Consider the following 57671-nt stretch of genomic DNA (forward strand, 5'->3'; position numbering starts at 1 on the left):
GCTGCTACGCAGCAACGGCTACTTCGTAGCCTGCGCCTTCGCTATGCTCGGTCGGCTGCTGTCGCAGCTACGCGGGACTGCGTCCCGATCTCGCCCAAGTGGGCCCACCACTTGGGCTCGTCGACGCAAAGTCCTCGGTGATCATCCGCGCCCCCTCATGCAATATCCGGGCTAGAATCGATCACGACAGGTGTTTGATTCTCGGCAATCTGTTGGACGCACCCTTTGAACTGGTTTTATCGATGGCCCTGCTGATCAACGACCTCTGCATCAACTGCGACGTGTGTGCGCCGGCTTGCCCGAACACCGCGATCAGTCAGGGTGAGGTCATCTACGAAATCGATCCGGCGCGCTGTACCGAGTGTGTCGGGCACTTCGATGAGCCGCAATGTCAGGTGGTGTGTCCGGTCGAATGCATCGAGTTGGATCCGGCGCACAATGAGACCCAGCAGCAACTCGAAGAAAAACTGCGCGGGCTGTTGAACGAATCGCTCGGATAGGCGCGACAAGCGAACGCGCAAGGATGAGGGCTTCTCAATGACCCGCCAGATTGCAGGAGGTTTGATGCTCGCCTCAGTGTTGAGATGGATTAGTGTGTTATGGCTGGTTAGCTCGTCGGCCTGGGCCGAGGGTGATGCCGGTTTGCGTGATGGCCGCGACGTGCTGCCGAAGCAGGTCGCGGTGGCCACGGCCAACGCTCAGGCCACCGATGCCGGCCTGGAGATTCTGGCCCAGGGTGGTAATGCCTTTGACGCCGCGGTGGCGATCAGCGCCACCCTTGGTCTGGTCGAACCGGAAAGCTCCGGTCTGGGCGGCGGCGGCTTCATGCTGCTGCATGTCGCCGCCGATGGTCGCAACGTGTTCATAGATGCGCGCGAGCGCGCGCCGCTGGCGGCCAGCCGCGACATGTATCTCAACGCCAGCGGCGCCGCCGACCGCGACAAGGCCGTCAACGGTGCCTTGGCTGCGGCGATTCCCGGCTTGCCCGCAGGCCTGGTGCAATTGTCGCGCTATGGTCGGCTGCCGCTATCGAAGTCGCTGGCGCCGGCGATTCGTCTGGCTCGCCAGGGCTGGCGCTTTTCGGCCAAGAACGCCTCGATGATGGGCTGGCGCAAGGAACTGCTGGCCCAGGATCCCGGTGCTCGCGAAATGTTCGTCCGCAAGGGCCAGTTGCCCGAGGTCGGGCAGGTCCTGAAGAATCCGGACTATGCAGCGGTATTGGTGAAGCTGGCCGAGCAGGGTCACGATGGCTACTACCGTGGTGAACTGGCCCAGCGTCTGGTCGATGGTGTGCGCAATCTGGGGGGCATCTGGAGTCTGGAGGATCTGGCCCGCTACCACGTAGTGGAACGCGATGTTCTGAGCTTCCGCTACCGTGGCTTCCAGATCATCACCGCGCCGCCGCCTTCCTCGGGCGGTGTGGCCCTGGCGCAAAGCCTGCAGATTCTGGCGGGATTCGATCTGCCCTCACTTGCAACGGTTGATCGAGTACACCTACTGACCGAATCGATGCGGCGTGCCTATCGGGATCGGGCGGTGTACCTCGGCGATCCTGATTTTGTGCAGGTGCCAACCGCCCTGCTGGCCTCGCCGGAGTACGCCGCCGGTCTGCGTGCGGCCATTCATCCGGAAAAGGCTACGCCGAGTGCCTGGCTGCCCGGTGTGACGCCACTCGGTGAGCGCGAGGAAACCACCCACTTCTCGGTCATCGACCGCGAAGGCAACCTGGTGGCGGTGACCCAGACGGTCAATCTGCCTTACGGCAATGCGGTATCCGTGCCCGGCACGGGCTTCCTGTTGAACAATGAAATGGACGATTTCTCGGTCAAGCCGGGCGTGCCGAATGCGTTCGGTCTGGTCGGCGACGACGCCAATGCGATCGCCCCCGGCAAGCGGCCGCTGTCGTCGATGACGCCGACCTTCCTGATCGGTCGCGATCGGGTCGCCGTACTCGGAACCCCGGGCGGCAGCCGTATCATCAGCATGGTGCTGCAAGGTGTGCTCAGTCTGGTCGAAGGCCAGTCGCCCGAACAGGCGGTCAGCCGCCCGCGCGTGCACCACCAGTACTTGCCTGATGAGCTGTACTTCGAGCCCAATGCGTTGGAACCGTCTGTACAGGAGGCATTGCAGGCGCGTGGCCACCTGTTGAAGCAACTCGACAGCAGCTGGGGCAATATGCAGGCAGTCAGCTGGGATCGCCGCACCGGCGAAGTACAGGCAGGCAGTGACCCGCGCTGGAAGAGCGTCGGGAAAGGTGGTGTCGGCGAGGGCCGGCAGGGCGATCAGGCGGTATTTCGCTAGCCGCTCGATCAAACGCTGTAAGGAGGCGATATGAAACTCTGGTCGATCATCGGCAATTCGCAGCGTCTTGATGGTGGCGCCATGTTCGGCAATGTGCCCAAGGCGATGTGGTCGAAGTGGCTGCAGCCGGACGAACAGAACCGCATTCCCTTGGCCTGCCGCGCCTTGCTGGCAGAGCCGATCAATGGCAAGACGGTACTGTTCGAAACCGGCATTGGTGCGTTCTTCGACCCCAAGTTGCGCGAGCGATTTGGCGTGGTGGAAGATCGCCACGTCTTGCTGGAAAACCTGGCGGCGGCAGGTTTTCAGCCGGATGACATCGACGTCGTGGTGCTCAGTCATCTGCATTTCGATCATGCCGGCGGCCTGCTGCAGGCCTGGCAACCCGATGCCGAACCCGAATTGGTGTTCAACAAGGCCAGATTCGTGATCAGCCGCGCGGCCTGGGAACGCGCCTGTGACCCACACCCACGCGATCGCGCCAGTTTCATTCCGGCGCTGATCGATTTGTTAAGGAGCAGTGGGCGGCTGGAACTGGTGGACGGCGAGCATTGCGACAGCCTCGGCGATGCGGTCCGCTTTCACTACAGCGAGGGCCACACGCCGGGCTTGTTGCTGTCTGAGATTGTCGGGCCGGGTAATCATGGCGGGCTGCTGTTCTGCGCTGACCTGATCCCGGGAAGGGCCTGGGTGCATTTGCCGGTCACCATGGGCTACGACCGCTATCCGGAAAAGCTCATCGATGAGAAGCGCGCCCTGCTGATCGACCTGATGCAGCGCGAGGTGCGGCTGTTCTTCACCCACGACGCCGAGTGCGCCTTGGCGCGGGTGGTGAGCGCCGACGGCAGCCGCTTCAGCACTGACCACGAAGTCACCGAGTTGCACGCCCGTGCCTTGGGTGAGCATTGAATGTCGATGAACATTGGAATTGGGGGAACATGATGATAAGCAGAGCAAAGATCGGTTGGGCCACGTTGGGATTGCTGTTTGCCGTGACAGCGCAGGCTGCGGTGTACGGTGAAGCCTTGCCCGCGGGCGAGGCGCGCGAGCTGAGCGCTGCCCTGGCCGAGGCCAAGTTCGATCAGCCGCAGTTATTGAGCGGGCGCATCACCGAGGTCTGTCAGAAACAGGGCTGCTGGGCAGTGCTGGAGCATGAGGGAGCAAGCGCGCGCCTGATGATGCACGAGCACAGTTTCTTTCTGCCCAAGGATTATCGCGGCAAGGCGCGGGTCTACGGCACGCTGCGCCGCATCGATCTGTCGAAAGCAGAAGCCAAGCACATGGCCGAAGAGAGCAGCAAGCCGACTGCGCTGGCCGATGCCGAGTATCGCGTCGACGCCCTCGGTGTTGAGCTGCTGGAGGCAAGCGCCAGTCATGGCGATTGAAACAATCAGCCGCCAGGGCTGGTTCAGTCGTCTCAAGGGTGCCTTCTTCGGCATCCTGTTTGGCTTGATCTTCGTCGCCGGTGCAGCCGCGCTGCAGTTCTGGAACGAGGGTCGCACGCTGCGCCAGGCCCGTCTGCTCGAAGCCGGTCGCCAGGATGTGGTGGAACTATCGGCTATGGGTGCGGAGAGTCGGCGTGCCGGTGGCTTGGCCTATGTGCACGGTGAGCTGCGCGCCGACGGTCAGCGTCTTGATCCAGAGTTCAATCAGGTGGCTGAAGGGCTTGGATTGCGCCGACGGGTCGAGATGTTTCAGTGGAAAGAGCGCAAGGAGACCAAGGAAGAGACCTCGGTCGGTGGCTCCAAGACCACTCGAACGCGTTATTACTATGAGCAGGTCTGGGATGATGAGCTGATCGACAGCGATCGGTTCCAGGAGGCGGCCGGCCATCAGAACCCCGAACGGATGCCGTTTGAGAGCCAGACCTGGAAGGTCGAGAAGGCCAGCCTGGCCGACCTGCAGGTGGAACCTGAAGTGTTGTCCGAAGTCGGCGGCTGGAGGCCGATGGCACCGCAGGCCGATCGCTTGCCCGGCAATCTGGCCGCCAGTCTTGGCGTGGAAGCTGATCGGCTCACCACCGTCAACGGCGAACCGCAGATCGGTGACGTCCGAATCCACTTCGAGCGACTGCCGGACGGACCGGTCAGCGTGGTCGGGCGCGTACAGGGCGATCGACTTGGTGTGGAGCGTCGAGAGCTGGGCGAGTTGCTGCTGCTGGAGCGCGGTGAGCACAGCGCCGAGCAGCTGTTCAGTGCCGCCGAGAGCCGCAACTCCGGGCTTGGCTGGGCCATTCGCGTCGGTGGTTTTGTATTGATGTGGATCGGCTTTGGCATGGTATTCGGGCCATTGGCCGTGTTCGCCGATATCCTGCCCTTCCTTGGGCGATTGACGCGAATGGTCACCGGGCTGATCTCCGGCGTGCTGGCCGGCTTGATCAGTTTTGTGGCGATCGCCTCGGGCTGGCTGTATCACCGGCCGTGGCTGCTCGGACTGATCGTCATCGCAATTGCCGGCCTGATTGCCTGGATTGGCCTGAGAGCGCGCAAGCCAACTCCGCTGGCGCCGCCGTCATCGATGCCGCCGCCACCGCCTTTGTCCTGAGGATTCTTCGTGAGCCCAATTGATTCGTTGTCGAGTCCGGCGCGCCGTCGACTATTGCTCGGCGCAGGCGCGCTCGGCGCTGCCGGTTTGATGCCCTTGGGCAGCATGTTGGCGCAGGCCGGCGAAAGTCGTTCGCAGTCACTTGGCAAAGGCTTTGGTGCACTCCGGCCGGTGCGTGATCTGAACACCGGGTTGCCCTTGCTGGAGTTGCCCGAAGGCTTCAGTTACACCAGCTTTGGTTGGGCGGGCGAATCGCTGGAAGGCGGCATCGCTTGTCCCAACAGCCACGACGGTATGGGTGTCGTCGCTGCCGATGGTGACCTGATCACCCTGGTGCGCAACCATGAGGTGGTGAAGGCGGCCGGTGCCTACGGGCCGAGCGAGAGCTGGTATGACCCGGTCTGCCAGGGCGGCACCGTTAACCTGCAGTTTGATCTGGCCACGCAGGAATTGCGTCGCACATGGCCAAGTCTGTCGGGCACCATGCAGAACTGCGCCGGCGGCGTCACGCCCTGGGGCAGCTGGCTGAGCTGCGAGGAATACGTGGCCGATGCCGGCATGTTGGATTCACGCGGAGGCCCGCCGCTGCAGAAGGATCATGGTTTCGTCTTCGAGGTGCCGGCCAGTGGTGTGTCGAACGCCATCGCGCTGCGCGCGATGGGGCAGTTTCGCCATGAGGCCGCCGTTGTGCATACGGCGACCGGCGATGTCTATCTCACCGAAGACGGTGAGCCATCGTCGGGCTTCTACCGCTTTGTTCCGACGCAGCCCGGCAAGCTGGCCGCTGGCGGCCAGTTGTTCATGCTGAAGGCCAAGGGGCGTGTTGAGTTGCGCTCGGGTTTGAAGGTAGGGCAGAAGTTCGCCGTCGAGTGGGTGCCGATCGATAACCCCGATCGCGGCTACGACCACCAACGGCGCAATATCTTTGGCGTGCAGCGACAGGGCTTTGCGCAAGGCGCTTCGCGCTTTACCCGACTGGAAGGCTGCTTTGTCGACGACGACGCCATCTACTTCACTGCCACCAATGGCGGTGATGCAGCCTGCGGCCAGGTGTTTGTCTACCGTGCCAATAGTGCCGAGCTGGAACTGCTGTACGAGTCACCTGATGCCGCGGTGCTCGATTATCCCGACAACATCTGCATCAGCCCGCGCGGTGGCATGGTGATCTGCCAGGATTCCAAGCAGGATCGACAGCATCTGTACGGATTGAGCAGTAACGGCCGGCTGTTCGCGTTCGCCAGGCAGAATGTCCTGCTCGACGGCGCCAAGGGCTTTCGCGGCGATTATCGCGGAGCCGAGTGGGCTGGCTCCTGTTTTTCACCCGACGGCCGCTACCTGTTTGCCAATATCTATAGCCCGGGGTTCACGGTCGCCATCACCGGCCCGTGGAAGAAAGGATTGATCTGATGCACACGCCCCCCATTTCCGCCTTGTACATCGCCTTGGGGGCCTTGCTGCTGCTCGGCTTGACCTTCCGTGTGATCGCTGCGCGACGTGCCAGCAAGATCGGGCTGGGTGACGGTGGCGACAAGCGATTGCTAGGCGCCATGCGAGTGCATGGCAATGCCGTCGAGACCTTGCCGATACAGCTGCTGCTGCTGGTGATGCTGGAATGGAGTGGTGTTGCGCCGATCTGGATCCACCTGTTGGGCACCGCCGTGCTGCTGAGTCGCGGGTTGCATGCCTGGGGCCTGAGCCGCCATCCAGGCGTTTCGTTCGGGCGCTTCTGGGGTACCTTGATCAGTCTCGGTCTGATGCTGGTGATGCCCTGCTGGTTGATCTATCTGCTGCTTATCGGCTGAATTTCACGTCTGATCAATAGGCTAAGAAGACCCGGCGCGGCTGCCATCCGGATTGAACTCGACGAAGTACAGGCCGGCGTACAGTTTGGGGTCGATGGAGTATCCCTCTGCCATCTTCTGGCTCAGCCACAGCGCGGCTTGGGTGCGCGGGATCTCGTGGACGATGATTGCTTCGGTTTCATCGCCGCCGCCGGCGCTGACCTTGCGCAGTCCGTGAGCGCGGACAAAGGCGATCATCTCGTTGCTCATGCCGGAGGATGAGGGGCCGGCCATCAAGTACTCGACACGCTCAGCGGTCCAGCCGGTTTCTTCTTCCAGCTCACGCAAGGCGGCCTCATCCAGGCTTTCACCTGGCGACAGATCACCGACCAGCCCGGCGGGCATTTCAATCGACTTGGCTCGCACCGGAAAACGGTATTGCTCGACGAACAGGATGCGATCTTCGGGCGTCACCGCCACGATGATCACCGCCGAGTCGGCATTGGTGCGTTCGGCGTACTCCCAACGACCTACCGCCTTCAGGCGCAGGTACTGGGCTTCATGCAGGGTCACTTCATCCATGTGATGCCTTCCGGCTTGAGCAGGGGGTCATCCTATCCTGTCCGTAGTATCCATCGGGTGGGCAACGGTCGCCTTGGATCGAACCGGGAACCTTTTGCATCGGCCTGGGTCGGAGACGGCCGATCCTCGATTTTCGCCGAGCTTCCATGAGATTACTGATTCTGATTGCTGCTTTCCTTGTTGCGCCGGCCTTGACCCAGGCGCAAACCACGGTGCTCGGCGCTGACGCCAGTAGCGTCGAGGGCCCGGCGGTCAAGCCGATTGATCAAGAGCTGGCCAAGATCAATGAGCCCGAACCACTGTTGGCTGAAGTGGCGCGAGCGCATGCCGCGGGCGACATCGACACGCTCGGGCGCGTCTATCGCCGACTAAGCCAATTGCGCCCGCACATCGGGCAATACAAGTACGAAATGGCCGCCGCCTTTGCTGCCCAGGATTTCAAGACGTTGACCTACAACGCGCTGCTCGAGCTGCAGGCACAGGGCTACGGCTTTGATCTGGCCAAGGATCCGCGCTTCCAGCCGGTGACTACCACTGAAGTCTGGGAATACATCGTGCAGGCCTTCGAAGCCAACCGGAAGCCGTTCGGTGAGGCCAAGCTGATGGCGACCCTGCCGAAGGATGACTTGCTGATCGAGAGCGTGGCCTGGGATCCGACCCGCAAGGCAGCTCTGGTCGGCAGCGCACGTGAGGGCACGGTTTACGTCGTTGGCGCCGAGGGGGAACTCACTCCGCTGGTGAAAGCCGATGACAAGAACGGCATGTGGGCGGTGTTCGATCTGGCGGTCGACGCCAAACGTGGTGTGTTGTGGGTAGCCTCGACGGCGGTGCCACACTACAAGCGCTACAACGCCGAAAAGGACCTCGGCCGCGCGGGCGTGTTCAAGTTCGATCTGAAGACCGGCAAGTTTCTGAAGAGCTACCTGTCGCCGGTGGTGATCGGTCAGAGCTTCGTCATCTCTACCCTGGGGCTGGCGCCGGATGGCACGGTGTTCGCTGCCGATGGCGTCAACGACGCGGTGTATCAGGTGCGCGACGACCGTTTCCAGCGGCTGTTCCATGTGCCGGTGCTGGGCAGTATTCGTGGCCTGGCGGTGAGTGGCGACGGCAAGATCCTGTATTTCGCCGATCATGAGCGCGGCCTGTTTGGCTACGATCTTGCAACGGGCAAGCCGTTTGAAGTGATCGGCTCGTCGAAGCTGGCCCTCGGCGGCATCGAAGGGCTGCAATGGTGGCGCAATCAGTTGGTCATCGTGCAAAGCGCCATGAAGCCGGCACGCGTGATGCGCCTCAAGCTCACCCCGGATGGCAAGGCAGTGGCCGGCGTGCAGCCGCTGAGTGCCAATCAGCCGGAAGTCAGCTTGCCGACCTTGGCGACCCTGGATGGCGACCGTCTGCTCTTCGTGGGCAATTCGCAGAAGCTCAGCTACGACCGTTTTGGCCTGCCGAGGAACAAGGATCGGCTCGAAGGCACGCGCCTGATCGAACTCGATCTGAATTTCGGCGCGACGCCGGACGCGATGCCCGAGTAAGCACGGCCCGAGTAAGCAAGGCCGCTCGCGGCGGCGTCAGCCGCCGCTGGGCGATCAGGGCAGTTCGGCAATCCGTCGTCGGGTCATCGGGCCGATGCGCAATTGCTCGAGCAAGGGTTGCAGCGACACTTGGTCCGGTGCCTGCCGGCGGTAGGCATCGGCCTCGCTGGCGACCGGCGCGTCCAAGGCGATGGTCGCCACGCGCTTGAACAGGCGGGCCATGTCGGCCTGTTCACGCAGCCGAGCGGCGTGCGCCTTGGCGCCGCGTAAACGCAGAAACGGGATTTCTTCAACGCGCTGCAGCAGTGATTCCAGGCTGTCAAAGTGATCGAGCAGGGCACTGGCGGTCTTGGCGCCGATGCCCTGCACGCCAGGAATATTGTCGACGGCGTCGCCGGCCAGGGCCAGGAAGTCGGCGATGCGTTCGGCACGCGCGCCGTAGCGGCCATGGACATCGGCGTGACCCCAGCGCTGATTGCGGGCGAAATCCCATTGCTCGTCACCTGGACAGAGCAGTTGCGACAGATCCTTGTCGGCCGACACGATCAGTCCGCGAAACCCCTGGCCACGCAGCTGGCCGAGCACACTGCCGATCAGGTCGTCGGCTTCATAGTGGTCGCTGGACAAGGTGTGCAGGCCGAGTGCGCGACTGAATGCCTGGCAATAGCGGAACTGGCGCTTCAGTGATTCCGGTGCCGGATCGCGGTTGGCCTTGTAGGGTGGGTACCACTGGTTGCGAAACGAGCTCTCCAGTGCCTCGTCGAAGGCCACGGCCACATGGCTGGCACGATGGCGTTCCAGCAACTCGAGCAGGAAGCGGGCGAAGCCATGCACCGCATTGACCGGCCAATCTTCGTGATCCACCCACTCATCCGGCATCGAGTGCCAGGCGCGAAATACGTAGACGCTGGCGTCGACCAGCACGATTTCCTGTTGCATTCAGAATTCCGCGTCTCAGCTGTGACGATAGAAGGAAAGCTTGTCCGCCAGGGCAGGGCGCACGCGCTCCGGCGGCACCTCGTCGGCACGGCCGAGATGGATGAAGCCCAGAATACGCTCGCCATCTGACAAGCCCAACTGCTTTGCCACCGGTGTGTCGTATGCCGCCCATCCGGTCAACCACTGCGCTGAGTAGCCCAGGGCCGCCGCGGCCTGCAAGACTGTGTAGCATACACAGCCCCCAGATAGCAGTTGCTCCTGCTCGGGGATTCGTTCGGTTGAGAGAATCGTGCTGACGATCACGAGCACCAGTGGCGAGTGGCGAAAGCGCTGTGGGTCTTTTTGCAGAACGCTTTCGTTGGCCTCTGGTTCGCGCTGGCGGTGTCGTTGATACAGCCAGTCGGCAAAGGCGCCCTTGTGTTCGTCTTGCAAGGCAAGCACACGCCACGGGGTCAGTTTGCCGTGGTCGGGTACCCGCATGGCCAACGCAACGATCTGCTCAAGCTCGGCTTGATTCGGAGCGGGGGACTGCAGCTGAGCGCAGGGTACCGACCGTCGGGTTTGCAGGAGTTCGAGGGCGGTCAAGGCTTTACTCATTTGAAGATTCCGTTGAAAGTTGATGGATTCGTGATCGACAACACGTTTTGTTCCCAAGGAAGCGAGAGTGTCATCACGCAATCAGGTCACTTTTGGTCACTATACTGACTACGTGTCGAAAGGCGCGATTGATACCCAAAGAGCATTCATGGAACCCAAACCGTCCAGCAATGTGATTGACCTCAGCAGTCGCGGCGTCCCCGCGCAGCCGGCTGCTCTGGCCGAGTTGCGTCTGCTTTCGACCCGCCGGCTGCCGGCGTTGGTAGCCGAAGTGCTCGATCGTGCTGACGATGCCCTGTTCGATTTCGTACAACGTACCAAGAGCAGCACAGAACAGCAGGATTACTTCGATGCGATGCGCGAGTTGCGCCGGCAGCGTGCCCAGGTTGAGCAGCGCTACCGTGATCGACTGGCCGAGGTGTTCTCGGCGCTGGAGAAGCGCCAGCCGCGCAGCGCCTCACTTGCCCAGGCACCGGCGACCAGCCTCGACGGGCTCAGTCTGGTCGGCACCGATGAACTGGAGGAGCAGCTGGCCTGCGATCAACTGATCGCGCAGGCCGACCGCCGGCACAGCGAAGGCCTGCGCCAGTTGGAGCGCCGTCTGGCTGTGGCGGCCGGTCTGCAGGAGATCAGCGCCGACCAGAATCCGATCGGTGCGCATCATATCTGCCAGGCTTTCCGCTCGGCGCTGGCCGGGGTGGAGGCATCGATCAAGGCGCGTCTGGTTCTATACAAGCTGTTTGAGCGTGAATTGCTCGACGCGCTTGGCGGACTGGTGCATGACGCCAATCACCGGCTGCATCAGCTCGGCATCATGCCGGCGATGGCGCCGGCCAAGGCGCCGCCGCGCCGGGTTCAGGAGAGTGAACCACGTGGAGGCAGCGAGGAGCGCGACGGTATTCGTCGTGAAGTGGTGCGCGACCGCAGCGATGGCAGCGAGTCGGGCTATGCACCGCGGGGTGATGCCCGCCGCGATCGTTCCTACGGCTCGGTGTCAGGCAGCGGCGCCCAGCATCCGGCCGAGTCGGTCGATCAGATCTTCAGTTCGGTGCGCGAGCTCTGCGAGGCCGTGCTGTCGGCGCAGCGCTCGACTGCCGCGGCGTCCGAGGAAGCTGGCGGTCCGGCGCGCGTCTATCTGCCTGAGAGCCATGCCCTGTCGGCACTGCAATCCTTGCAGAAGGAGCTGCCCCAGGCATTGCTCAATTCGATCGACGACCCGCAGCTCTCCCTTAGCACCTTGCTCAAGCGGGAGCTGCTGAGTCAGGCCGAGCGGCTCAATCTGGGTGACCCGGGGGCCGAGTTGGCAGCGCAGGACGAGCAGGCTCTGTTCCTGGTCGGCATGCTGTTTGACGTGCTGCTCAGCCAGCGCAGCTATGAGCGTCCGGTGCGGCGCCAGTTTGCCCGCCTGACCGTGCCGTACGCTCGCGCCGCCCTGCTCGATCAGCACCTTTTTGCACTGAAGACCCACCCGGCTCGTCAGCTGTTGAACTCGCTGGCCGAGGCTTGCGACGGTAACCGTGGCGAATCGGCCGCCGAGCGCGATCTGCTTGATCGGGTGGGCACGGTGGTCGACCGACTGATCTCCGAGTTCAACGAAGACATCGCGATTTTCTCCGAGCTGGAAAGCGATTTCCGCTCCTTCCTTGATCAGCATCGCAAGCGCGCCGAGCTGGCCGAGCGACGCGCTGCCGAAGCGCAGCGCGGCAAGGAGCGACTCGACGAAGCTCGCGCCATGGCCGCCATGGAGTTGGCCTCCCTGATGGGGGCGCGCGAAGCGCCACCGGTGGTGGATCAGTTCCTGTCGCGTTACTGGACCCACCATCTGGCCGTTATCTTTCTCCGCGAGGGTGGTGAATCTGCCCGTTATGCGGATGCCAAGCGCTCAGGCGAGGCAGTGTTCCAGGCTTTCCTCGCCTGCGAGACCGGCGCCGATCTGCCGCCGGGGCTGGCTGAAGTGGCGACGCCGATTCTGGCCAGCTCGGGCATTACCGGCCCGGCTGCCAAGGAAGTGGTGGATGCGGTCGAATGGGTGTTGCATGCCCTGCGACTGGGCCGGGTCGAGGCAGCTCGCAAGCATCCGCTACCTTCGGCTTTGCGTGATGCCCTGGAGGCGGAAGAAAAAGCCGCCGCCAGCGAGCAGAGCGAGGCCACGGCCGAGACCGCCGCGACACCTGTCACCGACACGACCGAGGTGGCGGCGGCCAAGGTGGACGCCGCCATCGCTGCCAGCAGCGAAACGGCGCAGCCGGAACTGCATGTGGTGGCCGAAGGGCCGGCAGAAGACGAGTACGATGCCGCCGACATCGAGCAGATCGAATCTTTGCAGGTGGGCGCCTGGGTTGAGTTCATCGGCGACGACGGCAACTCGATCCCGACCAAGCTGAGCTGGGTAAGCCCGATTTCCTCTCGTCTGCTGTTCGTAACCCGCCGCGGCATGCGTCACTGCGCGGCTTCGCCGCAGGAGCTGGCGGTGATGATCAAGCAGGGCAAGCTACATCTGCGCGTCGGCGACAGCGCCTTCGAGCAGGCCATGAATCAGGTCCTTGGCCGTTTGCGCGAGGCGGTACCGGCACAGCGCGTCGGCTAATCAGGCAGTCAGCCTCCGGATCCAGAGCCGGCCCTCCCGGTCGGCCGCGATTGGCCGACAACTCTGCCCAGCGCTCGATCGGCGATCTCTTCATTCCCGGTCGCCCTGCCGGCGACCCCCAAAGTTGCAGCGCTTTGCGCTAGCATCCTGGCGGGGAGTCCATTGCCGGGGGTGTTATGCCGATTACTGTTGCGGCGGTGCGCGAGAACGCGCCAAATGAGCGCCGGGTGGCGCTCACGCCGGAAATCACCAAGAAACTGAAGGGCTTGGGCGCCGAACTGCTGGTTGAGCAGGGCATCGGTGCGCGTGCGCACATTCACGATGAGGCCTACCAGGCCGCGGGCGCCGCGGTGGCCGAGCATGCCGATCAAGTGATGATCAAGGCCGATGTACTGCTGAAGGTGCAACCGCCAACCCTGGATCAGATCAAGGAGCTGCGCGAGGGCAGCGTGATCATCGGTTATCTGGCGCCGCACACCGACGATGAGCGGATCAAAGCCTTGCGCGATCGCAAGATCAGCGCGTTTTCGATGGAACTGCTGCCGCGCACCACGCGTGCCCAGGCGATGGACGTGTTGAGTTCGCAGGCCGGTATGGCCGGCTACAAGGCGGTCTTGATCGGCGCCCAGGTCTCGGGCAAGTTCTTTCCCATGCTGACCACTGCCGCTGGCACCATCCGGCCGTCGAAGGTGCTGGTGGTGGGGGCCGGTGTCGCAGGTCTGCAGGCGATCGCTACCGCACGTCGCTTGGGTGCCCAGGTCGAAGGCTTCGATGTGCGCCCGGAAGTGAAGGAACAGATCGAGTCCCTCGGTGCCAAGTTTCTCGACCTCGGCGTGTCTGCAGCTGGAACCGGTGGTTACGCACGTGAGTTGACCCAGGAGGAGCGCGCCGAGCAACAGCGCCGGCTGGGCGAGCACTTGAAGAACATCGATGTGATCGTCACCACTGCGGCCGTGCCAGGCCGGGCCGCGCCGAAGATCATCACCGCTAGCATGGTCGAAGGCATGAAGGCCGGCAGCGTCATTGTTGATCTGGCCGCCGAAACCGGTGGTAACTGCGAGTTGACCAAGCCGGGTGAAACGGTGGAGTCGCACGGTGTCACCATTGTCGGGCCGCTCAACCTGCCCAGCATGGGGGCGATCCATGCCTCTGACATGTATGCCAAGAACCTGTTCAACTTCCTCTCGTTGATGCTGATCGAGGGCGAGCTGAAGCTGGATTTCGAAGACGATTTGATTGCCGGCAGCTGTCTCACTCATGGCGGTGAGATCAAGCATGCCGCCACCAAGAACCGCGTGGAAGGGGCCTGAGCATGGACGGATTCGTCGCGCTTTATATTTTCATGCTGGCCGCGATTACCGGCCACGTCATCATCTCGCGGGTGCCGGTCATCCTGCATACGCCGCTGATGTCGGGTTCCAATTTCGTCCACGGCATCGTCGTGGTCGGCGCAATGATTGCGCTGGCTCACGCTGACACCACATTGGAAAGGGCAGTGGGTTTCATCGCTGTCCTGCTCGGGGCTGGCAACGCAGTCGGTGGTTATGTGGTGACCGAGCGGATGCTGGAAATGTTCAAGTCGAGCAAGAAGGGAGATAAGTAATGAGTCTGCCTGTGATTCTCGACTTTCTGGCCAAGGCAAGCTATTTCGCCGCCGCGGTGCTGTTCATCGTCGGCTTGATGAAAATGGGCTCGCCGGTTACCGCGCGCAAAGGCATTCGCTGGGCCGGCGTCGGTATGGTGATTGCCACCGCGGTGACCTTCATCGCACCGTCCACCTGGGGCGATCACGGCATCGATCAGACCAATCTGCTGCTGATGATCATCGCCATCGTCTTGTCGTACTTGTTCTGGATCTGGGGCAAGAAGGTGCCGATCACCGACATGCCGCAGATGGTGGCGATCTTCAATGGCATGGGTGGCGGCTCGGCGGCAGCGATTGGTGCAGCAGCCATGCTGCAATCGGCTACGTTCACCGGCACCTGCGACCCGGCGGCGCTGCAAGCGCATCTGTGCCTCGACACTACCTATGCCGTGCTGGCCGTATCGGGAGCATTGATTGGTGCGGTGTCGTTCTCCGGCTCGGTAATTGCCTGGGCCAAGCTCGACGGCAGGTTGGACAAGCGTTTCACCTTCGCCGGCCAGCAGGTGGTCAATCTGCTGATCTTTCTAGGTCTGGCCGGTCTCGGTGCCTACCTGATCTACAGCCTGGAAGTGCCGATTATCATCGCCTTCTTCGTGGTTGCCTTGCTGTTCGGTGTGCTGATGACCTTGCCGATCGGCGGGGCCGATATGCCGGTGGTGATCTCGCTATACAACGCGTTCACCGGCTTGGCCGTGGCCTTCGAGGGCTATGTGCTGCAGAACGAGTCGCTGATCATTGCCGGTACCGTGGTAGGTGCCGCCGGCATGCTGCTGACCCAGCTGATGGCCAAGGCGATGAATCGCCCGATCACCAATGTGTTGTTCAGTAACTTTGGTGGCGGCGGCGCCAGCGCAGAAGAGATCAAGGGTTCGATGAAGCCGGTCGAAGCACCGGATGCGGCATCGTTCCTGTACCTGGCCGAGCGGGTGATCGTGGTGCCTGGCTACGGCATGGCCGTAGCCCAGGCGCAGCACAAGATGTGGGAGCTGTGCAAACAGCTGATCGCCCGCGACAAGGAGGTCAAGTTCGCCATCCATCCGGTGGCCGGACGCATGCCCGGTCATATGAATGTGCTGCTGGCCGAAGCCGGCGTGCCCTACGATCTGATCGCCGACATGGACGACATCAATCCCGAGTTCAAGACCTGCGATGTGGCAATCGTCATCGGTGCCAACGACGTGGTGAATCCGGTCGCCAAGACGGACAAGTCGAGCCCGATCTATGGCATGCCGATTCTCGATGTGATCGATGCCAAGCAGGTGATCGTGATCAAGCGCGGCAAGGGTACTGGTTTTGCCGGCATCGAGAACGCGCTGTTCTATGCCGAGAACTGCCGCATGCTGTATGCCGACGGCCAGGAAGCGGCGAACAAGCTGATCACCGAGTTGAAAGCGCTGGATGGTGGCGGCGGGCATTAGCCGGGCGTGTATGGAGTAGGCTCTGCGCGGTGGGCCATAGGCCCACTGTACAAGGGCGAAGGTAGGGTGGGCGTGCCGCCCACCGACCTGACTTTCATCCTGATTCAAGCCGAGCCAAGTGTGAAGTTCTCAACACCGATTCCCATTCTGCGCAGCTTCGATGAAGCAGCTACACGCGCCTTCTATATCGATTTCCTCGGTTTTGAAGTCGACTGGGAGCATCGCTTCGCTGACGACTTGCCGCTGTACATGCAGGTCCACCGTGGCGATCTGCTGCTGCATCTCTCCGAGCATCATGGTGACGTGACTCCAGGTAGCGCCCTGCGCATTGAAGTCGATGACCTCGATGCCCTGCACGCTGAATTGCAGGCCAAGCAATACAAGTTCGCCCGCCCAGGCATCGAGACCATGCCCTGGGGCATGCGTGAACTCAGTGTCAAAGATCCCTCCGGCAATCGGCTGGTGTTTTACGCAGCGATGGAAGCGTAGGGCGGGTCTTGACCCGCCGCTTCTGCTTCGTTTGCGTGAGCTGATCCTGGCGTGTCGTGTGTTTCTTTGAGTCAAGGCCGAGCCCAGCCCCGCCGCTTCTGCGCCGACCGGGTGGGCTGACCATGGCGTTTTGTGTGTTTTCCTGGCGGGTCAAGACCCGCCCCCCGCCGGGCATACCCAACGGATAAGGCTCGCTTGGCTGGCCATTGATTCCCGCCGCGGCTGTGCCACCATGGTGGCGTGCGGGCGACAGGGGGCCTTATGAGTACCCGACTGACCAAGCTAACTGGCAGACGCTTTCTGCTGCTACTTCTGGGGCTACTCGTTCTCGGCTTTTCCCTGACCTCAATTGCCAGCTATCTGGCGGCGCAGTCGGCCATTCACACCAGCATTGTCCGAACCGAGCTGCCCCTGGTGGCCGACAACGTGTATTCGGAAGTGCGTCGCGACCTGATGGCTCCGATCCTGATTTCCTCGCTGATGGCGACCGATACCTTCCTGCGCGACTGGGTGCAGCAGGGCGAGCAGGATGTCGATGCGATCCAGCGTTATCTCGCGGCCATCCAACAGCGCTACGGTACGGTCACCAGCTTCTTCATCTCCGATCCGACTCGGAACTACTATCACCCCAACGGCATTATCACTCGCATCGAACAGAGCGACCCTCAGGCCGCGTGGTACTTTCGTGTTAAGTCGCTGGCCGAGCCGTACGAGATCAATGTCGATCACGATACGGTGAATCGAGATCGCCTGACGATCTTCGTCAACTACCGTGCAGTTGATGAGAGCGGAAAGTTCATCGGCGTGGCCGGGGTCGGGTTGTCAGTCGATGCGGCAGTCAAATTGTTGGATCAGTACCAGCAGCGCTACCAGCGTCAAGTGTGGTTTACCGACAGCAGTGGTCGAATCATGCTGACCAGCGCCGGTGGCGGGCCGTTCGGCGCGCGGTCGGGACAACGGATGCAGGACATCCCCAGCTTTGCCCCGCTGTTTGCGCAGATGCCTAAGGTGACGCCCGGCGGATACACCTACCAGATTGAGGGGGCGGAGAACTTTCTCAAGGTCAGCTTCATCAGTGAGCTTGAGTGGTACTTGATGGTGAACCGGAACGATCAGGGGGCACTCTCCGGAGTGCGTCGATCGCTGTACACCAATCTGGCGGTGTTCATTCTGGTCACCATCGCGGTGCTGGTGCTGGCGCAGTGGGTGGTGGGGCGTTTTCAAGAGCATATTTCCGCCTTGGCCAACACCGACCTGCTGACCGGTCTGCCCAACAGGCGCTCGTTTACGCTGCTGGCCAATCAGGCCTTGCTCGAAGCTGGTCGAGATCAGGTAGCGCTATCGATCCTGATGCTGGACATCGATCACTTCAAGCAGATCAATGACCGTTATGGCCATGGCGTGGGCGACTCGGTGATTGCCGGAGTGGCCTCGGCCTTGCGTGAGAACCTGCGGGCCTCGGACATATTCTGTCGCTGGGGCGGCGAGGAGTTCATCGTGCTGCTGCGCGACACGTCTCTGAGCCTTGCGCTGCAGCTCGCTGAAAAGGTGCGATTGGCGATCGGCGCATTGGACATCGAGCTGGGCGCGCATTCGCTACATGCAACAATCAGCGCGGGGGTCACTGAACTGCTCCACGATGAGCCACTTGAAGCGCTGATTGCGCGGGCTGATGCAGCCCTGTATCAGGCCAAGGCGGCGGGGCGCAACTGTGTTGCCCCGGCGCTCATTACACAGCCCTCAGCAGGCGAGGCACACAGCGCATCAGTTGACGGCTGAGATCAGGCCGGCAAGACCCGACACAGAAAGCCCTTCAGATACTCGGTTTCGGCAATCGCTGCCTGCAGCGGATGGTCGGCGGATTGCTGCAGCTGGGCAATCACCTGAACCTGGCGATCGAGATGCCGGGCGCCGGCCTGAATGGCCTCGAGCAGGGCGCTGCGCGACATGTGATAGCTGCAGGAGGCGCTGACCAGCAGGCCATCGCGGGCCAGCACCTGCATGGCGGCTTCGTTGATCCGACGGTAGGCTAGCGCACCTTCCTTGAAGTCCTTCTTGCGTTTGACGAAGGCCGGTGGATCGACGATGACGATGTCCCAATGTCTGCGCGCTGCACGAGCATTGCGCAGGAAGTCGAACGCATCGAGTTTCACTGCTTCGAGGCGATCGCTGACGGCGTTCAGTTCGGCATTGCGCTCGACCCGCTTGACCGCGTCGGCCGAGGCATCGACGCAGGTGACGAACTCGGCGCCTGCCGCCGCTGCGCGCACGCCCCAGGCGCCGACATAGCTGAACAGATCGAGTACCCGAGCGCCCTTGACCAAGGGCAGCAGGAGCTCTCGGTTGGCCCGCTGATCGTAGAACCAGCCGGTCTTCTGGCCGCCGCTAACGTCGATCTCAAAGCGTTGCTCGCCCTCCTGAACAAGGAGTTCGCTCGGCATATCGCCGAGACTGCACAGCACTTCGCTGCCCAGTTGCTCCATGCCGCGGGCGCTGCTGTCGTTCTTCCAGACGATACTGCGTGGCTTCAACACCTTGATCAATGATTGATCGATCTCCTCGCGCAGACGCTCCATGCCGGCGGTGGTGGCCTGGGCGACCAGCACATCGTCGAAGCGATCGACCGTGAGGCCGGGTAGGCCGTCGCTTTCGCCGTAGACCAATCGGTAGTACGGCTCGCGATACAGGCGCTCGCGCAGGGCCAGAGCGACATTCAGTCGATGGGTAACCAGCGAACGATCGATCACGTGCATCTGCCGGTCGACCAGGCGCGCGCAGATCAGGCTGTTGGGATTGACATAGCCGCTGCCGATCGCCTTGCCGTTGTTTGCCGCGATCACCACCGGCTCGCCTGGCTGGAACTGATTCAGCGGACTGAGCTTGGTATCTACTTCGTTGCTGAAAACCCAGAGATGGCCGGCACGCAGTCGCCGATCTTCGCCACGCTTCAGATACAGCACCGGGAAATCACTCTCGGCAAGGGCGTGATCGTTTGACTCAGGGTGATCGCTCATGGCGCATTCCGGGCAGGGGCATAGGGGGCGTATTCTATGCGCTTCGGTCCCGCTGGTTGCCGTCCGGTCGCCGGCAGGCGGTTACTTCGCGTTCGGGGGCGTCGATGGGCAATCGTCTGGCCACCGCTGCAAGCCTGTATCTGCGCCAGCATGGCGAAGATCCCGTCGACTGGTGGCCGTGGAGCGAGGAGGCTCTGCACACGGCAGAGCGCAGCGGACGACCGATCCTGCTGTCGATTGGCTACTCGGCCTGCCATTGGTGTCACGTGATGGCGCATGAGAGTTTTGCCGATCCCGCCGTGGCCGAGCTGATCAATGCCAACTTCGTGGCGATCAAGGTCGACCGCGAAGAACGGCCAGATCTTGACCGCAACTATCAGCTGGCACATCAGGCACTCAATCGGCGTGCCGGCGGCTGGCCGTTGACCGCCTTCCTCGATCCGTTGCTGCGGTTGCCCTTCTTCATCGGCACCTATTTCCCCCCGAATGCGGCACATGGGCTGCCGGCATTCAGTGATCTGCTGAGCAAACTGGCCACCTGGTATGGCGAGCATCGCAAGGATTGGTCGGTCGAAGTACGCGGGTTGGCCGACTTTCTGCAACAGCACGGTGTCGATCCTGCTGAGCAAGGCCCCTTGCATCGTGGCCCGATAGACGCTGCCGCGGCAGGCCTGCTGGCGGCGGTTGACTGGCAGCATGGCGGTCGCCAGGGAGCGCCGAAGTTCCCGGCGCACAGTGAGCTGGCCTGGGGGCTGGGCCGACTGCCGCGCTGGCAGCGCGACGCCTCGACCGATCCGCTCGATGCACTGCCCATCGACGTGTTGGCGCAGCAAAGTGCGCTGAATGCTTTGCTGCGCGGCGAGCAGCGTGAGGGTGGTGCGCCCGAACATGCCTTGTTCAGCATGGCGCGGATCGTCGACAGCGGTTTGCAGGATCACATCGGCGGTGGCTTCTTTCGCTACTGCGCGGATGCCGACTGGAACCTGCCGCATTTCGAGAAAATGCTGTACGACAACGCGCAATGGCTGAGCAATCTGGCAGAGGCACAGCAGGTCGTTCCCTCGAAGCTGTGGCGCGATGCCGCCTTGGGTGTGGTTCGCTGGCTGCAGGAAGAGATGAGCCTGCCGGAGGGCGGCTTTGCTTCGGCGCTGGATGCCGATTCCGAGGGCGGTGAAGGCGCGAGCTATGTCTGGACGCAGCAGGAATGGCGTGCCTGCCTGGGCGGCGATGCGGGTTGGATGGCTGAAATCTATGGCCTCGACCGCGATGCCAATGCTGGCAACGAACACTGGCATCTGCGGCGTCGGCTTGGCGAACAGGGCCTGTCCGAGTTGGCCGCACGCTTGCAGCTCGATGAGTCGCAGCTGCGCAAGCGGATGGAGCAGTTGAAGCGCGGACTGCGATTGCAGCGGGGACAGCGTCCGGCTCCGCAGCGCGATGAAAAATGTCTGACTGCAGCCAATGGCCTGCTGCTGCGAGGCCTGGTGCAGGCAGCCCGGGCATTCGATCGCAGCGACTGGCTGGAGCTTGCGGTGGAACTATGCGATCAAGTGAGCAGGCGGGTACGCGACGGCAGTCGCTTGCGCGCGCTGGATTATCCGCAGCAGCGCGGCGGCCCCGGCTTTCTGGACGACTACGCGGCCTTGTTGCTCGGTCTGATCGAGCTGTTGCAGGCGCGCTTTCAACCGTTGCTGCTGGAGTGGGCAATTGAACTGGCCGAGAGCTTGTTGCGCGATTTCGAGCATCTGGAAGTGGGTGGCTTCTGGTTCAGCGCCCATGATCAGGTCGAGACCGTGCACCGTGGCAAGCCGGTATTCGATGACGCCGCGCCGGCTGGCAATGCGCTGGCAGCCCGGGGCCTGCAGCAGCTGGGCAGTCTGCTGGCCGAGCCGCGCTACATCCGCGCAGCCGAACGCAGCCTGCGCTCAGCCTGGTCGAGCTTGAGTCAAGCGCCCGATGGCTGTTGTTCGATGTTGCAGGTATTGCAGGCTCACCTGCGGCCGCCGCCGGTGCTGATTGCCCGGCTGGCCAATGTCAGCGAGCATCAGCGCTGGCACCGGGCGCTGCAGCAGGCCGAGCAGCAGCGCTTTGATGTCTATCGGCTGCCCGCGGCCGATAGCCTGCTGCCGACCGCCCTGGAGTCAAAGCGCTGGTTGAGCGGCGGTCGAGTGTATTGGTGCGAGGGGGTGCGCTGCCTGCCGCGCTTCGACAACCCGGTAGCCTTGCTCAGCGCAATGGACCGTTTCGCCGAGAACGCCTCCGGCTGAGCATGTTCAGTGCTTCCACTGCGGCCGAAAAAGCCATGGCGAAATACAGGTAGGAGCGCGGGATGTGCATGCCGAAGCCATCGGCGACCAGGGCCATGCCGACCAGGATCAGGAAACTCAGCGCCAGCATCTTCACTGTCGGGTGCTGATCGATGAACTCGCCGATCGGATTGCTGGCGAAGATCATCACCAGCACCGCCAGCACGATGGCCGCCACCATGATCGGCACCTGACTGACCATGCCGACGGCGGTGATTACCGAGTCGAGCGAAAACACGATGTCGATCACCGCGATCTGCGCGATCACATAGCCGAACACCGCCGCCGGTCGGGTGTGGATGTCCTCGGCCTCGTCGCGACCTTCGACCGTGTCGTGGATTTCCATCGTGCCCTTGAACAACAGGAACAGGCCACCGCCGATCAGCACCAGATCGCGCAGCGAAAAATCCTGACCCCACAGCGAGAACAGGGCTGCGCCGCGGCTGGCCAGGAAGGCCAGAAACAGCAGCAGGATGATGCGGGTGACGCAGGCCAGGGCCAGGCCGATCTTGCGTGCAGCGGGTCGCTGATCATGTGGCAGGCGGCTCACTGCCACCGAGATGAACACCAGGTTATCGACCCCCAGCACAATCTCCAGCGCTGCCAGGGTGAGCAGCGCCACCCAGGCATCGCCACTGCTCAACAGTTCCAGCACCGATCAGCCTGCCAACCGGTCAGCCAGCTGCGGCCACAGCAGCAGGCCCCACACCAGCAGCACATTCATCATCAGCACGAACACCGCCGCCGAGCCCATGTCCTTGGCCCGACCGGCCATCTCGTGATGTTCGGCGCCGTAGCGCTCGATCACCGCCTCGATCGAGGAATTCAGCAACTCGGCCGCCAGCACCAGCAACAGACAGCCGACCAGCAATACGCGCTCGATCGCGTTTTGCCCAAGCCACAGGCCCAATGGCGCAAACAGGCAGAACAGATAAACCTCAAGGCGGAACGAGGCCTCCACTCGCCAGGCGATCTTCAGACCCTTCAGCGACCAGATCGTCGCTTTCCAGACGCCGAGTGGGCCGCGCGGCAACAGACTGCCTTCGTTATCAGCCATGAGCAGACTTCGCGAACAGTGCGGGGAACGCAATCAAATCGGCGCGCATCCGTTGACCACCTCGAATACGGAGAAATACGGTGCCATCAACACGCAAGGCGGGCGCCATTCTGCCCGTGCGGCGAGCGGGCAACAAGGGCGGTAAGTCAGGCGCCGTTGACCGGCTTGCGTCACAGCTTCTACGGGCGCTCGTCTGATACGCCGCAGGGCAGCCTTGGATGGCGTAGGCTTTCAGCCCTGGCAGCCATTCAAAGGAGCGATCGATGTTCAACGCAGAGCGCATGTTAGGACAAATGTTGAGCGGTGCTTTGGGCGGAGCCATGGGCGGCGGCAGTCGACGTCGCCGCGGCGGTTCGATGCTCAGCGGCGCCGCCAAGGCGCAGATTGGTGTCGGTCTGTTGGGGGTGGCCATGGCGGCCTGGGAGCACTACAAGCAGAGCGATGCGCCGGCGGCTCGGGCAGAACCCGGAAACGCGGCATCCACAACAGCGGGAATCGCTGCGGTGCCACCGCCGCCGCCACCGCCGATGCCGGAGATGACCCGCGCCGCGCCGATGATGGATGTGCGTCAGCAACAGGCCGCCTTGCTGATTCGGGCAATGGTTGCGGCAGCGGCGGCAGACGGCGAGATCGATGCTGATGAGCGTGCCGGCATCATTGATCGTGCTCGTGTGCTGGGCGATGAACCGGAGGCCCTGGCTTTCCTCGAGGCGGAGATGCGCCATCCGCTGCGGATTTCTGAACTGGCCGCGCAAGCGCCGTCGAGTTTGCGTCAGGACGTGTATGCCGCGGCGATTCTGGCCATCGAAGTGGATTCAGAGCACGAAAAGCGTTGGTTGGCCGATCTCGCCAGTGCGCTGAAAATCGAGCAGTCCGAGCGCGCCGCCATCCATCAGCAGCTCGGACTGTCTGCATAGGGATTTGCTTTGCCCGGTTGGGCTGACAGGAATGATTTCAGTGCTTGAAGTTGGACTGGATGTTCAAACTTCAAGCCGCAGGATCGAAACTACACAAGAGGTTTAAGCATGAGTCAGTGGTATCTCAGCTACAACGGCCAGCAGACCGGACCGCTTGATCAGGCCGCGGCGGTCGATATGGCCAGCAAGAATCCAAACGGCTATTGCTGGCGTGCCGGGTTTGCCGAATGGCTGCCGATTTCGCGTTGCGCCGAGCTCAGCGCCGGCGGTGGTCAGGCCCTGGTGCCGACGCCGCCGCCGACCGGGCGCCGCGGCGCCGATGAGATCGATTTCAAGATCTATGGCGAGGACATGCAGTTTGTCGAGATCGAACTCGATCCGGGCGAGAGCGCGGTGGCTGAAGCCGGGGCGATGATGTTCAAGGATTCGGTCGTGCAGATGGAAACCGTGTTTGGTGACGGTTCGCACTCCGGCCAGGGCGGCAGCTTCTTCGACAAGCTGGTCGGCGCCGGCAAGCGCATCATTACCGGCGAAAGTCTGTTTACCACCATGTTCAGTCACGCCGGTCAAAGCGGCAAGGCCAAGGTGGCCTTCGCCGCACCCTATCCTGGCACCATCATTCCGCTCACCCTGACCAACTACGGCGGCAAGATCATCGCCCAGAAAGACAGCTTTCTTTGTGCCGCGCGTGGCGTGTCGATTGGCATCCATTTCCAGAAGAAGGTGATGACCGCGCTGTTCGGCGGCGAGGGTTTCATCATGCAGAAGCTGGAAGGCGACGGTCTGGTGTTCGTCCATGCCGGCGGCACCATCGTCGAGCGTGAGCTGAAGGCCGGCGAGCGGATCGACGTCGATACCGGCTGCGTGGTCGCCCATACTTCCAGCGTGGACATGGATGTCAAGCCGGTCGGTGGCGTCAAGTCGATGCTGTTTGGCGGCGAGGGCGTTTTCCTCGCCACCCTGACTGGCCCAGGACACGTCTGGCTGCAAAGCCTGCCGTTCTCGCGCATGGCCGGACGCATCCATGCGGCGGCCCCGCAGCGCGGTGGAAGTCGTGGTGAAGGCTCGGTGCTGGGTGGCCTGGGCAATCTGCTGGATGGCGACAACAGCTTCTAAGTCTGCGTTCAGAGCAGGCGCATGAGCGACGCGCCTGCCCTCCTGTCACGCGCCTTTCTGGCCGCCCTGCCGACCCTGGCGGGGCGCTCGGCGCTGCTCGATCTGCAGGATTGCCTGCAAGCGTCCCTGGTCGACATCGATCAGGGCTGGACGCTGGCCGATGATCTTCACCTGACCTTGCGCTTTCTCGGCGACCTGTCGCCAGCGCAGGCCGAGTCATGGTGCGATTTCGTCACGCAGTTGACCCTGCCGCCGAGCTTTGACTTGTGCTTCGAGCGGCTGGACTTCTGGCCGCCGCGGGCGCCAGGGCTGGCTGTGGCACGCTTGGTCGGCATCCCAGACTTGAGCGATCTGGCGCTGCGCTGCGAGCAGCAGGCTCGGGCTTGCGGCCTGCACGCTGAAACCAGAAGCTATGTGCCGCACATCACCCTGCTGCGCAGCAAGCGACGTCTATCGCGCTTGCCAGCCCTCAAGCCGCAGCCATTCTCCCTTGGGTTCGAGCGTGTGGCCCTGATGATGCGCGCCTCACCGGCCCAGGCCAGCGCTCGCTATGCTGTCCACGCAAGCTGGCCATTGACGGGCGCTGCAGGCGGGCTCATTGAACCGGCCAATTGATTTTCAATTGGCCGGTTCATCGTCATGCCTGGGTTGTCGTGCTTTTCGCTACCCAGGAACCTCGCTTTGCGAGACCGCTGGGCAGTAGAAGATCGGCTCCCTAACCCCACCCCAGCCCTCCCCGAACATCGGGGAGTTCCGGGGCACCAGCCGGCGCGCGAAAATTCAGTGCGCATCGGTCTCTCCCAGTGGGCGGATGAGGCTCCGAATACGCCGGGCGGTCGGCCAACTGATTCCACGTTTCTCACTCGCCGCGGTGCCGAGCGTCCGCTCAGTGTGTCGAGCCGCCGCCGATCCACACCTGACGTGGCGGCAGCCCGCCAATCCAGTAGCTAAGTTCGGCCGGTTGCTCGGCATCCCATAGCACCAGGTCGGCGCGCATGCCGGGCTTGAGCTGGCCCCGATCGGCCAGGCCCAAGGCACGCGCGGCGTTTACCGTGGTGCCGCGCAGGGCTTCTTCCGGGGTTAGGCGGAACAGGGTGCAGGCCATGCTCAAGGCCAGGCGCAGCGAGGTGATCGGCGAAGTGCCCGGGTTGAGGTCGGTGGCCACCGCCATCGGCACGCCCAGCTCGCGCATCCGCTGAATCGGTGGCAGCTGGGTCTCGCGCAGGGCGTAGAACGCAGCCGGCAACAGCACCCCGACCGTGCCCGCGCCTGCCATCGCCTGTACACCTTGTTCCGATGTGTACTCGATATGGTCGGCAGACAGTCCCTTGAATTCGGCCACCAGGCCGGCGCCGCCGCCATCGCTAAGCTGATCAGCATGCAGTTTCACCGGCAGCCCCAGTCGACGCGCGGCCTCGAACACTCGCCGGGTCTGGGCTAGGCTGAAACCGACGGTTTCACAGAAAGCGTCGACGGCATCGGCTACCCCACTCACCGCGACCGCCGGCAGCATTTCATGGCAGACCAGGTCGATGTAGTCATCGGCGCGGCCGACATATTCCGGCGGCAGGGCATGGGCGCCAAGAAAGGTAGTGCAGACGTCCTGGCCGGTGAGGGCGCCCAGTTCGCGCGCCACCCGCAGCATGCGCAGTTCGTCCTGCTCACTTAACCCATAACCCGACTTTACTTCCAGCGTGGTGACGCCGTCGGCCAACAACTGACGTGCCCGCTTCTCAGCGCTCAGCAACAAAGCATGGTCGTCGGCTTCACGGGTGGCGCGCACGGTGCTGGCGATGCCGCCACCGGCGGCAGCGATGTCCTGATAGCTTCGTCCCTGAAGTCGCATTTCGAACTCGTTGGCGCGATCGCCGCCAAACACCAGATGGGTGTGGCAATCGATCAGGCCGGGAGTGAGCAAGGCGCCGCCGGCATCGATGACCTGGCCATGGCGCGGCGCCGAGTCACTGTCGCCGACATAGGTGATCTTGCCCTGCGACCAGGCCACAGCACCTGATTCGATCATGCCGTAACCCTGTGCTTGATCCAGGCGGCAGACGCGGGCGTTGAGCACGCAGCCGCTGTGTAGATCGGGAGTTGAGTCTGTCATGGTGGGTGCCGGGTGGTTGAGCAGTGCTCCATTCTGCCTGGGTCGGAGGCGGATGTCGGCCCCGCAGCCGTAGGCGCTGCCCGTGGCAATCATGTGAGGGTGGCGTGAGCAGTGGTCTATTGATTCGGCAACTTGAAGTTCGAACATCCTGTTCAACTTCAATTTCCGCGCGTCGGGTACCGTTCGACAGGCTCGCGGCGGGCATGCCCGTATGCGCGGGCGCTTCACAGTGACTGGGTCGCAGCGCGCGAGCAGCGCTGCTCCATTGAACCGGCGGCCTTTCTGAATTCCTAACCATCGACTAATGCGGCACTAACACCGCGCTAAAACTGGCTTAAGTTGCGGCCTGCATTCTGTGCGCCATGCAAGGAGATCACTGGAGCGAGGATGCGCGGATGCCAACTATAGAACCTGCCATCGGTAGCAGATTTTCCCACGCCCGTTTGCTCGATGCGCAGCATCCCGAGCGCGGCAAGGCGGAAGCCTTTGTGGCGGAGGTTTATCAGGCGCGATTTTCTGCGCGGATCACCGAGTTCATGCCGCACTTGCTGTGCTTCTACCAGCACGAGCAATTGGCTGCCGTGGTCGGCTTACGTTGCGCGGCTCGCGAAACGCTGTTCTGCGAGACCTATCTCGGTGGTGCCGCTGAGTCGGTTATCGCTGAGCAGGTGAGAGCGCCGGTCTCACGAAGGCAGATCGTCGAGATGGGCAACTTTGCTGCCAATGATGCCGGTACCGGTCGGCGTCTGATCCTGTCCTTGATACCGTTGTTGAACGAGGCAGGCAGTCGCTTTGTGATGTTCGTGGCGACTCGCCAGCTGCGCAATGCCTTTGCCCGGCTTGGTCTGCAGCCGATCAGTCTGGGCGCGGCCGATGCGCAGCGTCTGGGTGCCGCGGCCGGGCAGTGGGGGCGTTACTACGACGAGCAGCCCCAGGTCATGGTCGGCGATCTGACGCGCGCCCCAAGCTGGGCTACGGCGCCCAGCGCGCTTGACGCCTGCGCGAAGGCCGCGTCGACGATTCGCTCGAACAATCCCTTACTGCAGTCCAGACTTTGTGTGGAGTCTCGATGAGCGCGCTCTGGAAAGCCCTGGCGTCGGCGCTGAGCCAGCCTGCATGTCGACTCTCCGACTCCCATGCATCCATCCGCGGTGCAGATCTGCTCGCCGCTATCGAGCGAATCGCCGACCGCTTGCTTGGCCTCGGAGTGAGACGCGCAGCCAGCCGACTGGACAATGGCCTGGCCTGGCTGAACTTCGAGTTTGCCTTGCAGTCGCTGGGTTGTTTGCATGTGCCCTTGCCGACCTATTTCAGCCCCGAGCAGGTCGGGCACGCGCTCGACTTGGTCGGGGTTGATGCCCTGTTGCTACCGGCGGGGGTTGCGCCAGCTGGCGCGGCGTGGCGGCCGCTGAGCGACTGGCCGCTTGCCGCCACCGGTTTGTGGTTGCGCGAACCCAGGTCGACCCCGCTGCCTTCAGGTGCGCGACTCGTCACTTTCACTTCGGGCACCACGGCCCAGCCCAAGGGCGTTTGCCTGGAGGATGAGCTGCTGCTGCGGGTGGCGCTGTCGTTGGGCGAGGCCAGTGCCGCAGCTCGGGTGGAACGACATGTATCGGTGTTGCCGCTGGCCACCTTGCTCGAGCAGGTCGGTGTGATGGCAGCTCTGCTGGCGGGGGCGTCGGTGCATCTGCCGTCACTGTCGCAGTTGGGCTACAGCGGTGCCAGCGGTCTTGATGCGAAGCGCTTCCTACACACCATCGCCGTCGCCAGGGGGCACAGTCTGATCCTGGTGCCACAATTGCTGGAGGGTCTGATCTGCGAACTCGAGGCTGGTTTCGAACTGGCCCAGCCGCTGCGTTTTGTCGCCGTCGGCGGTGCGCAGGTGGCAGCCGATCTGCATCAGCGCGCCGAGACGCTGGGTTTGCCGGTGTTCGAAGGCTACGGCCTGAGTGAATGCGGGTCGGTGGTAGCGCTCAATCGACCCGGTTCGAACAGGCCCGGCAGCGTCGGCCTGCCCTTGCCGCATCTGCGGCTGCGCATTGACCCGAACGGCGAGCTGCAGGTCGCCGGGGCGCGCATGCTGGGCTATGTCGGATCGACGTCTGGCGATGACGATGCGTTGGATTCGGAGTGGCTGTCGACCGGCGACCTGGTCCGCTTCGATGATGATGGTTATTTGTATATCGCCGGACGGCGCAAGCATCAGTTCATCACCGCCTACGGTCGCAACGTCAATCCGGAGTGGCCGGAGGCGGCGCTCACGGCGCAGCCGTCGATTGCGCAGGCCTTCGTGCATGGCGAAGCGCGACCGTTCAATGTCGCCGTGCTGGTGCCCAGAGGTTCTGATCGGAGCGATGCTGAGCTACAGGCTGCGCTCGATCAGGTCAATGCCAGCCTGCCCGACTACGCGCGCATCAGTCGCTGGCTGCGTGCCGAGCAACCCTTTGCCATAGCCAATGGGTTGGCGACCGCGAACGGCAGGCTGCGTCGCGAGGCCATTCTGGCCCGCCATCAGGACGCCATCGAGCTGCTCTACGCCGCATCACCCAACCCATATCGTTCCGCTGGACGGGAAATGGGTCTGGCGGTGTGATCCGATCCACCATCAACAAGGGATTGAACATGGGCTTTCATCAACAGCTGTTGCACGAGACTGAAGCTGCGCGTCAGCGCATGCTGCGCATTCCGATCATCGGTCGGGCGCTGCAGGGCAGCATCGATCGAGATGACTACACCGCTTTCCTCGGTCAGGCCTACCACCACGTTCGTCACACTACGCCGCTGCTGATGGCCTGCGGTGCGCGCTTGCCGGCGCGCCTGGAATGGCTACGCAGCGCCTTGGTGCACTACATCGAAGAAGAGGTGGGGCACCAGGAGTGGATACTCGATGACCTGGTGGCATTGGGGCAGGACCGCGCACGGTGTGCGCAGAGCGAACCCTGGTTTGAGACCGAGCTGATGGTGGCCTACGCCTACGACACCATCGCCCGCGGCAACCCGGTCGGATTCTTCGGCATGGTCCTGGTGCTGGAGGGCAGTTCGGTGGCCTTGGCAACACAAGCGGCCCAGGCCATCGAGCACACTCTCTCCCTGCCTCGAAATGCGTTCAGCTACTTGCGATCACACGGTGAGCTGGATGCAGAGCACACCGAATTCTTCGCCGGGCTGATGGATCGGCTGGATGACGCTGAGGATCAAGGCGCGGTGATTCATGCGGCGAATCGCTTCTATCGCCTGTACGGCGATATGTTTCGAGCTCTGCAGGCTCGCAGCGCCCAGATGGCGGAGGCGGCCTGATGCGCATTCAAGCTTCCTGCGATGTGCTGATCACCGGCGCCAGTGGCGGTATCGGCAGTGCTCTGGCACTGGCCTGCGCAGCACGCGGGGCGCACGTGCTGGCCTGCGGCCGCAACCGCGACCGCCTGGACGCCATCGTTGCCCGTGCCCGGTCGATGCCCGGCCGGCTGCAGACGCTGCGGGCGGACATCGGCAGCAGCGAAGGCCGCTCGAGCCTGGTCGATGCCACCACTCGATTCAATGGGTCATCGATGGTTCTGCTGCACGCAGCCGCCCGCAATCAGCTTGCCCTGTTCGCTGACCAGACCGAACGCGATGTTCAGGAAATCATGCAGATCAATGCGATCGCGCCACTGGCGCTGACGCGTGCCCTGCTACCGATGTTGCTGCGACGTGAATCGGCCGCGGTAGTGGCGATCGGCTCGACCTTCGGCAGCATTGGCTATCCCGGCTTTGCCAGCTACTCGGCCAGCAAGTTTGCCTTGCGCGGCGCGATGGAGAGCCTGGCGCGGGAATACGCCGACAGCAGCCTCTGCTTTCAATGGCTGGCGCCGCGCGCCACCGACACGGAAATGAATGACGCTCGGACCCGTGCCTTGAATCAGGAGCTCAAGGTGGCGGTCGACGCTCCGGAAAAAGTCGCCTTGGCCATTCTCGATGCGATTGAGGCCGGCCGTCGACGCCAGCAAATTGGCTGGCCGGAAAAGCTGTTCGCCCGTCTCAATGGCGTGTTCCCCGAATTGGTCGACCGCGCGCTGCGCGGCCAGTTGTCCGCCATACGACGCCATGCGCAACCTGCTGCGTCTGTTACCGAAGGAGTCCTGTGATGAAACTGCAACTTGCCCTGTCCATTGGTCTTTGTCTGTCTCTTGCGGTGCCAGTCGCCGCGCTGGCCGACACTGTAGAGTCGGCGTCTGTTAACGAAGCACTCAGCGCGGCCGCCATGCCGCAGCAAGGGCTGAGTCCGGCCGATCAGGCCTTGGGCCTGATTCAGACCCGTTGGGCCGAGATCAAGTATCAAGTGGCGCAAAAACAGCAGGATGACGCCTATCAGGCGCTGCTCGCCGATGTGGACAAACTACGTGCTCAGTATCCAGATGACCTGCGGCTCGCCGTGTGGCAGGGCATCATCCTATCAACCCAAGCTGGGGCTCGTGGAGGGCTGGGCGCGCTGTCCCTGTGCAAGCAGGCGCGCACGGTATTCGAGCAGGCCATCGCCGCCGATGCCGCCGTGCTGGAAGGCTCGGCCTACACCAGTCTCGGCAGCTTGTACTACCAGGTGCCTGGTTGGCCGATTGGCTTTGGCGATGACGACAAGGCCAAGGAGCTGCTGTTGAAGGGCTTGGCGATCAATCCAAATGGTATCGACGCGAACTTCTTCTACGCCGATTTCCTGTTCGACCAAGGCGACTATCAGGGCGCTGCCGCGGCATTGCAGAAGGTGCTGAGCGCGCCATCGCGTCCCGGCCGCGATCTGGCCGATCAGGGGCGACGCGAAGAAGCCGAGGTGCTGCTGGCCAAGGTCAAGCGCAAGCTGAGCTGAGCCTGGAGTATTGCGCTGGGTCCTGGGCAACGATCCGGCGTCGCTTGAGGCATCATGAGCGAGGAACTGCCGTTGATCGAGGTGATCCGTGCGGGTATTGCTGGTTGAGGATGATGCCTCCCTGGGGGCCGGGCTGCAGACCGCCCTGCGCTCGGCAGGCTATACCGTCGATCTGCTGACCGATGGCAATGCGGCCGTGCTGGCAGCCGAGCACGGTCATGCCGAAGCCATGGTGCTTGACCTGGGCCTGCCGCGGCTGGATGGCATGCAGGTGATCCAGCGACTGCGGGCGCAGGCATCTGACCTGCCGATCCTGGTGCTGACGGCACGTGACCGGGTCAGTGAGCGGGTCGCCGCCCTCGATGCTGGCGCCGATGACTTTCTTGGCAAGCCGTTCGACTTGAGTGAGTTGCAGGCGCGCCTGCGTGCCTTGATTCGCCGTCGCGCCGGCCGCCGCAGCGAAACCTTGAGCTGTGGTTCGCTGGTTCTTGATCCGGCCAAGTTCGAGGCGCGCATCGACGGGCAGCGTCTGGAGCTGCCGCGGCGCGAGTTTGCCCTGCTGCGACTTCTGGTCGAAGGGGCTGGCAGGGTGGTCAGCAAGGATGCATTGCAGCAGCACTTGTACGGCTGGGACGATGATGTCGGCAGCAATGCACTGGAAGTGCATGTTCATCACTTGCGGAAGAAGCTGCCGAATGACTGGATCCGCACCGTGCGTGGCGTCGGCTATATGCTGATCGAGCAGCCAGGAGCGGCATGAATTCGCTATCGCGCTGGTTGCTGATCGGGATTCTTTGCGCCTTGTTGCTCAGTGGCTTGATCAGCGGCTATGCGGCCTATCGATCGGGTCAGATCGAGGCCGGCGAGCTGTTCGATGCCAAGCTGGCACATTCGGCCCGGGTGCTGCTCAGTCTGATCGATCAACGTTTGGCTGAGGGCGACCCGCCCACACAGCCGATCGTGGTCGACGTCTGGTCAGGGCATGCCGAAGGGCGCGGCGGAGATCTCGCTACAACGGAAGGTCATGCCTACGAAACCAAGCTGGCGTTCCAGGTCTGGTCGGCGCAGCGACAGCTGTTACTGCGCTCGCACAGCGCGCCGGAGCAACCACTGGGGCCGGTGACGCCGGGCTTTCACTCGGTGCAGCTCGACGATGGGCAGTGGCGCAGCTTTGCGCTGCAGGCTGCCAGCGGTCGCTGGTATGTGACCGGTGAGCGCGATGACGCGCGTCGAGAAATCGCCGAAGAAATTGCCGCGGGCTTGCTGTTGCCGCTGCTACTGCAGATTCCCCTGTTGGGCCTGTTCATTGGTTGGCTCATCGGCGTCGGTGAACGTTCACTGCGGCGGGTCGTTGCCGAGGTGGAAGTGCGTGCTGCGGATCGTCTGCAGCCGCTTGAAATCGGCAAGGTGCCGAGCGAGATCGCGCCCCTGGTCAGCTCGATCAATCGCCTGCTCGGCGGTTTGCGTGGCGCGCTCGAGCGCGAACGTCGCTTCACCGCGGATGCGGCGCACGAGCTACGCACGCCGCTGGCAGCGCTGCAAGTGCACCTGGACAATATGCGCAATGCCGACTCGACCTCGGCGCGTGACGAGTCGGTCGAGCGCCTGCAGCAAAGTGTCCATCGCATGCGCAGAATGGTTGAGCAGTTGCTCGAGCTGGCCCGCCTGGAGCCCGAGCACATCCGCGAGGGGGTCGAGTCAATCGATATGGCGGGCCTGGCACGCGAGGTAATGGCAGAACTGGCGGCGACCAAGTCAGGCTGCGCCCATAACATGGAGTTACGGGAGGAGGATGGCTTGCCCCGCGTCAGTGGCTGGTCGGCATCGATTGAGATCCTGCTACGCAATCTGGTCGACAATGCACTGCGTTTCTCGCCACCGGGCAGCGATGTGCGGGTCAGTCTGGCACAGCGCGACTCGCGCCTGGTGCTGACGGTGGAGGACGGCGGGCCGGGCCTGGAGCAGCACGCTCATCAGCGGGTGCTGCAGCGCTTTCATCGCGAACTGGGCACCGGGGTCGAGGGCAGCGGTCTTGGGCTCTCGATCGTGTCGCAGGTGGTCAGCCTGCACGGCGCCACGCTGCAGCTGGAGCGTTCAGTCGATCTCGGCGGTCTGTCGGTCTCGGTCAGTTTTCCCTTGCACCGCTCAGATCAGCAACTGGCTCGGTTACCAAATAGCAACGGTACGTTGCAGGGGTTCTGATGGCTGCTACGCGTCGCTGGTGCCTTTGTGGCCGCGCAACAGGCGCTCGACCGCGGCGCGACCCGCGTCGAGCACGGGCGGTGGGGTGCGGTATTGGGCTGGGCTGGCACTCAGCTTGATCGGGTTGGCCAGCATTGGGATGCCGTCGAGCTCGATCTTCATGCCCAGTTCCGCGGTCAGTGGGTGCTCCAGGGCCTGCTCGACGTTCAGCACCGGCGCGGCCGGTATGTTGCACTGCTGCAGCAGGTTGAGCCAGTGGCCTCTTGGCTTCTGTGCAAACAACTCGCTCAGTTGCGCAATCAACTCATCGCGATGTCGTACCCGGTCGGGATTGCTCTTGAAGCGCGCATCCGTGCCCAACTGCGGGCGCTCGATCACCACACAGAATTCCCGCCACAGTTTGTCGCTGGCTACCGCCAGGGCGAACCAGTCATCGCTGGCGCGAAAGGTCTGGTAGGGCACGATATTGGGGTGGGCATTGCCATAACGAGGCGCTGCCTGGCCACTGAACAGTGAGTTCGATGCGACATTGGCCAGCATCTGCAACTGACTGCCGAACAGAGAGACGTCAACGTGCTGACCGCGGCCGCTCAGTTCGCGCTGGCGCAATGCGGCCAGAATGCCGATGGTGGCGTTCTGTGCGCAGAACAGATCGGCCACAGCGACACCGACTTTCATCGGCTCGCCGTCGACAGCGCCGGTGATCGACATCAGGCCGGCTTCTGCCTGCACCACGAAATCAAAGCCGGGTCGTGTCGACTGCTCAGTGTGGCGGCCATAGCCGGAAATTGAACAGACGATCAGCGTCGGGTAGCGCTCACTCAGGCTGGCATAGTCAAAACCCAGGACACGCTCCTGGCCGCCGCGAAAGTTTTCGATCAGTACATCGGCCCAGTTCAGCAATTGCTCGATCAGCGGTGCCTGGGCCGGGTCTTTCAGATCAATGGCGATGGCCTGCTTGTTGCGGTTGGCGCAGGTGAAATAGGCTGACAGTTCGCCGCGAAACGGCGGTCCCCAGCGACGCGTCTCATCGCCTTCCGGCGGCTCGACCTTGATTACCTGCGCGCCGAAGTCGGCCAGGGTCTGACTGCACCAGGGCCCGGCCAGGATGCGGGAAAGATCGAGCACTTTGAGGCCGTCGAGGGCGGATGGCATGTTCGGGCGATCGCGATCGGTGGACAATGGGGCAGGCTGCGAGTGTAATCCGCCGCAGAGCAGGAGGTTGGAATCGCAATGGACGGAATCAAGCGTTACTTCGCCGATCACGTGTGGATGGTGGACGGCTGGCATCTCGATGTCGCCATCGACATCGATGCCAGCGGGCACTTTGTCGCCCTGGTGCCGCGAAGTGAACGTGGTGATCGCGACTACCTGGGGCGCTGGGTGGTGCCCGGGGTGCCGAATCTGCACTCGCACGCCTTTCAGCGCGCGATGGCCGGGCTGGCCGAGCGCCGTGGTCATCTTGGAGGGCATGAGCAGGACAGCTTCTGGACCTGGCGTGAAGTGATGTACGCCTTTGCTCAGGTAGTTGAGCCAGAGTCACTGCAGGCCATCGCCGCTCAGCTCTACCTGGAGATGCTCGAAGCCGGCTACACCCACGTCTGCGAATTCCACTATCTGCACCATGCGCCGAACGGCAAGCCGTACGCTGATCCAGCCGCCATGTCGCGGGCCTTGCTGGCCGCCGCCGACGAGGTCGGCATCGGCATCACCTTGTTGCCGGTGCTGTATATGAGCGGTGGCTTCGACGGTCGCCCGCTCAGCGAGCGACAGCAACGCTTCCGCTGTGACGTCGATCAGTATCTACGACTGTTGGAAACGGTGGAGCAGGCCTGCGGCCCGCGGCACAATGCCGGTCTGTGCTTTCACAGCCTGCGAGCGGTGCCGGAAGCGTCGATGCGCGCGGTGCTGGAAGCCAGTCTGGCGCCGCGGCCGGTGCATATCCATGTCGCCGAGCAGCAGGCCGAAGTGCTGGAGTGCGTAGCCGTTCGCGGCGCCCGCCCGGTGCAATGGCTGCTCAACAACATGCCGCTGGACGAACGCTGGAGCCTGATCCATGCCACCCACGTCGATGCCGACGAGATTGCCGGCATGGCGCGGCAGGGCGTGGTGGCTGGGCTGTGCCCGAGTACCGAGGGCAATCTGGGCGATGGCCTGTTTCCGCTGGAGCAGTTCATGAAGGTGGGCGGGCGTTTTGGCATCGGCTCGGACAGTCATGTCTCGGTCTCGCCGACCGAAGAGCTGCGTTGGCTGGAGTACGGCCAGCGGCTGGTGTCGCAGCGGCGCAATATCGCCTTTTCGACCAATCGCAGCACCGGCGAGGCGCTTCTGACCTACGCCATCGGTGGCGGCGCGCAGGCCAGTGGCGCATCGATTGGCTGGTTCGAGGAGGCCGATGTCGACGCTTACACACAAGGTTCCCGCGCTGATCTGATTGTGCTCGACGAAACAGCGCCGGCACTGGTGGCGCGCGACAAGCCTGCGGTGATCGATAGCTGGCTGTTCTCCGGCAATCGATCGGCCATTCGTCATGTGATGGTGGGCGGCGAATGGCGCGTGCGCGAGGGGCTGCATCCGCAGCGGCTGCGGATCGCCCAGCGCTATGCCGATACGGTGTCTGCACTGAAGGGGTAGTTGATCGAATCACCGGCAGCCTGACCTCGACTTCGATTCCTGCGGGCCCCTTTAGCGAGTTTGCGGCCACGTCGACAGCATGGGGTTGGAGGGGGATGGACGATCGCTCCGAACGGTGGTGGGCCACAGGCCCACGTATAGGAGAAGCGTAGGGTGGGCTGCGCCGACCGATGACGCGGATGATCGCCGGGTGCACTGAAAAGCGTCGTTCGATCACAGATTCGATGTCGCTTCCTTGCTCGGATCGAAGCCCGCCATATCTTCCACCAAGGCGTGCAGGGCGCGCCGCAGTGGAGCGAGGTCGGGCAACGAGGCGTCAGAACCCAACGCCGCTTCGATCTCCCCGGCTTGTTCGGCGATCAGTTCAGCGCCCAGAGTGGCGGCCATGCCTCGCATGGAATGGGCTAGATGTTCGGCTTCGCTCGGGCGTTGCTCTGCCAACATGGTTTGCAGTTCGCTGGCTGCATCTGCGTACTTGTCGACAAAGCGCTGCAGCATCCGACAATAAAGCTCTGTGTGACCGGCTGCATAACGCAGGCCGGATTCGGTGTCGACACCACGCAGATTCGGAAGACAAGCCGGTGCCCTCGCGTCTGCCGTTGGCACTCCACTGGCTGCAGGGGGCTCGGTTGCTTGGCTTTGGCCCTCTGTGTCGACTCTCCGAAAGCGCAACACCGTGCTAATTAGCAGGGCCGGGTCGACTGGCTTGACCACGCGTCCCTGCATGCCGGCATCCAGGCAACGACGCAGTTCTTCCTTCAGCGCGTGCGCGGTCATCGCCAATACAGGGAGTTGCGCCGGGTCGTATTGCTTTCGGATGCGGCGGGTGGCCTCGAGGCCATCCATTACCGGCATTTGCACGTCCATCAGCACCAGATGAGGCAGCTCGAATTGACTCAGGTGACTGAGCGCCTGCCGGCCATTTTCAGCCCAGTCCACTTCGGCACCCACCGCTTGCAGAATCTCGAGGGCAATCTGGCGATTGATCTCGTTGTCGTCCACCAGCAGCAGCCGTACTCCGCAAAGGTCACCAAGACGCTCATCGGTGGTGCTTTGCTCGGCCAATCTGGCACGCCCCAAAACCGAACCTATCGAGTCGAACAGCACCGAGGCCGTCACTGGTTTGTTGAGAAAGCCGTCGAACAGTTGCCTGGCTTTGGAGTCGCGAAATACGCGGTCACCGAAGGCAGTGCACAGAATCATCCGGGGGCTGCGTTCCGAATACAGTTGACGGATGTTTGCACCCAGGGTCAGGCCGTCCATGCCCGGCAGCTTCCAGTCGATGAGCGCGACATCGAATCGGGGCGCTTCCTGCTTTCGCATTTCATCAAGGGCCCGTTCAGCGCTTGGGACCGCCAGCGGCTCCCAGCCAAACTGCTGGATTAGTTCCTGCATCACCTGGCGTGCGGAAGGATTGTCCTCCACGATCAGCACGTTGCAAGCTGTCGGCTCGTGCTTCGAGCTTTCAGCCTGGATCGGCTCAGCGCGGCCGAAGTACAGTCGAAAGTGAAACTCGGTACCGCGACCGGGTTCGGACTCGAACTCAAGCTGACCGCCCATGAGTTCGACGAGTTGTCGGCTGATTACCAGTCCGAGTCCGGTGCCACCGAAACGCCGAGTGATGGAGCTGTCGGCCTGGGCGAAGGCCTGGAACAGTCGCGACTGCTGTTCTTCTGTCATGCCGATTCCGGTGTCGCGACAGTGGAACTCTATGCAAACGTTCGAATCATCGGCTTCCACTTGTTGCAGTTCGAGGCAAACCTCGCCGGTCTCGGTGAATTTCACCGCATTGCCGGCCAGATTGACCAACACCTGGGTCAGCCGAAGCGGATCCCCGATTAGCTGAATATCTGCATCCGTTTCATCGCGAACGACGAACTCGAGATCCTTGCTTTGTGCCCGGTGTGCTACCAGGGCGATGACCTTTTCAAGTACCTGCTCGATCCGGAATTCGGTTTCCTCCAGCTCCAGCATGCCGGATTCCACCTTCGATACGTCGAGAATATCGTTGAGCACGCCGAGCAAGGCCTGGGCAGCCTGCTTAGCCTTGTCGCTGCAGTCTCGCTGGCGATCGTCAAGCTTGGTTTTGCCGAGCAAGTGCAGCATGCCGAGCACGGCATTCATTGGCGTACGAATTTCGTGGCTCATGTTGGCCAGGAACTCGGATTTCGATCGATTGGCGGCATCGGCCGCCTGCTTGGCTTCACGCAGGCCCTGCTCCAAGGCCAGCTGATCGCTGATGTCGCGGTTGATGCCGGTTACGACCTGTGGCCGGCCGTACTCATCGTGCTCAACGATGGAAGCGGCCTGGATGTGCCGAATCCGCCCGTTTGGCAGGCAAATACGAAATACCGGGTCGAACCTGCATTCACCAGCAAGCGCCTGTTGCAGTCTACGTTCGGTGTCTTCGAGGTCGTCTGGATGTATCCGCGACCGCCAATGTTCGTAGCTAAGCCCCTGCTTGCGCAAACTCAGCGGCCAGTCGTAGATCTCGAACATGCGGTCGTTCCATACCAGGTGGTTGTCCGTGAGACGCCAAGTCCAGACACCCAGTTGCGCTGCATCGACCGCAGTTTGAAACCGACTGTGGGCGGCACTCAGCTGCTGTTGTTTGCGCTCCAGTGCGCTGACGTCGGTGGCGACGGCAATGTAGCCAGTAGTCTGTCCGGAGTCGTCCGACAGGGCGCTGAACACGAGTAGCACCGGTACCTTGTGGCCGCGACAGTCTATCCACAGCCAACGACGCCATTCACGGTTGTGGTCGGCAGATTCGGCACGCAGCAAGATCTCGATGGCTTGCGGCGGCCCGGCCGGCGCGGACAGGCCGAGCTGAGTTGCGCGTTCGGCGAGTTGATGCGGATCCTGAAACTCGCTGATATGGCGCTTGCCAACAACGTCCGGAGCCGCGTAGCCAAGCAGGCGTTCGGCCTCAGGATTGAACAAGCTGATTCGCCCGCTGCAATCGGACGCAATGATTGCGCTGCCGGCATTGGCGACAATAGCGGCGTGCAAGGCAGACATTCTTCGGAGATTCGCCGTACGTGCCTCCACCTGCTGTTCCAGCGACCGATTCAACTCTTGAATCTCTTCCTCGTGCCGCACCTGCGCGCTGATGTCGCGCAGCGTGGTAGCTATACCGGTTGCTGGCCCTTGGCTGTTGCGAATGGCAGCCAGGGTGAAGGCAACTGGGACAGTTGCCCGCCCGGCCCCACGGCACTCGGTCACCAGGGTGACCACAGGTACCCCAGCGCGAATGCGCGCTTGCGCGGATCGGATATGATCGCGCGCTTCTCCCTGCGCGATCAGCGCCGCCAGATCCTGGCCGAAGGCCGAGCTCGTATCGATACCGAACAGAGTGTGTGCGCTGCGATTCCAACTTCGTATCCGGCCATTCAGATCGGTGGCAACAATGGGATCTTGCGCGGCGCTCACTAGGGCGGCCAGCAGTGCTTGTTTCTGGTGCTCTCGAGAGCGCAATCGTTGAAACCAGCCCGCCAACAAGGCCGCCAGCACGGTGACGCCACCGCTCGCGCTTGCAGCAGCCCAGCGGGCTGCTGCTACCTCGTGTTCCACAAGTCGCTCGGGGGCCATCAGGATGAGGGTGGCGTGATGATCGGGGCGCGACGAATCTAGCTGCAGCCTGCGTCGATAGAATCGAACCAGTCGGCCCCCTGCTTCCGCCCGCTCCAGTCTCGAAGCATTGCCGTCGGCAACAATAAACTCATCCTGCCAGCGTTGCGGCTTGCCGAACTCGAAACCATAGGCTTTGCCGGATTCGGGGTGAACCAGGAAATCTCCACTATCGTTGATCACGTACAGGGCAAATGGTGAGTCAGGATCGGTGGCGACGGTGTCGAGCAGCACCGTGGCATCGAGGTTCAGTAGCACCGCTCCGTAGGCGTTACCATCGGGGCCGTGTACCGGTGTGCCAATGCGTAACACCGGAGTGTGTGGCAAGGTGATTTCACCGTACTCGCGGTTGAGGTCGATCTTCGACACATACGCTTGGCCGCGGGGCAGTTGGCTAGTCTGCAAGAAATAGTCGCGGTCGCCCTTCGATTGCAACGCAGACTCGGCAACCGTTTCCACCGAGTCACCGTGCCGATTGACCCGCACCAACTCGCGACCACGGCCGGCTCGACCGATCAGGCGCAACTGCAAAACGTCGGGGTTCGCCCAGGCAAAGGCCTGAAAGATGGTCTCCAGGCGTGATTGCCACAGTTCGGTTGTGCTGTTCTCCTCGGCATCAAAACCCTGTTGGAGCAGGGCCCGACCGATGCCCGGCACCGGCGGGGTGTCGGCGAGAAAGAGCACATCGCGTCGCCGCCGTTCGATTTGCCGCTCCAGCGCCCGAACTCGCAATTCGGTCAGGCGCGCCAGCTGCTCTTCCATTTCGCGCAGCGTTTGCTGTCGCTCATGTTCGCCGACACCCAGGGCTACCAGCGACGGCACGAGCAGCACGAGTAAGAACATCCAAAGCCAGCGACCGTGGGCTTTGAGGTTGACGAATTCGAAACGTTGCGGTCTCAAGGCCGAGGTTCCACATTTTCGACAGCAACAGCATAGCGCCGTTATAGCCGAGTAGCACCGGCTCGCTGTCGGCACGGATGTGAGCCTGGCGACGATCGGCCAAAACGGCGTTTGCAGCAGTCAGCCCGATTCGAACTTGTTGAACTCCACCCAAAAGACGCTGCCCCTGCTACTTGACTTGAATCCGATCTGGCCGCCCATCTTCTCCACCAGCAGTTTGGTGATGGCCAGGCCGAGTCCGGTGCCGGGGTGGCGGCGCTGGGTGGAGCCGTCGGCCTGCCAGAATTTCTCGAAGATGCGTGGCTGAAGTTCAGCCGGTATGCCGGGCCCTTGGTCGATCACTTCCAGGCGCACCCTGTTGCGCAGTTGGCCGGCTTTCAGCCACACCTCGCTGCCGGCAGGGGAGAATTTGACTGCATTCGAGACCAGGTTTGACAACACCTGGGCCAGTCGGTCGGGGGCGCAGAAGATGTCGGGCAGATGGTGCTCGCATTCCAGATGGAGACTGATTGAGCTGCGCTTGGCATACGGCTCAAGATCGGCCAGGTGCTGGCGCAGAAAGGGTTCGAGTTGCACCCGGCTCAGTTGCAGCTGCAGGGTGCCGATGCTGAGCTTTTCGAAGTCGAGCAGGTCATTGATCAGATGCGCCAGTCGCTCGCCATTGCGATCGGCGACCTCGAGCAATTGCGACGCGGCTGGTGGCAGTTGTAGCCCGGCGTGTTGCTGCAACAGGCGCACGGCGCCGCGCAGGGCGGTCAGCGGGGTGCGCAGTTCATGGCTTACCGTCGAGACGAATTCGCGTTTCAGCTGGTCGAGCTCATAGCGCTGCCGCATATCATGCAGTTGCACGCTATAGCGCCGTTCTTCACTGACTTCTACCCGGGTGGCGGTGAGTTCAACCGGCACCAGGGCGTTGGCGGCATCGGCCACGCTGGTTTCGAATCGCACCCGCTCATCGCTATGTCCCGCTAACCACTCGTTGAGTCGTTCGGCCTCGGAGAGCAGGGGCGACAGCGGCTTGCCCAGCAGGGCCTGATCGTCGTAGCCGAGCATCACCCGGCCATAGGCATTGATCGACAGGATGCGACCGGCAGCGTCCAGCAGCAGCAGACCCTCGGGTGAGGAGTCCACGATTGCCCGCTGCAGACTTTCGCTACGCTGCAATTCGCGGGTGCGTTGGGTGACCACCCGGGCAATGGCGCTTTCCCGGCTCGCCGCCAAGGTCATGGTTGAAGCCAGCAAGGCAGCAAACAGCAGGCCGGCCACCAGCACCAGCCAGGCCTGCCAGGGATGTCGACTTTCAACGAACCCGGGCAGGGCGTGAAACTCCAGCAGCCATCGTCGGCCACCCAGTTCCAGCAGGCGTTGCGTGCTGAGTCCGTTGCGTGCAACGGCACTCGACGCCGACAGCGAGGCGCTGGCGCTGTCAAACAGCAGAATTGGTGCCTGCTCATCGCTGCGATCGGTCATGCGGATACGCACTTCCGCGGTTGGCTGATCTTCTAGCGCGAACTTCAGCGTCTGTTCGATCTGCACTGCGGCTATGACGAAACCGGCTTCGGCGTGATCGGTACTGCTGACATAGCGCATGCTCAGCACACCCAGCGCGTCACCGCTGTCTTGCAGCAGGCGCAAGGGACGGGAAACCGCAACATCGCCGCTGGCACGGGCGCGCTGCAGCGCTTCCAGTCGCTGCGGGCTGGAGGCAAGATCAAAGCCTAGTATCGCTGCGTGGCGCTCGAATGGTTCCAAGAAGGCGATCGGGGCATGAAAGGGCGGTGCGTTGGCCGCGTCGGCCTGGCCCTGCTCCTCGCGTTGCCAGACCCGATAGCCAGGGTGGATCTGCCGCATTGCGGACTGGTGTGCAGACAGTTGCTCCGGCAACACCAGGGGCGCCCATTCGATCGCATTGATCGCCGGCCGATGGCGCAACATGGTGTTAACGAAGGTGCTGAATTCCTGGTGGTCGACCCGTTGGCTGGCGGCAAAGAAGCGCTCAAGCGATTCCAGTTCGGTGATGGTGTGCTGGACGCTGGATTCGATCTGATTACCGAGACGCTCGCTGATGCGGGCAAACGACTCGCGCAGATTAGCTTGCTCCCAGTGGCTGGCGGCGTAGAAAGCCCAGACCACCACGGCCAGAGTGAGCAGCAGCATCGGCACTACCTTGCGCGCCAATGGCCGCCAATAGCTGGCCGGCTGTGCCCACAGCATCAGCATGACCGGCGTCACCAGCAGTACGCCGATGCCATCGCCGACCCACCAGGTCAGCCAGGCAAAGGGCAGGGCATCCCAGCCGGGGAGCAATCCGGCCGCTAGCAAGGTGCCGGTGCCCACGCTGGCACCGATCAGGGGCGCCAGGCAGGCGGCGAGGATCGCGAATCGCCCATGACTGCGTCCCTCTTCAAAGGTGATCGGCAATCCGATAAAGCGCGCGATCAGCCAATGGCCGGCCAGTGCCTGCAGTGAAGAGCCGCTGGCAATCAGCGCGGCGATCAGCACCGAGAAAGCGCTGAAGCCACCGCCAATCCATATGTTCAGGGCCAAGGAGCCGAGCCAGACGCCGATGATGGCCGGTCGGCCGAACAATAGCAGGGCACCCAAGGCCACACCCGCAGGCGGGAAAATGGCGGTGGCATAGCCCGGCGGAATCGCCAGCAGCAGTCCGAGCCGGCCCGAAACCACGTAGGCCACCGCGATGATCAGGCTCAGCTTGGTCAGGGACAGCGCGCGTGCCATTCCGCTCCTCGGCGCCGGCTGCCGGGCCATTCTGCTGCGAACTGCATGCTAACCGATGTGATGTCGCTGAGTTGTGGCGGTGGCGTATACCTCACGCCGACCCCGGCCAAAGCCGCCGATCAGGGTCGGCCTGTCAGGCAATGGCCACCGGCATGCGCCGTCGGCCCCAGCTGCCCTGGTAGGCGCCGAAGCGACCGGCAATGGGCTGGCCGCATTCGGGGCAACGCGCCTGCTCATCGATCCGGTACTTGCCCAGCTGGTACCAGTCGCGTTCGATCAGCAGGGTGTCGCAGCCGGGACAGAACGTGCTGCCACCCAGGGAGTCATGCACATTGCCGGTGTAGACGTAGCGCAGGCCGTACTGCAGCGCGATTTGTCGTGCGCGACTAAGGGTGGAGGCCGGCGTGTGCTCGACGTCGGTCATCTTGTGGTCGGGATGAAAGGCGGAGAAATGCAGCGGCACATCCAGTCCCAGGTGCTGTGCAATCCATTCGCACTCAGCATGCAGTTCCGCCTCGCTGTCGTTCTTGCCGGGAATCAGCAGGGTAGTGATCTCGGTCCAGACATCGGTGTGGTGAACCAGGTATTCCAGGGTGTTGAGCACTGGCTGCAAATGAGCACCGCAGAGTCGATAGTAAAACTCGTCGGTGAACGCCTTGAGGTCGACATTGGCCGCGTCCATCGGGGCAAAGAATGCTTCACGGGCCTGTTCGGTGATATAGCCGGCGGTGACAGCCACTGCCTTCAGGCCGCGAGCATGGGCTGCCTCGGCACAGTCCATCGCGTACTCGGCGAAGATCACCGGGTCGTTGTAGGTAAAGGCAATCGACCGGCAGCCGTAAGCCTCGGCGGTGGCCGCCAATTGTTCGGGGGTGGCGGCCCCCGACAGCGTATCGACCTCGCGCGACTTGCTGATGTCCCAGTTCTGGCAGAACTTGCAGGCCAGATTGCAGCCGGCGGTGCCAAAGCTCAGCACGCTGCTGCCGGGGTAGAAATGATTCAAGGGCTTTTTTTCGATGGGGTCGATGCAAAAGCCCGAAGAGCGGCCGTAGCTGGTAAGCCACATCTGGCCGTCTTCCACTTGCCGGACAAAACAGGCGCCGCGCTGACCCTCGCGCAGTTTGCAGTCGCGTGGGCACAGATCACAGGCAATGCGACCGTCATCCAGTCGATGCCACCATTGGCCTGGATGGTTCATGCTGGCTCGCTCCAGTGCTGCACCTGATAGCGATATACACGCAGTTCCGCTGACCAGAAATCGGCTGCCAGTCCAGCTTTGTGCTTGAGCGCGCGCAGGAAGTCCGCCGGTTGCGGCAAGGCCTGCCAGACCTGCGGCAGGAAGGTGCCTCGGCGGCCATGCAACTCCAGCAGCAGTCCATCGACGCCAGGGCGAATCAATTGCAGCAGGTGTTGCTCGCTCTCGACCGCCAAGGGTTGCAGCGGCGATAGCAGCGAGACCTCGATGTGCAGATCATCGAGCTCATCGGCGCGCAGGCAGGGAAATCGTGAATCGTCAAAGGCGGCTGCGCAGGCGCTGTGTTCGATGGCCAATTCCAGCGTTTGACAGGCTTCCAGAGTTCCGCGGCAACCGCGCAGCTCACCTTGTCGGCGCAAGCTGACGAAGCAGGCCGCCGGCTGCTGCAAGGCCGGATGTGCAGCTACGTCGCCGACTGGCTTGTTAAGGGCCAGGCGAATCGCCCGTCGCGCACGCTGTAGCAGTGTCCTGCCCAGCGCCGGGTCCGGGTCCGCTGACATCCCGGCCGCGGGCGCTTCGCTGAATGCGACCGAGCAGTAGCCCACCACCCGCTCCGGGCTGCCGGCGGTGTCAGCCGAGGTGCGGCGGTCCAGCAGATGCGCTGTCATGCCGCGCCGTTTTGCCACCCGCAGCAGACCATTGATCGGTGTGGCGCCGCAGGCCTGTTCATGGTCCAACGGCTCATTGAGTGCAACGATCTGCTCCGTGGTGGCGCGATCGATCTGCATCGCCAGTCGTTGCGGCAGGTAGTGCGATAGATCCGAGCTGATCAGGACCAGGGTTTCTTCCCCACCCCACACCGCCTCCAATACTTCCGCGACTTCCTCCGCGTTGGCATGGCCCACCAGCACGGGCAAGACGCTGAAGTGATCCAAGGTGTTCAGCAGGAAGGGGAGCTGTACTTCCAGCGCATGCTCCTCTGCATGTACATCGTCGCGTTGAGTTACCTGTGACATCGGCAATAGCCGCTGCACGCCCTCCTGATCGACTTCGACCTCGCCCAATGGTGAAGCGAAACGGCTGTGCGTGGGTACTGCCAAGCCCTTGAAGCCAACCCGGTGCGCCGGGCCGAGCAGCACTACGCGTCGAATTCGGCCCGCCGCTGGCCGCAGTGCGGCATAGGCGCGGGCGGCAATCGGGCCAGAATAGACATATCCCGCGTGCGGCACGATCAGCGCCTTCGGAGGCGCCGATAGGGGTGTGGATGCAGCCGCTCCTTCACGCAACAGGCCATCGAGTTCGGCCTGCAATTGCCCAGGATTGGCGGGATAGAACAGTCCGGCCACGGCGGCCGGGCGCGGCTGATCGCTCAGCATGCGCACCTCCCGCGGCGTTTGACCTGGCAGATGTCAGGTCTTGTTGGTCACGCCTTAGGGACAGCTTGCGCCGCTGGGCGCGAAAATCAAGTCGACAAGTCAGCCGGCGCTCAGCTGTTTCAGCTGGTACAGGCTTTCCAGCGCCTCGCGCGGCGACAGTTGATCGGGGTCGATTTCGGCCAGGGCCTTCTCCAGCGCCGAGGGCGCGGCGGCAAACAGGCTGAGCTGTGGGCTGGGATCCTCGCGTCGCGGTGGCGCCGCGCCGGGTGTGCCTTCCAGTTCTTCCAGATAGGCGCGAGCCGCTTTCAGCGCGGCTTTCGGCAGGCCGGCCAGGGCGGCGACCTGCAGGCCGAAACTGCGATTGGCCGGGCCTTCCTTCACCGCATGCATAAAGACCAACTTATCGCCATGTTCCACCGCGTCGAGATGCACATTGACGATGCCATTGCCGGGCGCGGCCAGTTGGGTCAGCTCGAAGTAATGGGTGGCAAACAAGGTCATGGCGCGATTGGCGCGAGCCAGCTGCAGGGCGCAGGCCTTGGCCAGGGCCAGGCCGTCATAGGTGGAGGTGCCGCGGCCGATTTCGTCCATCAAGACCAGGGAATGCTCGCTGGCGTGATGCAGGATGTAACTGGTCTCGGCCATTTCCACCATGAAGGTCGACTGGCCGCGGGCGAGATCGTCGCCGGCACCGATGCGGGTGAGAATGCGATCGATCGGGCCGATCTCGGCCTCGCTCGCTGGCACGAAACTGCCGATATGTGCCAATAGCACGATCAGCGCGGTCTGCCGCATATAGGTCGACTTGCCGCCCATATTGGGGCCGGTGATCACCAGCAGTCGGCGCTCCGGGCCGAGTTCCACCGAGTTCGGCTCGAACGGCTCATCGCGTACCGCTTCCACCACCGGATGACGGCCATCGACGATGCGGATGCCGGGCTCATCAACCAGCCTGGGCGCATTCCAGTTCAAGCTCTCGGCACGCTCGGCAAAACCGCACAACACATCGAGTTCCGCCAGGGCGCTGGCGGCACTCTTCAGCGGCTGAAGGCGGACGTTGAGTTGGTCGAGCAAGTCTTCCCACAGCTGCTTCTCACGGGCCAGGGCCTGATCCTTGGCCGACAGCACCTGATCTTCGAACTGCTTCAGTTCCTCGGTGATATAGCGCTCGGCATTGGCTAGGGTTTGCCGTCGGGTGTAGTGGGTCGGCACCTTGTCGGCCTGCGCCTTGCCCATCTCGATGTAGTAGCCATGCACCCGGTTGTAGCCGACCTTGAGCGTGGCGATGCCGGTCTGCTCGCGTTCGCGGGCTTCGAGTTCGACCAGAAAGCTGTCGGCGTCTTCGGTGAGGCGGCGGAAACGGTCCAGTTCGGCATCGAAGCCATCGGCAATAACGCCGCCATCGCGCAGCACCACCGGCGGCTGCGGCTTGATCGCCCGGTTAAGCAGATCGGCTTCGTGCTCGTGGCCGCTAAGGGCGAGAGCGAGTTGGCCGAGCAAGCCTGTCGCCGCATCGTCAACCAATGCGGGCTGGTCTCCTCCCCTTGCGAGCGTGGCTCGATGGGGGAGGTCGGGAGGGGGTTGGCTTTGCGCCGCAAGGGGAGGAGTAACATCTAGCAAGGATCTAAGTTCAGGCAAGGCCAACAAGGCATCGCGCAAAGTACTGAGATCGCGTGGCCGGGCCGAACGAAGGGCGACTCGAGCGAGAATGCGTTCAACATCGCCAATGGCGCGAAACGCCTCGCGTAGCGGTTCAAACAATCCGTTATCGATCAGACTGGCGACCGCTTGATGGCGTTCTCTTAACAGCGCCTGCCGCCGCAGTGGACGATGCAGCCAGCGTTTCAGCAGGCGTCCGCCCATCGGCGTGATGCTGCTGTCGAGCACCGCTGCAACTGTGTGTTCAGTGCGGCCATCGATGCGGCTGTCGAGTTCCAGGTGACGCCGGGTCGCGGCATTCATGGCGATGCTGTCACTGCTCGATTCGACCGCGATGCCGGATAGGTGCGGCAGGGCTTGACGCTGGGTCTCTTCCAGATAGCCGAGCAGGGCGCCGCAGGCGGCGATGGCCAGCGCGCGGTCTTCGATGCCAAAGGCGGTGAGATCGTGCAGCTGATAGAAACGCAGCAGGGTGCGACGGCCGCTGTCGGCATCGAAGTGCCAGGGGCCGCGGCGCCGCAGTCCGCGGGCAGCGCTCAGAAACGCCGGCCAGCCATCTTCATCGGGCTGCAGCAGCTCGGCCGGCTCCAGCCGTGCCAGTTCGGCGCTGAGCTCATCCTCGCTGGCCAGCTCCTGCACCAGGAAGCGGCCGGCCGACAGATCGACCCAGGCCAGACCGAAGCCCTGCTTGCCGCGACTCACTGCCGCCAGCAGTGTATCGCGGCGCTCCTCCAGCAGGGCATCGTCGGTGACCGTGCCCGGGGTGACAATCCGCACCACCTTGCGTTCCACCAGGCCCTTGCTGGCCGCCGGATCGCCGATCTGCTCGCAGATCGCCACTGATTCGCCAAGCGCCACCAGCCGGGCCAGATAACCCTCGGCGGCGTGAAACGGCACCCCAGCCATGGGAATCGGCTGGCCGGCCGACTGGCCGCGCTGGGTCAGGGTGATATCGAGCAGCTTGGCCGCACGCCGCGCATCGTCGTAGAACAATTCATAGAAATCGCCCATCCGAAAGAACAGCAGAATGTCCGGATGCTCGGCCTTGGCGGCGAAAAACTGTTTCATCAGCGGGGTGTGTTCCGCTGTCTTGTCCTGACTCATGGCTGCCTGTGTGCGGGTGATGCCCCGGCCACCTGGCCGGCATGCGACCGCCTATTCTGCCTGTACCGGCCGCCGGCTGCATCGCGCAGACCCAGGTCGGGGCGATTGGCCTGCATACGTATGCGGTTGAATCTTGCCGCATCAGCGGCTTGCGAGCAGGCCACAACGGGCTACTCTGGCGACGCTGCAGCCGGAGGGGGCATGGCCGAACAATCCAACATCTTGCCTGTATTGGCGCCGCTGTCCGGGGTACGGGTGCCCTTATCGCGGGTGCCCGACCCGGTGTTTGCCCAGCGCATGGTCGGCGATGGCGCCTCGCTGGATCCGACCTCGTCAACCTTGCTGGCGCCGATCGATGGCGACGTAGTGCAATTGCATGCCGCACATCACGCGATCACCCTGCGTCACCCCAGCGGGGTCGACATCCTGATCCATATCGGCATCGACACGGTGACCCTGCGCGGTGAGGGCTTCACCCCGATGGTGCGGCTGGGCGATCGGGTCAGTGCAGGTCAAGGCCTGATCCGCTTCGATCTCGATCATCTGGCCTGCCGCGCGCGCAGCATGCTGACCCAGGTGGTGGTAGCCAATGGCGAGCGCGTGGTCGCGCTCCAGCTGGGGCGCGGCGAGCTGGAGGCCGGGCGAAGTCTGTTGTTCAGTCTGACGCTCAACAGTGACGATCGGTCAGCCGCCGCGGTCCACCGGGGCGATCAGCATGCGACGAAGGTCGAGTTGCCGAATCCGGCCGGCTTGCATGCGCGGCCGGCGGCGGTGTTCGCCGAAGCGGCCAAGCACTATCGGGCCGATGTTCGATTGCGCTTTCAGGGCCGCGAAGCCAATGGCAAATCTCTGGTGGCCCTGATGTCCCTGGCCACGGCGGCCGGTAGCGTGGTGGAACTGGTGGCCCGCGGGCCCGATGCGCGCGAGGCGCTGGGCCGCTTGGCCGAACTGTTGCGTCAGGGCTGCGGGGAGGATCTTCAGGCCGCCCGGGCCGAGGCGGAGCGCAGACCGTCGCTGGAAGTCGAGCGCGCAGCCAACCGCGCGGTCAGCGGCGAACTGCGTGGCGTCACCGCATCGCCCGGACTGGCCATCGGCCGCGTGTTTCAGTGGCGCCGCGGCGCGCTGCAGGTGCAAGAGCGAGGTGCCGACCCGGCCAGCGAACACCAGCGCCTGAGCCAGGCCTTGCGCGCTGCCGAGCGCAGTTTGCGGGAACTGCAGGTTCAATCGACAGATACCGCGCGTGGCGCCATCCTCGCGGCTCAGCAGGAACTGCTGCAGGATCCGCAACTGGTCGACAGCGCCTTGGCCCTGATCGATCAGGGCAAGAGCGCTGCCTATGCCTGGCAGACGGCGACCGAACAATCGGCCGCCACCCTGGCCGCCCTCGGCAATGCCTTGCTGGCCGAGCGCGCGGCGGATCTGCGTGATATCGGGCGGCGTGTGCTCGGCGAGTTGCTGGGCGAAGTGACCACCAGCGTGCAGTTGCCCGAGGGCTGCATCCTGATTGCCGAAGACCTCACCCCATCGGAAACCGCCGACCTCGATCGCCAGCGCCTGCGCGGCTTCTGCACCCGCGGCGGCGGCGCCACCGGTCACGTCGCCATTCTGGCCCGCTCGTTTGGTCTGCCGGCGCTATGTGCTATCGACCCACAGGCGCTGCAACTGGCCGATGGCCAGAGGGTGATTCTCGACGCCGATCGTGGCCTGTTGTTGACAGCTCCCGCTCCCGAACAATGGGCGCAGGCGGAACGTGATGTTGAGGAGGCGAAACAACGCGCCCAGCGCGAGAGGACCGCTGCTCAGCAACCGGCCCGCAGTGCTGATGGACAGCGCATCGAGGTGGTGGCCAATGTGCGTCACGCCGCCGATACCGCGGACGCCCTGGCCGCCGGGGCCGAAGGGGTAGGGCTGCTGCGCAGCGAGTTGCTGTTCGAACAGCGCAGCAGTGCGCCTGATGAGGACGAGCAGATCGCCGCCTACGCCGCCGTCGCGCGCTGCCTCGGCCAGGATCGGCCGCTGGTGATTCGCAGCCTGGACGTTGGCGGCGACAAACCGCTGAGCTATCTGCCATTGCCACGCGAGGACAATCCATTTCTCGGCCAGCGCGGTGTGCGGCTCAGCCTGGCTCACCCGGCGCTGTTTTGCACCCAGATTCGCGCGGTGCTGCGCGCCACCCAGGGCCATCGCCTGCATCTGATGCTGCCGATGGTGGCAACCCTGGAGGAGTTTCGCCAGGCCCGCGCCCTGGTCGCCGAGCAGGCAGAGCAGCTGGGTCTGGCCATGCCCTCGCTGGGCATCATGATCGAGGTGCCGTCGGCGGCCCTATTGGCCGAGCAGTTTGCCCGCGAGGTTGATTTCATGTCGATCGGCAGCAATGACCTGACCCAGTACACCCTGGCCATGGATCGCGGTCATGCCCAGCTGGCACAACACGCCGATGCGCTGCATCCTGCTGTGTTGCGCTTGATTGGATTGTGCGGCGATGCAGTCAAACGAAACGCTAAGTGGCTCGGGGTGTGTGGCGCGATGGCTTCCGATCCGCTGGCCGTGCCAGCCTTGCTGGGTCTGGGAGTGCGCGAGCTGTCAGTGGAGGCGCCGGCGGTGGCCGCAGTGAAAGCCGCGGTGGCGCGTTGTTATCTCGATGAATGCCGAGCACTGGCGCAACAACTGGTCGAGCTCGATACCGCCAGCGCGGTACGGGCGCGATTGAGCGAGTTTCAATCCCGGGCCCACGCCGCTCGTGTTGAGGAATCGGTCTGATGAGTGCTTGTGATGGGTCCGGCTCGTCTGGCCTCTCGATGAACTACCGGCATAACCTGTCGATTCGCCTAGGCCGCGCCTTGCTCCCCTACCCAGGAACCTCGCTGCGTGAGGCCTGGATAGGGAAAGGCCGGCTCCCTAACCCCACCCCAGCCCTCCCCGAACATCGGGGAGGGAGTTCCGGGGCGCAATCCGGTGCGGCGAAAATCAGCGCACATTGGTCTCTCCCCTGGAGGGAGAGGGGCTAGAGCACTTCAAGGGACACTAGAGATGTTCAAATCAGCATTCACCCTGCTGCAAAAGATTGGCAAGTCGCTGATGTTGCCGGTGGCGGTCTTGCCGGTGGCCGGCCTGCTGCTGGGTATTGGAGCGGCCAAGTTCGGTTGGATTCCGGCCGATCTGTCGCTGATGATGAAGATGTCGGGCGATGTGATCTTCGGCAATCTGCCGTTGATCTTCGCCATCGGCGTAGCACTGGGTTTCACCGAGAACGATGGGGTGGCGGCAATCGCGGCCACCATCGGCTACCTGGTGATGAATGCCACCCTCGGGGTGATGGCCGGCATCGTCGGCATCACCGCCGATTCGATCATGGGCATCCCCTCGATTCAGACCGGGGTGTTCGGCGGCATTCTGGCCGGCTGTCTGGCCGCCTGGTTGTTCAACCGTTACTACCGCATTCGGCTGCCGGATTATCTGGGCTTCTTTGCCGGCAAGCGCTTCGTGCCGATTGTGACGGCCTTGGCCGCGATTGGTCTTGGCATTCTGCTGGCTTTCATCTGGCCGCCGATCGGCAGCGGCATCAAGCTGTTTTCGCATTGGGCCGCGAATGAAGATCCGCGCACCGCGGCCACCGTGTACGGCTTGGTCGAGCGGCTGCTGATTCCGTTCGGCCTGCACCATATCTGGAACGTGCCGTTCTTCTTCGAGATGGGCACCTTTGTCGATCCCAGCAGCGGCAAGACGGTGTCCGGCGATATCAATCGCTTCTTCGCCGGCGACTCCACGGCCGGCGTGCTGGCTGGTGGCTTTCTGTTCAAGATGTTCGGCCTGCCGGCGGCGGCGATTGCGATCTGGCACGAGGCGCGACCGGAGCGGCGCCTGGCGGTGGGCGGCATCATGCTATCCGGCGCGCTGACCTCCTTTCTCACCGGCATCACCGAACCGATCGAGTTCGCCTTCCTGTTCGTTGCGCCGGTGCTGTACCTGGTGCACGCCGTGCTAGTGGCCAGCGCCCAGTTCTTAACCAACTCCTTGGACATGCACATGGGATTCACCTTTTCCCAGGGTGCCATCGATTTCGTGGTGTTCAACCTGATCGGGCCGAATGCCAAGAACGCCTGGTATGTGTTCATTCTTGGGCCACTGTATGCGCTGATCTACTACGGCGTGTTCCGTGCGGTGATCCGCTGGTTCGATCTGAAAACCCCGGGGCGCGAAACCGAGGCCACGGCCAGCGTCGCCAGTCAGCCCGGCAGCAGCCAGGCCGCCGCCCTGGTCGCGGCCTTCGGCGGCGCCGGCAATATCCGCGGCCTCGATGCCTGCATCACCCGCCTGCGCATCGAAGTGGCCGATCCGCAGCAGGTCGATCAGGCCAAACTCAAGCTGTTGGGTGCCGCCGGCGTGCTCATGGTCGGCAACAACGTGCAAGCGATCTTCGGCCCCTTGTCGGACAATCTGCGCACCGAGATGCAGGATTGCCTGCGTGGTAGCGCGACCACAGCGGGCGTAGCCCCGCCGGCAGCGCTGGCTGCCACCCCCACTGCTGTTACTCCGCCCTCCTCGATGGAGGACTGGGTTAAGGAGGCCGCCGAAGGTCTGCGGCAGGCCTTGGGTGGGATGGCCAATATTCTCAACCTCGAAGCGGTGGCATACACCCGCTTGCGTGTTGAGCTTGCCGATGCGCGGCGGATCGATGCCGAGGCGCTGAAGGCCGCTGGCGCTGATGCGGTGTTCGAGGTCAGGCCCGGCCTCTATCACTTGCTGGTCGGCGATCGTGCGGAGCAACTGGCGGCTGAGCTGCGCGCTTAGTCGAGCGCGACCTAGCCCGCCGTCAAAACACAAGACTTGCCAGCCTGGGTAGCCGGCGGGTAGCGTGTCGCCCTGTCACGTCACCCGCGCATAGCGCGCAATCTGAGGGCAATGCCGATGTCGAGCACGCAGGCTGCAGTGATCCCCACGCTTCCGCAGCAAGATTCCGCCGATCTGCAGGCGCAGCGGGCCTTTCAGTTATCGCTGGCGCGCACCGACTACAACTACATGCGCAGCTACCTCGAATCGGTGCCGATGTCGGCCGATCTGCCCTCGGCGGAGAAGTTCAGCCTCGATTACGAGGCGCAGGTGCTGAAAGTGTTCGTGCCCTTGGCCGAGAACTTCAAGCAAGCCGTGACGCTGCTGCTTGAGCGCGAGCTCAGCGAGGACATGCCGACCGACGCGCTGCGCGCCGTCGAGCAGGCCTACGACAAACTCAGCAAGGAGTTCAGTCTGCTGCACCCGGGGCGCGACGCCAAGGATCTGCAGGATCTTCTGGCCGCGCTGGCCGCCCTGCCGAAGGCGATCGAGGGCATGACCCGGCTGCCGCGCGATCTGGAGAAGATGATCACTGGCCTCGATGCGGTGTTCAAGGACCTGATTGCCAACGGGCCGACCGCCTTTCTGAAGTCGACCTTGTACGACATGCTGAGCAGCGACCACGGACGCAACTATCTGCGTCCGCGATCGCTGGAAGACTACGAGAACCAGTTCATCTCCCTGCCCAAGCCTTTGATGCTGAGTATCGAGCAGCAGTCCTGGATGCCCAAGGAGGGTTTGCCCTGTCAGCAGGACTGGTTCTTCGGCCACCTGCAGATCGCCGGCTTCAATACCACCCAATTGCGTGGTGTGGTGCTGGAGCGCGGCAAGCAGCGTGATGCGGCGGTGCTGTCGGAACTGCAGGCCAAGTGTCCGATCAGCGATGCGATTCTGCAGTCGGTCACCGGCGACTCGGCGATCACCCTGGCGCAGGCGATCCGCGAGCATCGTCTGTATGTGGTCGACTATGCCCAGCTCGAAGGCGCCAAGACCAACTCACTGCACGACGAACAGCGATACATCGCGGCACCGATTGCGCTGTTCTACTGGAATCCCACGCCGCCGCCGGGCTTTCCGCCGGGCGGGGCGCTGCAGCCGATTGCCATCCAGCTGGGTCAGCGCTTCGACGCCGAAGCCACGCCGATTTACACCCCGAATGACTGCGCGGGCGGTGATGACGCCAAGGGCTACAAATGGCAGATCGCCAAGTACATCGTCAATGCGGTATGTGCCATTCAACACGAATCGGTGGCGCATCTGGGTGACTGTCATCTGATCATCGAGCCGATGGTGGTGGCCATGCATCGGCAGTTGGCGACCAGCCATCCGCTGTACAAGCTGCTGATTCCGCATTTCCGCTTCACCATCAATATCAATGATGACGCGATTCATAGTCTGGTCGTTCCGGGTGGTGTTGTGGCCTGCAATGTCGGCATTGAAATCGAGTCCACCCTGGCCCTGGTGTCGCGTGCGCATCGTGCCTGGCGCTGGGACGAGCGTTTGCCAGAGCGCCAATTCGCCCTGCGTGCAGTAGATCAGCTGGCGGTCTTTCCGTTCCGTGACGATACCCTGCTGTTGTGGAAGGCGATCAAGCAATATGTTAATGATTACCTGCGGCTCTACTACCGCAATGACCAGGATGTGGCTTTGGATAGCGAGCTGCAGGGCTGGATCTACGAACTCACTGCGCCGCAGTATTGTGGTTTCCAGGGGCTTGATGGTCTGCAGCCCAGCGGTGATTCAGAGCGGCCGTGGAAGATCGATAGCCTCGACTATCTGATCGAGATGATCAGCCTGATCCTGTATACCGCCGGCCCGCTGCATGCCTCGGTGAACTATGCGCAGTATCCGTTGATGTCCTTTGTGCCCGGTGTGTCGGGCAGCGTGTACAAGGCCCCGCCCACACGTTCGACCCAGATCGAGTCGGAGCAGGACCTGCTGACCTGGTACACGCCCTTGGATGTCGCCTTGTACGGCGCATCTTTCGAGTTCCTGTTGAGCAGCGTGCAGTACGACACCTTTGGCCATTATGAGCACAACCCCCGCGACCCCTATTTCAAGGATCCGCGGGTAGAGCCGATCGTGGCGAAACTGCAGGCTGAGCTGGCCGCGATCGAGACCGAAATCCGCAAGCGCAATCAGTCCAGACCGATGCCGTACCCGTTCCAGCTGCCATCGCATATTCCGAACAGCATTAGTATTTAGGGGCGTCTTGGGTGCCCCGGAGATCGGTGTGGGGCAGGCGAGTTGGTACGGCAACGCTGAGCCACCGGCTCATCCAGTTCGATGTTCTCGGCTGAGCTGAGTCGGCCAGTTCAGCCGCATCGGAGACGCCGATCACCGCTTGCCCTTTCCGCAGGATCGATCTCGGCCATCTTAAGGATGGCTCTGGCAGAGATCACCTGAAAGGACTTGTCTGGCCTCTGTCGCACTCGCCAGCGCAAGCTCGTGCGCAAGGTTCTGTGTGTGAAAAACCGCACTTTTCAGTGGTCTGATTAGCAGTTTTTCGCGCTATTCCGAGCGGTCTGGCGAAACTTCTCAAGATTCGATTGCGTTTGGCCCGACAATCACATAGGCTTCACGCCGCTCCGCGAAGCGAGGTTGCGCTTGGGAGGGCATATCGTGCCCTGGGTTGGGTCGGTAGCACTCAACCAACCGGCGTTTGACGCGCATCAAGCTTGCTGAATCCTAGCCGCCCCGAAGAGCGGTGACGCTCCTGTCCTGCTGTTTTAAAGAGAAACGTCGTGTTCAAGTGGCTTGCCTCATTGCTTGTGCTTGCCCTGGCCCTGGCCATGTGGACGAGTTGGACGCGGGCCAATGTGGAATCGAACCACTATGTAGGATCGAGCTCCTGCCAAGACTGCCATCAGACTCAGCACGAAGGCTGGCATGACTCCGCCCATCGCAAGATGATGCGCAAGGCCACTGAGCCCGGCGTTATGAATGCCTCCTGGCACGCCGAAGGTGCGCCCGCATTCACCGAAGACGAAGTGGTCTGGGTGATCGGATCGAAGTGGGAGCAGCAGTTCATGGGTGCCGATGGGCATACCGAAACCCTGCTTCCCGCTGCCTGGTCGATTCTGCGCAGCGGCTGGAAGCTCACCGGATGGGATGGCTGGCAGGCGCCGGTTCCGTTGCGCCGATGTCATGGCTGCCACACCGTGGGCCTTGACGTTACCGACGGATCGTTCGTCGAGCCGGGCATTGGTTGCGAATCCTGCCATGGCCGCGGTGCCTGGCATGAGGAGGTGCACGGCTCTGGCGGCATGACGGCTGGCCTCGACGCGGAGACCTGCGGCCAGTGCCACGCCCGAGGCAACTCCCCTAGCGGTGAGTACTTCTTTCCGGTGGGCTTCGAGCCGGGCGGCAGCCTGGAAGACAAGTTCGTCTTTTCCCAACCCGATTACTTGCAGAACTCGTCGCAGTGGTGGGGAACCGGGCGTGAGCGGGACCGTCACCAGCAGTTTCAGGCCTGGCAGCGCGGTGGCCATGCCGACGCGCTGAAATCGCTCGGGTCGAGCTACGACGGCCGATTCGGTCCGGTAGAGCGCGAATGCTACCAATGCCATAGCGCCGAATACGCTGTTTTCCCCGAGAAGGCAAAAGACGCCGAGCTAGTTCCGGAGTTGG

43 protein-coding genes (1 of these 43 running past the window's edge) are annotated in these 57671 nt (G+C 63.0%); 30 read left to right on the forward strand and 13 right to left on the reverse strand.

What is annotated here, in order from left to right:
• Positions 1-242 precede the first annotated feature (242 nt).
• From IFO71_RS12605 to IFO71_RS12635, 7 genes are all read left to right on the forward strand, one after another.
• The gene (locus IFO71_RS12605; RefSeq protein WP_192029998.1) at positions 243-500 is read left to right on the forward strand and encodes a YfhL family 4Fe-4S dicluster ferredoxin; all 258 of its coding nucleotides are present in this window, start codon (positions 243-245) and stop codon (positions 498-500) included.
• Between the two features lie 64 nt (positions 501-564).
• Positions 565-2301, forward strand: a complete 1737-nt coding sequence (gene ggt / locus IFO71_RS12610; protein ID WP_192029999.1) for a gamma-glutamyltransferase — start codon at positions 565-567, stop codon at positions 2299-2301.
• 30 nt (positions 2302-2331) lie between these two features.
• The gene (locus IFO71_RS12615) at positions 2332-3210 is read left to right on the forward strand and encodes an MBL fold metallo-hydrolase (protein ID WP_192030000.1); all 879 of its coding nucleotides are present in this window, start codon (positions 2332-2334) and stop codon (positions 3208-3210) included.
• 29 nt (positions 3211-3239) lie between these two features.
• The gene (locus IFO71_RS12620) at positions 3240-3686 is read left to right on the forward strand and encodes a DUF4920 domain-containing protein (RefSeq protein ID WP_192030001.1); all 447 of its coding nucleotides are present in this window, start codon (positions 3240-3242) and stop codon (positions 3684-3686) included.
• Entirely contained in the window at positions 3676-4845 is a 1170-nt protein-coding gene (locus tag IFO71_RS12625) for a TMEM43 family protein (RefSeq protein ID WP_192030002.1), read from the forward strand. The genes IFO71_RS12620 and IFO71_RS12625 overlap by 11 nt, the downstream gene beginning before the upstream one ends.
• A gap of 9 nt (positions 4846-4854) precedes the next feature.
• On the forward strand, positions 4855-6252 hold the full coding sequence (locus IFO71_RS12630) for an alkaline phosphatase PhoX (RefSeq protein ID WP_192030003.1): 1398 nt from the start codon (positions 4855-4857) through the stop codon (positions 6250-6252).
• Entirely contained in the window at positions 6252-6647 is a 396-nt protein-coding gene (locus tag IFO71_RS12635; RefSeq protein WP_192030004.1) for an MAPEG family protein, read from the forward strand. Before IFO71_RS12630 ends, IFO71_RS12635 begins: the two co-directional genes overlap by 1 nt.
• Positions 6648-6668: 21 nt before the next feature.
• Here IFO71_RS12635 and IFO71_RS12640 read toward each other — a convergent pair whose 3' ends face one another.
• Positions 6669-7208 carry an NUDIX hydrolase gene (locus tag IFO71_RS12640; RefSeq protein WP_192030005.1) on the reverse strand — a complete coding sequence of 180 codons (540 nt, stop codon included), beginning with the start codon at positions 7206-7208 and terminating at the stop codon, positions 6669-6671.
• A 146-nt stretch (positions 7209-7354) separates the two neighbouring features.
• On the opposite strand from IFO71_RS12640, the gene IFO71_RS12645 reads away from it, so the two are divergent.
• A complete protein-coding gene (locus tag IFO71_RS12645; protein WP_192030006.1) occupies positions 7355-8740 on the forward strand; it encodes an NHL repeat-containing protein in 1386 nt (461 codons plus the stop codon).
• A 54-nt stretch (positions 8741-8794) separates the two neighbouring features.
• On the opposite strand, the gene IFO71_RS12650 is transcribed toward IFO71_RS12645, so the two are convergent.
• Together IFO71_RS12650 and IFO71_RS12655 are read right to left on the reverse strand one after the other, a co-directional pair.
• Positions 8795-9679, reverse strand: a complete 885-nt coding sequence (locus IFO71_RS12650; RefSeq protein WP_192030007.1) for a 5'-3' exonuclease — start codon at positions 9677-9679, stop codon at positions 8795-8797.
• Between the two features lie 15 nt (positions 9680-9694).
• Entirely contained in the window at positions 9695-10276 is a 582-nt protein-coding gene (locus tag IFO71_RS12655) for a nitroreductase family protein (protein ID WP_192030008.1), read from the reverse strand.
• 148 nt (positions 10277-10424) lie between these two features.
• Between IFO71_RS12655 and IFO71_RS12660 the strand changes: the two genes are divergently transcribed.
• The 6 genes from IFO71_RS12660 to IFO71_RS12685 all read left to right on the forward strand — a co-directional run bounded on the left by IFO71_RS12660 (position 10425) and on the right by IFO71_RS12685 (position 18194).
• Positions 10425-12863: a DUF1631 family protein gene (locus IFO71_RS12660; RefSeq protein ID WP_192030009.1), complete on the forward strand. Its 2439-nt coding sequence runs from the start codon at positions 10425-10427 to the stop codon at positions 12861-12863.
• A 176-nt stretch (positions 12864-13039) separates the two neighbouring features.
• Positions 13040-14173, forward strand: a complete 1134-nt coding sequence (locus IFO71_RS12665; protein WP_192030010.1) for a Re/Si-specific NAD(P)(+) transhydrogenase subunit alpha — start codon at positions 13040-13042, stop codon at positions 14171-14173.
• A 2-nt stretch (positions 14174-14175) separates the two neighbouring features.
• Positions 14176-14466: an NAD(P) transhydrogenase subunit alpha part 2 gene (locus tag IFO71_RS12670; protein WP_192030011.1), complete on the forward strand. Its 291-nt coding sequence runs from the start codon at positions 14176-14178 to the stop codon at positions 14464-14466.
• Positions 14466-15926, forward strand: a complete 1461-nt coding sequence (locus tag IFO71_RS12675) for an NAD(P)(+) transhydrogenase (Re/Si-specific) subunit beta (protein ID WP_192030012.1) — start codon at positions 14466-14468, stop codon at positions 15924-15926. The genes IFO71_RS12670 and IFO71_RS12675 overlap by 1 nt, the downstream gene beginning before the upstream one ends.
• A gap of 72 nt (positions 15927-15998) precedes the next feature.
• Positions 15999-16415 (forward strand): glyoxalase superfamily protein, encoded by a 417-nt coding sequence (locus IFO71_RS12680; RefSeq protein WP_332309372.1) that lies wholly within the window; start codon positions 15999-16001, stop codon positions 16413-16415.
• 261 nt (positions 16416-16676) lie between these two features.
• Positions 16677-18194 (forward strand): sensor domain-containing diguanylate cyclase, encoded by a 1518-nt coding sequence (locus IFO71_RS12685; RefSeq protein ID WP_192030013.1) that lies wholly within the window; start codon positions 16677-16679, stop codon positions 18192-18194.
• A 2-nt stretch (positions 18195-18196) separates the two neighbouring features.
• Here the strand turns inward: IFO71_RS12685 and IFO71_RS12690 are convergent, their stop codons facing one another.
• Positions 18197-19429: a class I SAM-dependent rRNA methyltransferase gene (locus tag IFO71_RS12690; protein WP_192030014.1), complete on the reverse strand. Its 1233-nt coding sequence runs from the start codon at positions 19427-19429 to the stop codon at positions 18197-18199.
• A gap of 104 nt (positions 19430-19533) precedes the next feature.
• Between IFO71_RS12690 and IFO71_RS12695 the strand changes: the two genes are divergently transcribed.
• Positions 19534-21696: a thioredoxin domain-containing protein gene (locus IFO71_RS12695; protein WP_192030015.1), complete on the forward strand. Its 2163-nt coding sequence runs from the start codon at positions 19534-19536 to the stop codon at positions 21694-21696.
• Here IFO71_RS12695 and IFO71_RS12700 read toward each other — a convergent pair.
• Both IFO71_RS12700 and IFO71_RS12705 read right to left on the reverse strand, forming a co-directional pair.
• Positions 21656-22390 (reverse strand): TerC family protein, encoded by a 735-nt coding sequence (locus tag IFO71_RS12700; protein WP_192030016.1) that lies wholly within the window; start codon positions 22388-22390, stop codon positions 21656-21658. The two genes, IFO71_RS12695 and IFO71_RS12700, sit on opposite strands and share 41 nt — an antisense overlap.
• A 3-nt stretch (positions 22391-22393) precedes the next feature.
• The gene (locus tag IFO71_RS12705) at positions 22394-22792 is read right to left on the reverse strand and encodes a diacylglycerol kinase (protein WP_192030017.1); all 399 of its coding nucleotides are present in this window, start codon (positions 22790-22792) and stop codon (positions 22394-22396) included.
• Between the two features lie 263 nt (positions 22793-23055).
• Here IFO71_RS12705 and IFO71_RS12710 point away from each other — a divergent pair, with 263 nt between their 5' ends.
• From IFO71_RS12710 to thpR, 3 genes are all read left to right on the forward strand, one after another.
• On the forward strand, positions 23056-23709 hold the full coding sequence (locus IFO71_RS12710) for a DUF533 domain-containing protein (RefSeq protein ID WP_192030018.1): 654 nt from the start codon (positions 23056-23058) through the stop codon (positions 23707-23709).
• A gap of 108 nt (positions 23710-23817) precedes the next feature.
• Positions 23818-24825 carry a TIGR00266 family protein gene (locus tag IFO71_RS12715; RefSeq protein WP_192030019.1) on the forward strand — a complete coding sequence of 336 codons (1008 nt, stop codon included), beginning with the start codon at positions 23818-23820 and terminating at the stop codon, positions 24823-24825.
• Positions 24826-24846: 21 nt separating this feature from the next.
• A complete protein-coding gene (thpR, locus tag IFO71_RS12720; RefSeq protein WP_192030020.1) occupies positions 24847-25440 on the forward strand; it encodes an RNA 2',3'-cyclic phosphodiesterase in 594 nt (197 codons plus the stop codon).
• Positions 25441-25711: 271 nt separating this feature from the next.
• On the opposite strand, the gene hutI is transcribed toward thpR, so the two are convergent.
• Complete coding sequence (gene hutI / locus IFO71_RS12725) at positions 25712-26932, reverse strand: imidazolonepropionase (protein ID WP_192030021.1); 1221 nt, start codon at positions 26930-26932, stop codon at positions 25712-25714.
• Between the two features lie 395 nt (positions 26933-27327).
• Between hutI and IFO71_RS12730 the strand changes: the two genes are divergently transcribed.
• The 7 genes from IFO71_RS12730 to IFO71_RS12760 all read left to right on the forward strand — a co-directional run bounded on the left by IFO71_RS12730 (position 27328) and on the right by IFO71_RS12760 (position 33974).
• Positions 27328-28005, forward strand: coding sequence for a thermostable hemolysin (locus IFO71_RS12730; RefSeq protein WP_192030022.1), 678 nt, complete (start codon positions 27328-27330; stop codon positions 28003-28005).
• On the forward strand, positions 28002-29525 hold the full coding sequence (locus IFO71_RS12735; protein WP_192030023.1) for an AMP-binding protein: 1524 nt from the start codon (positions 28002-28004) through the stop codon (positions 29523-29525). The genes IFO71_RS12730 and IFO71_RS12735 overlap by 4 nt, the downstream gene beginning before the upstream one ends.
• A gap of 29 nt (positions 29526-29554) precedes the next feature.
• Positions 29555-30229, forward strand: coding sequence for an iron-containing redox enzyme family protein (locus IFO71_RS12740; protein WP_192030024.1), 675 nt, complete (start codon positions 29555-29557; stop codon positions 30227-30229).
• Positions 30229-31056, forward strand: coding sequence for an SDR family oxidoreductase (locus IFO71_RS12745; protein ID WP_192030025.1), 828 nt, complete (start codon positions 30229-30231; stop codon positions 31054-31056). The genes IFO71_RS12740 and IFO71_RS12745 overlap by 1 nt, the downstream gene beginning before the upstream one ends.
• Positions 31056-31772 carry a tetratricopeptide repeat protein gene (locus IFO71_RS12750; protein WP_225444608.1) on the forward strand — a complete coding sequence of 239 codons (717 nt, stop codon included), beginning with the start codon at positions 31056-31058 and terminating at the stop codon, positions 31770-31772. Before IFO71_RS12745 ends, IFO71_RS12750 begins: the two co-directional genes overlap by 1 nt.
• Before the next feature lie 88 nt (positions 31773-31860).
• Entirely contained in the window at positions 31861-32532 is a 672-nt protein-coding gene (locus tag IFO71_RS12755; RefSeq protein WP_192030026.1) for a response regulator, read from the forward strand.
• On the forward strand, positions 32529-33974 hold the full coding sequence (locus tag IFO71_RS12760; RefSeq protein WP_192030027.1) for an ATP-binding protein: 1446 nt from the start codon (positions 32529-32531) through the stop codon (positions 33972-33974). The genes IFO71_RS12755 and IFO71_RS12760 overlap by 4 nt, the downstream gene beginning before the upstream one ends.
• A 6-nt stretch (positions 33975-33980) precedes the next feature.
• Here IFO71_RS12760 and IFO71_RS12765 read toward each other — a convergent pair whose 3' ends face one another.
• Positions 33981-35129: a CaiB/BaiF CoA transferase family protein gene (locus IFO71_RS12765; protein ID WP_192030028.1), complete on the reverse strand. Its 1149-nt coding sequence runs from the start codon at positions 35127-35129 to the stop codon at positions 33981-33983.
• A 78-nt stretch (positions 35130-35207) separates the two neighbouring features.
• On the opposite strand from IFO71_RS12765, the gene IFO71_RS12770 reads away from it, so the two are divergent.
• The gene (locus IFO71_RS12770; protein WP_192030029.1) at positions 35208-36608 is read left to right on the forward strand and encodes a formimidoylglutamate deiminase; all 1401 of its coding nucleotides are present in this window, start codon (positions 35208-35210) and stop codon (positions 36606-36608) included.
• Positions 36609-36821: 213 nt separating this feature from the next.
• On the opposite strand, the gene IFO71_RS12775 is transcribed toward IFO71_RS12770, so the two are convergent.
• The 5 genes from IFO71_RS12775 to mutS form a co-directional block, all read right to left on the reverse strand.
• Positions 36822-41138 (reverse strand): response regulator, encoded by a 4317-nt coding sequence (locus tag IFO71_RS12775; RefSeq protein ID WP_192030030.1) that lies wholly within the window; start codon positions 41136-41138, stop codon positions 36822-36824.
• A gap of 120 nt (positions 41139-41258) precedes the next feature.
• Entirely contained in the window at positions 41259-43877 is a 2619-nt protein-coding gene (locus IFO71_RS12780) for a CHASE domain-containing protein (protein WP_192030031.1), read from the reverse strand.
• A gap of 133 nt (positions 43878-44010) precedes the next feature.
• A complete protein-coding gene (gene amrS / locus IFO71_RS12785) occupies positions 44011-45075 on the reverse strand; it encodes an AmmeMemoRadiSam system radical SAM enzyme (protein ID WP_192030032.1) in 1065 nt (354 codons plus the stop codon).
• Positions 45072-46448, reverse strand: a complete 1377-nt coding sequence (gene amrB / locus IFO71_RS12790) for an AmmeMemoRadiSam system protein B (protein WP_192030033.1) — start codon at positions 46446-46448, stop codon at positions 45072-45074. Before amrB ends, amrS begins: the two co-directional genes overlap by 4 nt.
• 99 nt (positions 46449-46547) lie before the next feature.
• Entirely contained in the window at positions 46548-49211 is a 2664-nt protein-coding gene (mutS, locus tag IFO71_RS12795; protein ID WP_192030034.1) for a DNA mismatch repair protein MutS, read from the reverse strand.
• Positions 49212-49412: 201 nt separating this feature from the next.
• On the opposite strand from mutS, the gene ptsP reads away from it, so the two are divergent.
• The 4 genes from ptsP to IFO71_RS12815 form a co-directional block, all read left to right on the forward strand.
• On the forward strand, positions 49413-51971 hold the full coding sequence (ptsP, locus tag IFO71_RS12800; protein ID WP_192030035.1) for a phosphoenolpyruvate--protein phosphotransferase: 2559 nt from the start codon (positions 49413-49415) through the stop codon (positions 51969-51971).
• A gap of 270 nt (positions 51972-52241) precedes the next feature.
• Complete coding sequence (ptsG, locus tag IFO71_RS12805) at positions 52242-54002, forward strand: PTS glucose transporter subunit IIBC (RefSeq protein ID WP_192030036.1); 1761 nt, start codon at positions 52242-52244, stop codon at positions 54000-54002.
• Between the two features lie 117 nt (positions 54003-54119).
• Positions 54120-56246: a lipoxygenase family protein gene (locus IFO71_RS12810; protein WP_192030037.1), complete on the forward strand. Its 2127-nt coding sequence runs from the start codon at positions 54120-54122 to the stop codon at positions 56244-56246.
• A gap of 539 nt (positions 56247-56785) precedes the next feature.
• Positions 56786-57671: the 5' portion of a multiheme c-type cytochrome gene (locus IFO71_RS12815; protein ID WP_192030038.1), read on the forward strand. It continues 386 nt past the right edge of the window; only the first 886 of its 1272 coding nucleotides appear in the window; it begins with the start codon at positions 56786-56788; its stop codon lies beyond the right edge, outside the window.

Source organism: Pseudomarimonas arenosa, assembly GCF_014841215.1.
Classification (GTDB): Bacteria; Pseudomonadota; Gammaproteobacteria; order Xanthomonadales; family Xanthomonadaceae; genus Pseudomarimonas; species Pseudomarimonas arenosa.

Bases quoted from the DNA above. Each gene is read 5' to 3' on its own strand.
- IFO71_RS12625 (WP_192030002.1), top strand. From the start codon at position 3,676: ATGGCGATTGAAACAATCAGCCGCCAGGGCTGGTTCAGTCGTCTCAAG.
- IFO71_RS12670 (WP_192030011.1), top strand. From the start codon at position 14,176: ATGGACGGATTCGTCGCGCTTTATATTTTCATGCTGGCCGCGATTACC.
- IFO71_RS12770 (WP_192030029.1), top strand. From the start codon at position 35,208: ATGGACGGAATCAAGCGTTACTTCGCCGATCACGTGTGGATGGTGGAC.
- IFO71_RS12810 (WP_192030037.1), top strand. From the start codon at position 54,120: ATGTCGAGCACGCAGGCTGCAGTGATCCCCACGCTTCCGCAGCAAGAT.
- IFO71_RS12695 (WP_192030015.1), top strand. From the start codon at position 19,534: ATGGGCAATCGTCTGGCCACCGCTGCAAGCCTGTATCTGCGCCAGCAT.
- ptsG (WP_192030036.1), top strand. From the start codon at position 52,242: ATGTTCAAATCAGCATTCACCCTGCTGCAAAAGATTGGCAAGTCGCTG.
- IFO71_RS12685 (WP_192030013.1), top strand. From the start codon at position 16,677: ATGAGTACCCGACTGACCAAGCTAACTGGCAGACGCTTTCTGCTGCTA.
- amrB (WP_192030033.1), bottom strand. From the start codon at position 46,448: ATGCTGAGCGATCAGCCGCGCCCGGCCGCCGTGGCCGGACTGTTCTAT.
- IFO71_RS12750 (WP_225444608.1), top strand. From the start codon at position 31,056: ATGAAACTGCAACTTGCCCTGTCCATTGGTCTTTGTCTGTCTCTTGCG.
- ptsP (WP_192030035.1), top strand. From the start codon at position 49,413: ATGGCCGAACAATCCAACATCTTGCCTGTATTGGCGCCGCTGTCCGGG.
- IFO71_RS12660 (WP_192030009.1), top strand. From the start codon at position 10,425: ATGGAACCCAAACCGTCCAGCAATGTGATTGACCTCAGCAGTCGCGGC.
- IFO71_RS12735 (WP_192030023.1), top strand. From the start codon at position 28,002: ATGAGCGCGCTCTGGAAAGCCCTGGCGTCGGCGCTGAGCCAGCCTGCA.
- IFO71_RS12765 (WP_192030028.1), bottom strand. From the start codon at position 35,129: ATGCCATCCGCCCTCGACGGCCTCAAAGTGCTCGATCTTTCCCGCATC.
- IFO71_RS12690 (WP_192030014.1), bottom strand. From the start codon at position 19,429: ATGAGCGATCACCCTGAGTCAAACGATCACGCCCTTGCCGAGAGTGAT.
- IFO71_RS12635 (WP_192030004.1), top strand. From the start codon at position 6,252: ATGCACACGCCCCCCATTTCCGCCTTGTACATCGCCTTGGGGGCCTTG.
- IFO71_RS12710 (WP_192030018.1), top strand. From the start codon at position 23,056: ATGTTCAACGCAGAGCGCATGTTAGGACAAATGTTGAGCGGTGCTTTG.
- mutS (WP_192030034.1), bottom strand. From the start codon at position 49,211: ATGAGTCAGGACAAGACAGCGGAACACACCCCGCTGATGAAACAGTTT.
- IFO71_RS12760 (WP_192030027.1), top strand. From the start codon at position 32,529: ATGAATTCGCTATCGCGCTGGTTGCTGATCGGGATTCTTTGCGCCTTG.
- IFO71_RS12640 (WP_192030005.1), bottom strand. From the start codon at position 7,208: ATGGATGAAGTGACCCTGCATGAAGCCCAGTACCTGCGCCTGAAGGCG.
- IFO71_RS12650 (WP_192030007.1), bottom strand. From the start codon at position 9,679: ATGCAACAGGAAATCGTGCTGGTCGACGCCAGCGTCTACGTATTTCGC.
- IFO71_RS12780 (WP_192030031.1), bottom strand. From the start codon at position 43,877: ATGGCACGCGCGCTGTCCCTGACCAAGCTGAGCCTGATCATCGCGGTG.
- IFO71_RS12645 (WP_192030006.1), top strand. From the start codon at position 7,355: ATGAGATTACTGATTCTGATTGCTGCTTTCCTTGTTGCGCCGGCCTTG.
- IFO71_RS12615 (WP_192030000.1), top strand. From the start codon at position 2,332: ATGAAACTCTGGTCGATCATCGGCAATTCGCAGCGTCTTGATGGTGGC.
- IFO71_RS12620 (WP_192030001.1), top strand. From the start codon at position 3,240: ATGATGATAAGCAGAGCAAAGATCGGTTGGGCCACGTTGGGATTGCTG.
- IFO71_RS12665 (WP_192030010.1), top strand. From the start codon at position 13,040: ATGCCGATTACTGTTGCGGCGGTGCGCGAGAACGCGCCAAATGAGCGC.
- amrS (WP_192030032.1), bottom strand. From the start codon at position 45,075: ATGAACCATCCAGGCCAATGGTGGCATCGACTGGATGACGGTCGCATT.
- IFO71_RS12740 (WP_192030024.1), top strand. From the start codon at position 29,555: ATGGGCTTTCATCAACAGCTGTTGCACGAGACTGAAGCTGCGCGTCAG.
- IFO71_RS12715 (WP_192030019.1), top strand. From the start codon at position 23,818: ATGAGTCAGTGGTATCTCAGCTACAACGGCCAGCAGACCGGACCGCTT.
- IFO71_RS12655 (WP_192030008.1), bottom strand. From the start codon at position 10,276: ATGAGTAAAGCCTTGACCGCCCTCGAACTCCTGCAAACCCGACGGTCG.
- hutI (WP_192030021.1), bottom strand. From the start codon at position 26,932: ATGACAGACTCAACTCCCGATCTACACAGCGGCTGCGTGCTCAACGCC.
- IFO71_RS12745 (WP_192030025.1), top strand. From the start codon at position 30,229: ATGCGCATTCAAGCTTCCTGCGATGTGCTGATCACCGGCGCCAGTGGC.
- IFO71_RS12605 (WP_192029998.1), top strand. From the start codon at position 243: ATGGCCCTGCTGATCAACGACCTCTGCATCAACTGCGACGTGTGTGCG.
- IFO71_RS12705 (WP_192030017.1), bottom strand. From the start codon at position 22,792: ATGGCTGATAACGAAGGCAGTCTGTTGCCGCGCGGCCCACTCGGCGTC.
- ggt (WP_192029999.1), top strand. From the start codon at position 565: ATGCTCGCCTCAGTGTTGAGATGGATTAGTGTGTTATGGCTGGTTAGC.
- IFO71_RS12675 (WP_192030012.1), top strand. From the start codon at position 14,466: ATGAGTCTGCCTGTGATTCTCGACTTTCTGGCCAAGGCAAGCTATTTC.
- thpR (WP_192030020.1), top strand. From the start codon at position 24,847: ATGAGCGACGCGCCTGCCCTCCTGTCACGCGCCTTTCTGGCCGCCCTG.
- IFO71_RS12730 (WP_192030022.1), top strand. From the start codon at position 27,328: ATGCCAACTATAGAACCTGCCATCGGTAGCAGATTTTCCCACGCCCGT.